The sequence below is a fragment of the Anaerosolibacter carboniphilus genome, assembly GCF_014205875.1.
Taxonomy (GTDB): Bacteria; Bacillota; Clostridia; order Peptostreptococcales; family Thermotaleaceae; genus Anaerosolibacter; species Anaerosolibacter carboniphilus.
In genome coordinates, this window is sequence record NZ_JACHEN010000011.1 from 1 (window position 1) to 57,671 (window position 57,671).

The 57,671-nt window shown below is 36.4% G+C and carries 54 protein-coding genes, 3 riboswitches and 1 other annotated feature (1 of these 58 running past the window's edge); of the genes, 11 read left to right on the forward strand and 43 right to left on the reverse strand.

Annotated elements, in window-relative coordinates:
• The first annotated feature begins 174 nt into the window (after positions 1-174).
• Positions 175-1,416, forward strand: a complete 1,242-nt coding sequence (locus tag HNQ80_RS09645; RefSeq protein WP_207726946.1) for an alanyl-tRNA editing protein — start codon at positions 175-177, stop codon at positions 1,414-1,416.
• A 272-nt stretch (positions 1,417-1,688) separates the two neighbouring features.
• Positions 1,689-1,970 (forward strand): hypothetical protein, encoded by a 282-nt coding sequence (locus HNQ80_RS09650; protein ID WP_184310448.1) that lies wholly within the window; start codon positions 1,689-1,691, stop codon positions 1,968-1,970.
• 26 nt (positions 1,971-1,996) lie between these two features.
• Here HNQ80_RS09650 and cls read toward each other — a convergent pair whose 3' ends face one another.
• From cls to HNQ80_RS09710, 12 genes are all read right to left on the reverse strand, one after another.
• On the reverse strand, positions 1,997-3,373 hold the full coding sequence (gene cls, locus HNQ80_RS09655) for a cardiolipin synthase (protein WP_184310449.1): 1,377 nt from the start codon (positions 3,371-3,373) through the stop codon (positions 1,997-1,999).
• Between the two features lie 107 nt (positions 3,374-3,480).
• Positions 3,481-3,612, reverse strand: a complete 132-nt coding sequence (locus tag HNQ80_RS09660) for an OadG family protein (protein WP_184310450.1) — start codon at positions 3,610-3,612, stop codon at positions 3,481-3,483.
• Between the two features lie 12 nt (positions 3,613-3,624).
• Positions 3,625-4,746, reverse strand: a complete 1,122-nt coding sequence (locus tag HNQ80_RS09665) for a sodium ion-translocating decarboxylase subunit beta (protein ID WP_330602820.1) — start codon at positions 4,744-4,746, stop codon at positions 3,625-3,627.
• Positions 4,747-5,504: 758 nt separating this feature from the next.
• Entirely contained in the window at positions 5,505-6,887 is a 1,383-nt protein-coding gene (locus HNQ80_RS09670) for a Na+/H+ antiporter NhaC family protein (RefSeq protein WP_184310451.1), read from the reverse strand.
• Between the two features lie 114 nt (positions 6,888-7,001).
• On the reverse strand, positions 7,002-8,396 hold the full coding sequence (asnS, locus tag HNQ80_RS09675) for an asparagine--tRNA ligase (RefSeq protein ID WP_207726947.1): 1,395 nt from the start codon (positions 8,394-8,396) through the stop codon (positions 7,002-7,004).
• Positions 8,397-8,461: 65 nt separating this feature from the next.
• Positions 8,462-8,709, reverse strand: a binding site (T-box leader).
• 121 nt (positions 8,710-8,830) lie between these two features.
• Positions 8,831-10,192 (reverse strand): replication-associated recombination protein A, encoded by a 1,362-nt coding sequence (locus HNQ80_RS09680; RefSeq protein ID WP_330602821.1) that lies wholly within the window; start codon positions 10,190-10,192, stop codon positions 8,831-8,833.
• A 301-nt stretch (positions 10,193-10,493) separates the two neighbouring features.
• The gene (locus tag HNQ80_RS09685) at positions 10,494-11,870 is read right to left on the reverse strand and encodes an MATE family efflux transporter (RefSeq protein WP_184310453.1); all 1,377 of its coding nucleotides are present in this window, start codon (positions 11,868-11,870) and stop codon (positions 10,494-10,496) included.
• An 84-nt stretch (positions 11,871-11,954) separates the two neighbouring features.
• Positions 11,955-12,398, reverse strand: coding sequence for a MarR family winged helix-turn-helix transcriptional regulator (locus tag HNQ80_RS09690; protein WP_184310454.1), 444 nt, complete (start codon positions 12,396-12,398; stop codon positions 11,955-11,957).
• Between the two features lie 132 nt (positions 12,399-12,530).
• Positions 12,531-12,818 (reverse strand): hypothetical protein, encoded by a 288-nt coding sequence (locus HNQ80_RS09695; protein ID WP_184310455.1) that lies wholly within the window; start codon positions 12,816-12,818, stop codon positions 12,531-12,533.
• Positions 12,819-12,887: 69 nt separating this feature from the next.
• On the reverse strand, positions 12,888-13,538 hold the full coding sequence (locus HNQ80_RS09700) for a potassium channel family protein (RefSeq protein ID WP_184310456.1): 651 nt from the start codon (positions 13,536-13,538) through the stop codon (positions 12,888-12,890).
• Positions 13,539-13,949: 411 nt separating this feature from the next.
• A complete protein-coding gene (gene arcA, locus HNQ80_RS09705; protein WP_184310457.1) occupies positions 13,950-15,173 on the reverse strand; it encodes an arginine deiminase in 1,224 nt (407 codons plus the stop codon).
• Between the two features lie 74 nt (positions 15,174-15,247).
• Complete coding sequence (locus HNQ80_RS09710; RefSeq protein WP_184310458.1) at positions 15,248-16,534, reverse strand: FAD-dependent oxidoreductase; 1,287 nt, start codon at positions 16,532-16,534, stop codon at positions 15,248-15,250.
• Positions 16,535-16,759: 225 nt separating this feature from the next.
• Between HNQ80_RS09710 and HNQ80_RS09715 the strand changes: the two genes are divergently transcribed.
• Positions 16,760-17,500 carry an N-acetylmuramoyl-L-alanine amidase gene (locus HNQ80_RS09715; protein WP_184310459.1) on the forward strand — a complete coding sequence of 247 codons (741 nt, stop codon included), beginning with the start codon at positions 16,760-16,762 and terminating at the stop codon, positions 17,498-17,500.
• On the opposite strand, the gene HNQ80_RS09720 is transcribed toward HNQ80_RS09715, so the two are convergent.
• The gene (locus HNQ80_RS09720) at positions 17,497-18,144 is read right to left on the reverse strand and encodes an NUDIX domain-containing protein (protein WP_184310460.1); all 648 of its coding nucleotides are present in this window, start codon (positions 18,142-18,144) and stop codon (positions 17,497-17,499) included. The genes HNQ80_RS09715 and HNQ80_RS09720 overlap by 4 nt on opposite strands.
• Before the next feature lie 297 nt (positions 18,145-18,441).
• Between HNQ80_RS09720 and HNQ80_RS09725 the strand changes: the two genes are divergently transcribed.
• Positions 18,442-19,128 (forward strand): phosphatase PAP2 family protein, encoded by a 687-nt coding sequence (locus HNQ80_RS09725; RefSeq protein WP_207726948.1) that lies wholly within the window; start codon positions 18,442-18,444, stop codon positions 19,126-19,128.
• A gap of 83 nt (positions 19,129-19,211) precedes the next feature.
• Here HNQ80_RS09725 and HNQ80_RS09730 read toward each other — a convergent pair whose 3' ends face one another.
• From HNQ80_RS09730 to HNQ80_RS09755, 6 genes are read right to left on the reverse strand one after another with little or no spacing between them, the layout of a single operon-like run.
• Positions 19,212-19,415, reverse strand: a complete 204-nt coding sequence (locus HNQ80_RS09730; protein WP_184310462.1) for a DUF1657 domain-containing protein — start codon at positions 19,413-19,415, stop codon at positions 19,212-19,214.
• A 35-nt stretch (positions 19,416-19,450) separates the two neighbouring features.
• A complete protein-coding gene (gene spoVAE / locus HNQ80_RS09735; protein ID WP_184310463.1) occupies positions 19,451-19,804 on the reverse strand; it encodes a stage V sporulation protein AE in 354 nt (117 codons plus the stop codon).
• A gap of 18 nt (positions 19,805-19,822) precedes the next feature.
• Positions 19,823-20,824: a stage V sporulation protein AD gene (spoVAD, locus tag HNQ80_RS09740; protein ID WP_184310464.1), complete on the reverse strand. Its 1,002-nt coding sequence runs from the start codon at positions 20,822-20,824 to the stop codon at positions 19,823-19,825.
• A complete protein-coding gene (gene spoVAC / locus HNQ80_RS09745) occupies positions 20,825-21,304 on the reverse strand; it encodes a stage V sporulation protein AC (protein WP_184310465.1) in 480 nt (159 codons plus the stop codon).
• 14 nt (positions 21,305-21,318) lie between these two features.
• The gene (locus HNQ80_RS09750; protein WP_184310466.1) at positions 21,319-22,179 is read right to left on the reverse strand and encodes a DUF421 domain-containing protein; all 861 of its coding nucleotides are present in this window, start codon (positions 22,177-22,179) and stop codon (positions 21,319-21,321) included.
• Positions 22,180-22,192: 13 nt separating this feature from the next.
• Complete coding sequence (locus HNQ80_RS09755) at positions 22,193-22,399, reverse strand: DUF1657 domain-containing protein (RefSeq protein ID WP_184310467.1); 207 nt, start codon at positions 22,397-22,399, stop codon at positions 22,193-22,195.
• 167 nt (positions 22,400-22,566) lie between these two features.
• On the opposite strand from HNQ80_RS09755, the gene HNQ80_RS09760 reads away from it, so the two are divergent.
• Positions 22,567-23,490 (forward strand): radical SAM protein, encoded by a 924-nt coding sequence (locus tag HNQ80_RS09760; protein WP_243183110.1) that lies wholly within the window; start codon positions 22,567-22,569, stop codon positions 23,488-23,490.
• A gap of 213 nt (positions 23,491-23,703) precedes the next feature.
• Here HNQ80_RS09760 and HNQ80_RS09765 read toward each other — a convergent pair whose 3' ends face one another.
• The 13 genes from HNQ80_RS09765 to HNQ80_RS09820 form a co-directional block, all read right to left on the reverse strand.
• Positions 23,704-24,516, reverse strand: a complete 813-nt coding sequence (locus tag HNQ80_RS09765) for a TIGR00266 family protein (RefSeq protein ID WP_184310468.1) — start codon at positions 24,514-24,516, stop codon at positions 23,704-23,706.
• Between the two features lie 209 nt (positions 24,517-24,725).
• Complete coding sequence (locus tag HNQ80_RS26655; RefSeq protein WP_184310584.1) at positions 24,726-24,872, reverse strand: hypothetical protein; 147 nt, start codon at positions 24,870-24,872, stop codon at positions 24,726-24,728.
• A 153-nt stretch (positions 24,873-25,025) separates the two neighbouring features.
• Positions 25,026-25,934, reverse strand: coding sequence for a ribose ABC transporter substrate-binding protein RbsB (gene rbsB, locus HNQ80_RS09775; RefSeq protein ID WP_184310469.1), 909 nt, complete (start codon positions 25,932-25,934; stop codon positions 25,026-25,028).
• Between the two features lie 78 nt (positions 25,935-26,012).
• A complete protein-coding gene (gene rbsC, locus HNQ80_RS09780; protein WP_184310470.1) occupies positions 26,013-26,948 on the reverse strand; it encodes a ribose ABC transporter permease in 936 nt (311 codons plus the stop codon).
• A gap of 1 nt (position 26,949) precedes the next feature.
• On the reverse strand, positions 26,950-28,446 hold the full coding sequence (gene rbsA / locus HNQ80_RS09785; protein ID WP_279288981.1) for a ribose ABC transporter ATP-binding protein RbsA: 1,497 nt from the start codon (positions 28,444-28,446) through the stop codon (positions 26,950-26,952).
• Between the two features lie 12 nt (positions 28,447-28,458).
• Positions 28,459-28,878, reverse strand: coding sequence for a D-ribose pyranase (gene rbsD, locus HNQ80_RS09790; protein ID WP_184310471.1), 420 nt, complete (start codon positions 28,876-28,878; stop codon positions 28,459-28,461).
• Positions 28,875-29,795 carry a ribokinase gene (gene rbsK / locus HNQ80_RS09795; protein WP_184310472.1) on the reverse strand — a complete coding sequence of 307 codons (921 nt, stop codon included), beginning with the start codon at positions 29,793-29,795 and terminating at the stop codon, positions 28,875-28,877. Before rbsK ends, rbsD begins: the two co-directional genes overlap by 4 nt.
• 42 nt (positions 29,796-29,837) lie before the next feature.
• Complete coding sequence (locus tag HNQ80_RS09800) at positions 29,838-30,851, reverse strand: LacI family DNA-binding transcriptional regulator (RefSeq protein WP_184310473.1); 1,014 nt, start codon at positions 30,849-30,851, stop codon at positions 29,838-29,840.
• Between the two features lie 69 nt (positions 30,852-30,920).
• Positions 30,921-31,100 carry a hypothetical protein gene (locus tag HNQ80_RS25590; RefSeq protein WP_207726950.1) on the reverse strand — a complete coding sequence of 60 codons (180 nt, stop codon included), beginning with the start codon at positions 31,098-31,100 and terminating at the stop codon, positions 30,921-30,923.
• 84 nt (positions 31,101-31,184) lie between these two features.
• Positions 31,185-33,638 carry an MASE3 domain-containing protein gene (locus HNQ80_RS09805; RefSeq protein ID WP_184310474.1) on the reverse strand — a complete coding sequence of 818 codons (2,454 nt, stop codon included), beginning with the start codon at positions 33,636-33,638 and terminating at the stop codon, positions 31,185-31,187.
• 314 nt (positions 33,639-33,952) lie between these two features.
• Positions 33,953-35,584 carry an L-glutamate gamma-semialdehyde dehydrogenase gene (gene pruA, locus HNQ80_RS09810; protein ID WP_184310475.1) on the reverse strand — a complete coding sequence of 544 codons (1,632 nt, stop codon included), beginning with the start codon at positions 35,582-35,584 and terminating at the stop codon, positions 33,953-33,955.
• A 150-nt stretch (positions 35,585-35,734) separates the two neighbouring features.
• A riboswitch (molybdenum cofactor riboswitch) is annotated at positions 35,735-35,856 on the reverse strand.
• Between the two features lie 117 nt (positions 35,857-35,973).
• A riboswitch (molybdenum cofactor riboswitch) is annotated at positions 35,974-36,094 on the reverse strand.
• A gap of 52 nt (positions 36,095-36,146) precedes the next feature.
• A complete protein-coding gene (locus tag HNQ80_RS09815) occupies positions 36,147-37,256 on the reverse strand; it encodes a substrate-binding domain-containing protein (protein ID WP_184310476.1) in 1,110 nt (369 codons plus the stop codon).
• A 183-nt stretch (positions 37,257-37,439) separates the two neighbouring features.
• Positions 37,440-37,570, reverse strand: a riboswitch (molybdenum cofactor riboswitch).
• 197 nt (positions 37,571-37,767) lie between these two features.
• Positions 37,768-38,268, reverse strand: coding sequence for a nitroreductase family protein (locus tag HNQ80_RS09820; RefSeq protein ID WP_184310477.1), 501 nt, complete (start codon positions 38,266-38,268; stop codon positions 37,768-37,770).
• 148 nt (positions 38,269-38,416) lie between these two features.
• On the opposite strand from HNQ80_RS09820, the gene HNQ80_RS09825 reads away from it, so the two are divergent.
• Entirely contained in the window at positions 38,417-38,740 is a 324-nt protein-coding gene (locus HNQ80_RS09825; RefSeq protein ID WP_330602822.1) for a helix-turn-helix domain-containing protein, read from the forward strand.
• A 164-nt stretch (positions 38,741-38,904) separates the two neighbouring features.
• Here HNQ80_RS09825 and HNQ80_RS09830 read toward each other — a convergent pair whose 3' ends face one another.
• From HNQ80_RS09830 to HNQ80_RS09865, 8 genes are all read right to left on the reverse strand, one after another.
• Positions 38,905-39,279, reverse strand: coding sequence for a retropepsin-like aspartic protease (locus HNQ80_RS09830; protein ID WP_184310479.1), 375 nt, complete (start codon positions 39,277-39,279; stop codon positions 38,905-38,907).
• Positions 39,263-39,526, reverse strand: coding sequence for a hypothetical protein (locus HNQ80_RS09835; protein WP_330602823.1), 264 nt, complete (start codon positions 39,524-39,526; stop codon positions 39,263-39,265). The genes HNQ80_RS09830 and HNQ80_RS09835 overlap by 17 nt, the downstream gene beginning before the upstream one ends.
• A 98-nt stretch (positions 39,527-39,624) precedes the next feature.
• Positions 39,625-42,093 (reverse strand): TOTE conflict system archaeo-eukaryotic primase domain-containing protein, encoded by a 2,469-nt coding sequence (locus tag HNQ80_RS09840; protein WP_207726951.1) that lies wholly within the window; start codon positions 42,091-42,093, stop codon positions 39,625-39,627.
• Between the two features lie 50 nt (positions 42,094-42,143).
• A complete protein-coding gene (locus tag HNQ80_RS25595; protein ID WP_207726952.1) occupies positions 42,144-42,677 on the reverse strand; it encodes a DUF6155 family protein in 534 nt (177 codons plus the stop codon).
• Positions 42,678-42,900: 223 nt separating this feature from the next.
• Complete coding sequence (locus tag HNQ80_RS09850) at positions 42,901-43,998, reverse strand: hypothetical protein (protein WP_184310480.1); 1,098 nt, start codon at positions 43,996-43,998, stop codon at positions 42,901-42,903.
• Positions 43,999-44,135: 137 nt separating this feature from the next.
• Complete coding sequence (locus HNQ80_RS09855; RefSeq protein ID WP_184310481.1) at positions 44,136-44,357, reverse strand: YdbC family protein; 222 nt, start codon at positions 44,355-44,357, stop codon at positions 44,136-44,138.
• A gap of 127 nt (positions 44,358-44,484) precedes the next feature.
• The gene (locus HNQ80_RS09860) at positions 44,485-45,195 is read right to left on the reverse strand and encodes an SDR family NAD(P)-dependent oxidoreductase (protein ID WP_184310482.1); all 711 of its coding nucleotides are present in this window, start codon (positions 45,193-45,195) and stop codon (positions 44,485-44,487) included.
• Between the two features lie 89 nt (positions 45,196-45,284).
• On the reverse strand, positions 45,285-48,230 hold the full coding sequence (locus HNQ80_RS09865) for a GGDEF domain-containing phosphodiesterase (RefSeq protein ID WP_184310483.1): 2,946 nt from the start codon (positions 48,228-48,230) through the stop codon (positions 45,285-45,287).
• A 304-nt stretch (positions 48,231-48,534) separates the two neighbouring features.
• Between HNQ80_RS09865 and HNQ80_RS09870 the strand changes: the two genes are divergently transcribed.
• The 3 genes from HNQ80_RS09870 (at position 48,535) to gltS (ending at position 51,996) form a co-directional block, all read left to right on the forward strand.
• Positions 48,535-49,773: an ATP-binding protein gene (locus HNQ80_RS09870; RefSeq protein ID WP_184310484.1), complete on the forward strand. Its 1,239-nt coding sequence runs from the start codon at positions 48,535-48,537 to the stop codon at positions 49,771-49,773.
• A gap of 6 nt (positions 49,774-49,779) precedes the next feature.
• Positions 49,780-50,667 carry a response regulator gene (locus HNQ80_RS09875; RefSeq protein WP_184310485.1) on the forward strand — a complete coding sequence of 296 codons (888 nt, stop codon included), beginning with the start codon at positions 49,780-49,782 and terminating at the stop codon, positions 50,665-50,667.
• Between the two features lie 132 nt (positions 50,668-50,799).
• Positions 50,800-51,996, forward strand: a complete 1,197-nt coding sequence (gene gltS, locus HNQ80_RS09880; RefSeq protein WP_184310486.1) for a sodium/glutamate symporter — start codon at positions 50,800-50,802, stop codon at positions 51,994-51,996.
• 201 nt (positions 51,997-52,197) lie between these two features.
• Here the strand turns inward: gltS and HNQ80_RS09885 are convergent, their stop codons facing one another.
• The 3 genes from HNQ80_RS09885 to HNQ80_RS09895 form a co-directional block, all read right to left on the reverse strand.
• Positions 52,198-53,811 carry a thiamine pyrophosphate-binding protein gene (locus HNQ80_RS09885; protein ID WP_184310487.1) on the reverse strand — a complete coding sequence of 538 codons (1,614 nt, stop codon included), beginning with the start codon at positions 53,809-53,811 and terminating at the stop codon, positions 52,198-52,200.
• A gap of 265 nt (positions 53,812-54,076) precedes the next feature.
• Positions 54,077-54,337: a hypothetical protein gene (locus HNQ80_RS09890; RefSeq protein ID WP_184310488.1), complete on the reverse strand. Its 261-nt coding sequence runs from the start codon at positions 54,335-54,337 to the stop codon at positions 54,077-54,079.
• 601 nt (positions 54,338-54,938) lie between these two features.
• A complete protein-coding gene (locus tag HNQ80_RS09895; RefSeq protein ID WP_184310489.1) occupies positions 54,939-56,057 on the reverse strand; it encodes a glycosyltransferase family 4 protein in 1,119 nt (372 codons plus the stop codon).
• Between the two features lie 248 nt (positions 56,058-56,305).
• Here HNQ80_RS09895 and HNQ80_RS09900 point away from each other — a divergent pair, with 248 nt between their 5' ends.
• Together HNQ80_RS09900 and HNQ80_RS09905 are read left to right on the forward strand one after the other, a co-directional pair.
• Positions 56,306-57,265 carry an RnfABCDGE type electron transport complex subunit D gene (locus HNQ80_RS09900; protein ID WP_184310490.1) on the forward strand — a complete coding sequence of 320 codons (960 nt, stop codon included), beginning with the start codon at positions 56,306-56,308 and terminating at the stop codon, positions 57,263-57,265.
• Positions 57,262-57,671 carry the 5' portion of an FMN-binding protein gene (locus HNQ80_RS09905; protein ID WP_184310491.1) on the forward strand. The gene runs 193 nt beyond the window's last position, so 410 of the gene's 603 nt are visible here — the first part of the coding sequence; its start codon is at positions 57,262-57,264; its stop codon lies beyond the right edge, outside the window. The genes HNQ80_RS09900 and HNQ80_RS09905 overlap by 4 nt, the downstream gene beginning before the upstream one ends.

The window sequence follows — 57,671 nt, forward strand, 5'->3', positions numbered from 1 at the left end:
GGCGTACTTCCATTAAAGCAAAAGAGGTTCTTTTTTTCATTATTAAAATTTTTCCATTGTCAATCTGTAATTATTTCTTTGATGCAACATTAGAACCTCTAAGGATCTTTTTTTATACTTTCAGAAAAATTTATTCGTCGCAGGATTTTATCCCTATATATAGAAAATAATAGAATGAATAGGATTGACTACAAGAAAGGATTGAAAACCATGACGAAAAAACTATATCATGAGAATGTTTACTTAAAGGAATTTACAGCAGATATATTAAGTATTCTTGAAAAAGAAGGCAAATATCATGTTATTTTAGATCAATCAGCTTTTTACCCAGAAGGAGGAGGCCAACCTCATGATCAAGGATGGATCGAAGACAGTGAAGTTGAATATGTATATGAGGAGAATCACCAGATATATCATGTTGTCAATATTCCCCCTGAAAAACTCATACATGCTAAATGTAAAATAGATTGGAAACGAAGATTTGATCATATGCAACAACATCTTGGTCAACATATACTATCCTCTGCTTTTGATAAACTCTTTGATGCTGCAACTGTGGGTTTTCATTTAGGTACAGAGTACATTACAATTGATATCACCCTTGGAAATATAACAAAACAACAGATTGAAAAAGCTGAATATTTGTCCAATCAGGTGATATGGAATAATCTCCATGTAAAACAGTTATACCCTGATCCAGAAACGCTTAAAGCATTACCGCTCCGAAAGCAGCCAAAAGTCACAGAGAATATTCGAATTGTCGAGATCGATCAAGTTGACTATTCTCCCTGTGGCGGTACACACCCATCTCAGACAGGCGAAGTGGGAATCATTAAGATACGTCGTTGGGAAAAAATTCGTGATACTACCCGTATAGAGTTTGTCTGCGGAAACCGAGCTTTGAAAGACTATACATGGAAAAATGATCAAATAAATACACTTTCCAATTTGTTTTCAGTAAAGGACCAAGATACTCAGATAGCCGTTGAAAAAATGTATTCTGAAAATCAAACGATGAAAAAAGATTTGAAAAGTATGCATGATCAGCTCATGGTATATGAAGCAAAGGCGCTTTATGATCAAGCCGAAGTGAGCAAGACCGTGAGAATTATTCATAGGGTTTTTGAGCAACGAGATTTCGGAGAGCTTAGACAATTGGCAGCTAAAATCGTATCCAATCCGAATGTTGTTGTTTTATTCGGAACAAAGGATAACGAAAAAGCTCAGATCGTTCTAAGTCGCTCAAGTGAAATCAACATCAATATGAATGAGCTTTTTAAGGAAATCTCACCTTTAATTAACGGAAAAGGGGGCGGAAATCCCCAGACAGCACAAGGTGGTGGAAATGAAGTCAGTAACCTAGGTTCTTCTCTATTGGCAGCTCAAAACATTATTATGAAAAGATATTTGGCATAAGCATAAAAGAAAACCATCTCCTTAAGAAGATGGTTTTCTTTTATGCTTCACCCTATTTTGCTTGGAAAATTGGACTTTCTATTATAAATTATAAACAAGATGGCCTTTCTTTACAATATATTTTTTCGATTTTTTTCTACAAATTTCTTTCTCATTCTCCAAATAATGGCTTCAGCTGCACATTATAAGTAACAAGGTTTTTCGTCAGAAGTAATATTTTTATACTTCAGTTAATAAGTATATCCTAAAGTATGTTTTTGTGGAGGGATATTATGATTCATCATGAAGGAATATCTTATCTTGATTCTGATGATATATATTATTATTATTGTCATGCAGATAAGAATGAGATTGAAAAATATAGAAACAAATGGTATAAGATCATATGTGTAATTGAATTTAAAAATATATCGGATCACATGAATACTTACTTTGTTCCTCAACCAAAACTGGAAGAATTTTTGAAATCCAACCCTGAAAAGCTTCTAGACATTATACCTACTAGTATAGATGAAGTTAGTGAAATACTAAGTAAATATGATATATCTATTTAATAAGAACATTCATGGAGGATTCTTATTTATAAGGATCCTCTTATCAATTTAATCAACTGCATACCTGCCATGTCAGCCATGCTTTCTTGTCCTTGTGCTTCTACTTTATAAGAGTGACTTACATACTCGTTAAAGATTTCAACCAGTTTCTCTACATATCCTTCACTATAGATGATGCAGATTATTTCATAATCTCTTTGCATGCCTCGATAATCAAAATTTGCGGTACCTACTGAAGCAACATACCCATCTACAGCAATCATTTTATTGTGGGTAAAACCATTCATGAATTTAAATATGTTGACACCAGATTTTGCGAGCCTTCTAGCCCAAAGATTTGTAGCATACTTAGCAATAATATTATCAGAATCAATTGGAATCAGTATTTGCACATCCACGCCTCTCGCCACAGCATTTTCAAGGGCAACCACGATGCTTTCAGAAGGTATAAAATAAGGTGTTATAATATGAATCTGCTTTTCTGCCCTATTTATTAATGAGAAATAGGCGTGTTCAATATTATTTTGAGGTGAATCAGGTCCTCCTGTAACAATTTGTACTGAAATTTCTCCATCTTTTCTTTCGTTATTAAAATAGGCTTTATCCGTTAATGCTTTCCCTGTAGCAACATACCAATCCCTCAAAAAAACAATTTGTAGCTGTCTTGCAGAATCACCCTCGATTATAATATCCAAATCTTTCCATTTCCCGATCTCTGTTTTTTCTCCAAAGTACTCATCGGCGATATTTCTTCCACCTGTAATACAGACTTTTCCATCTACTACCAAGAGTTTTCTATGATTGCGATGATTCAGACTTAAATTGTAAATGCCTTGCCAAATTGGTGAAAAAGCAACTGCCTCTATGCCTTCTTTTTTTAACTCTCGAATATACTTTGGCTTCATTAGCAGACATCCAAAACCATCATAGAGGAATCTTACTTCTACGCCCTCTCTGCTTTTCTGAACAAGCAGTTCTTTAAACTTCATTCCGATCTCATCATCCTTAATGATAAAATATTCTATATGAATGTGTTCTTTTGCTTTTCTGATAGTTTCAAATACTGCTTTATGGAATTTATCTTCATTTTCTAATAGATCAATATGATTCTGATCAAAAATACTTTCGCTAAAGTATTGGGGATAACTATACCTTTTTCCTAAAACGCTTTGTACCGTTATGTCTTTTTTATACATTCCTTGGCCATTTAGCAGTTCGATGTATTCTTGCCCTTTTCTCGCCGTATTTCCATGTTGATCGCGTTGAATATCCTTCATGAGGGCAACTGAAGCTAAAATCATCAGCACGATCATCAAGCCATGGAATAGCCATCGGACAGAAACATACCTTATCAGTGAAATCATCATACTTAGCACGAATATAAGCAAAATTAGCCTCTTCAAATCATCACATCCTACCCAATCATTCTCTGTAATAGTTTCCCATACTCTGCTATGGTTTAATCATAAAATTATTTTACCCACAAAAAAAGACTCGAATTGAGTCTTTTTTATTCCTCAGTATATGGGAAAAATTTTAGCAATCCCTTGATCATAAAGTAAAATAAAATTAATATTGTAAAGGTAGTTCCCATACCATAAGCCATAATTCTTAATCCTTCAGGAATGAGTTCAAAATTCATAGTATCAACCTCCTAAGATAATAATGCCAGAACAACGCTGCCTGCGATAATGGAGCCTATTTGACCAGCTACATTTGCACCAACGGCTTGCATAAGAATAAAATTCGTTGGGTCTTCCTTTTGTGCCATCTTCTGGATCACTCTTGCTGACATGGGAAAGGCAGAAATTCCAGCCGCACCCACCATAGGATTATATTTTTCTTTTACAAACAAATTCAATACTTTAGCAAAAATAACGCCGCCTGCTGTGTCAAAGATAAATGCCACAAGTCCCATTCCAATAATCATCAAAGTATCCCAATCTAAAAATGCACTGGCTTTCATTGTAGAACCTATAATAATACCTAAGAATAAAGTAACTAAATTCGCCAGCTCATTTTGCGCTGTTTGTGAAAGTCTATCTAGAACACCACACTCTCTGATTAGGTTGCCGAACATCAACAATCCTACCAACGTCACACTAATCGGCGCAATAATACCTGCCAAAATCGTCACACAAATTGGGAAAAGAACTTTCACTGTTTTGGAAACTTTCACATCATGATAATCCATTCGAATTCTACGTTCTTCCTTGGTGGTTAAGGCACGGATAACAGGTGGCTGAATTACCGGCACCAACGCCATATAGGAATAAGCCGCTACAGAAATTGGTCCTAAGAGATCTTTCGCAAATCGATTAGCTACAAAGATGGATGTAGGTCCATCGGCAGCGCCAATGATGCCAATAGATGCTGCTTCTTTTAAAGGAAATCCGAGTAGCAGAGCTGCTAATAAGGTAAAAAATATCCCAAATTGAGCAGCCGCTCCAAAAAACAACATGGAAGGCATTCTCAGCAGTGGAGTAAAATCGATCATAGCACCTACAGCAATGAAGATAAACGCAGGCAATAGCTCTGTTAAAATCGTTGTATTAAATAAGATTCCTAAAACACCATGCTGAGGGTCAGCAATCCCCGGTATTCCTTCAACGACAGGGATATTGGTAAGAATTGCTCCAAAACCTATGGGCAACAATAGCATAGGTTCATACTCTTTTTTAATCGCTAGATAAATTAAAAAGCCTCCTATTAAAAACATTCCTACATTTCCTAGGGTCAAACCCTGAATTCCTACTAACAATTTTTCCATCAACATGAATAACATCCTCCTCAATTACTGTTTGGAACAAAAGCATTTCATGTTCTAAAGTGAAAGGAAGTGCTTTTGTTCTTCACAGGGAACTAATAGTTCTCTGTGACGCTTCGCTGTGACCCTCCAATTATTGGACATAAAAATCGCAAATTGCTCCGCAAATGCTCATAGCGCAATAGAGATTTCTTCGAGTAAGACTCTCAAAATCTCTATTGCTTAAATTAACCGAAGGTTTAGATTCTCTGCAATATAAGATATCATTAAATAGTTGTATTGCATAGAGATAGTATGATGGGGTGAACCCCTTTAAAAATCCCCCACATATAGGAAATTGAAAACCATAATTTCCTATATATGAACAAAGTTGCCTATCGGCAATTTTTCGCTAGGAAACCCTGGGTGTCCTTCGACGCCTGCAAAGCAGGCTGCGCACCTTCCTGAATACGGTAAGCCCTCTGCACACCTCACATCTAAGAAATCATGTGATCATCATTTCTTAGATATCAAAAAAGACCTTTGTTTATACAATTCTTGTATAAACAAAGGTCTTGCCTTCAAGATTTCTTGATAAACCAGCCGAGCTGTTATAACAGCTGAGATGACGACTAGTTATATGGCCGATGGCCATTGGCTACTCCCCTTTATTCTAGCAACTATATACTGATAAAATCAAGTATAGCACAGTCATTTTTTAAAGTAAATCATAGATCTTGGATTTAAGCATTGTAATTCAAATATATTTCAATAAAAAACTTACCTTTTCATTCTGCGACATTTTCTTTTCTTTTATTCGTTGATGTTCCTAAATATCCAAAAATAATTGTAAGAACTGGTGATATATAACAAAGCACAGCATAAGGTCCATACTTTCCAGCTGAAACCCCAGTAATAGCTGCTGCGATGATTGCATTTACATTCCAAGGAATTAGGGGTGCAATAGTGGTCCCTGTGTCAGCAATGGTTCTTGCCAGGATCGCCCTGTCAACGTTCAATTCCTCATATTTAGATTTGAGAAACCTTCCAGGCAAGAGGATTCCTACTGTTTGATCACAGGTAATAATCGTTAATAAGCTGCTTAAAATCCCTGTTTTAAAAATTAAATTTCCCTTTGATTTTGTATCGGCCATTAATTGATCGACCATGGGACGAATCATGCCCGTCCCTTCCAAGATACTGTTCAAAGAAACAGCACCTAATACAATCAAAATAACCTCAAACATGGGTAGAATACCGCCACCTTTTAATATCTGATCCAATTCAGCCATGCCAGTATTGGCTCCAAACCCATAATATATTATTTTTATCATTTCTAAAAGAGAAATATTTTGCATCAATAAGCTAAATCCAATACCACCGATTGTTCCAAATATCATATTGGGAATAATTTTTACACCCATCATTGCAAGAACAATCACAATGATTGGAAGAATCATGAGGATGGGTGAAATGTAAAAATTCGAAGCTATTCCTTTTTGGTAAGCCTGCAATACACCCTGATAAAGGCCTACATTATACCGTGTTCCCAACATGTAATAGAATACAGCACTAATAATCATCGTTGGGATAAGCGTTACAAGGATACTCTTTACTCCATCTTTGTACCTTACATCGGTGGTTTTCATTGTTAAATTCACCAGACTACCAATTGGAGAAACCTTATCAGCGATAAAAGCTCCGGAAATAATGGCACCTATCAAAATGGGTGAGGGAATCACAAGTCCTCTTCCCATTCCCAATAAGACCATACCAATGGTACTTACCGTTCCTAGGGCAGTTCCCATGATCAATGAAATCAACGCCGCTGATACAAAGCAGGCCAATACATAGTTGATCTGATGAATATAATTAAATCCATAATAAATCATGGTTGGCACAATACCCGAAGCCATCCATAGAGCAATTAACATCCCTATCAATATAATTACCATAAATACAGTCTGACACTCTTCGATTCCAGCTATGAGCATTTTCATAACCTGCTTTGCTTGGATGCCACTTTTTACAGCAATAAACGCTACGAGTAATGTGCTGCCAAATAGACCGATGAATAATGGATAACGAAAAAAAATACATAAAGCAATAAAACTAATCGTTCCTATGAGTGAGAGATATACATCTTTTCTCCGTATTATATTATATTTCATAAAGCCTCCAGCGACACGCTTATTTACATTCTCCATTATACTATAAAAATTACTTTCATAGAATGAATGCGCGAAATAAAAAGAGGAACCCTTTTAGGTTCCCCTCCAATGTTATTAAAACTCTGCCGTCTTTACTGTTCTTGGGAAAGAAATTACATCTCTGATATTACCCATACCTGTTAAATACATAATGGCTCTCTCAAATCCAAGCCCATACCCTGCATGTCTTGTTCCGCCATATTTTCTTAATTCAAGATACCACCAATAATCATCTTTGTGGAGCTCCATTTCTTCCATTCTTCTCTCCAGCACATCCATTCTTTCTTCCCTTTGGCTACCTCCAATAATCTCACCAACACCTGGTACAAGAAGATCCATAGCTGCCACTGTTTTCTGATCATCATTTAATCTCATATAGAATGCTTTGATGTCCTTTGGATAATTCGTCACGAATACGGGCTTCTTAAATACCTTTTCTGTTAGGTATCTTTCATGCTCTGTCTGCAAGTCACATCCCCACTCCACAGGATATTCAAAAGATTCTTTTGAGTTCTTCAATATTTCAATTGCTTCAGTATAACTTACTCTACCAAATTCTGAATTTAATACGTTATTAAGACGGTCAAATAAGCCTGTATCAATAAATGTGTTAAAAAACTCCATCTCTTCCGGAGCATTTTCCATGACATACTGAATGATAAATTTCATCATTTCTTCAGCTAACTCCATATTGTCTTCCAAATCAGCAAAGGCGATTTCTGGCTCGATCATCCAAAATTCTGCCGCATGTCTTGCTGTATTGGAATTTTCAGCTCTAAACGTCGGGCCAAAGGTATATACATTTCTAAAGGCCATACAATAAGACTCTACATTAAGCTGCCCACTCACCGTCAAATTTGTCTCTTTTCCGAAGAAATCCTTTGAAACATCTACACGGCCTTCCTCATCTTTAGGGATATTGTTAAAATCTAAGGTAGAAACCCTAAACATCGCTCCAGCCCCTTCACAATCACTACCGGTTATGATTGGTGTATGCACATAAACAAATCCTCTCTCTTGGAAGAACTTATGTATGGCATATGCAGCAATGGATCTTACCCGAAACACAGCTGAAAAGGTATTGCTTCTTGGTCTTAGATGGGCAATGCTTCTTAAGAACTCAAAGCTATGTCTTTTTTTCTGTAAAGGATAGTCGGGTGTAGAAGGTCCTTCCACTTCAATATGAGTCGCCTTGATCTCAAATGGCTGCTTCGCTTCGGGTGTAGCTACCAGTTTTCCTTCCACAATAATGGCTGAACTGATTGGCAGCTTGGATATTTCGTCAAAATTTTCCAATTGATCTTCAAGTACAATTTGAATGTTTTTATAGTAACTCCCGTCATTCAGTTCTATGAATCCAAATGTTTTTGACGTTCGAGAGGTTCGAATCCATCCTCCGATTTTCACAGTTTGATCTAGGTATTGATCAGTCTCTTTAAAAATTTTCTTCACTTCTAATAATTTGATCATTCCGTACTTCCTCCTTTTCGAATTTACGAAATATTGTTACAAAAATATAAAAGCCCTCCTCCCTAAGCAGGGACGAAAGGCTAATTTCCGCGGTACCACCCTCATTGTCAAAACGACCAACTCCTACCAGCGTTGAAGAAAACATCCAACACTGCCCAATGGATAACGGTTTGGCTCCGTCTAAGCCTACTTTCCTAAGATTTCGGTTAGAAACTCTGAGGTGTTCTTCAATAAAGGCTTTGTATCGGTCTTCCACCATCACCGACTCGCTAGGACTACATCCCTTATCTACTCTTCTCTTCTTTGTCTTTTGCTATATGGTTTGTTAAGCATATTATATGCTTGGTTCAAACATATGTCAAATCTTTTTTCCCTTTCTTGACAATGTTCAAGTCGTTCTAAGTTAGTGTAAGTATTCACCATTTCCAATGAAACTATTCATGCGAACGCTTTTTCCCTTCCAGCCAATTTAGTCGCTCCTTTACCTTTTTTTCATAGCCATTTTCTGTGGCCGTATAATACTGGGTATGCAAAAGCTCATCTGGAAGGTATTGCTGTGCTACATAATGATCCGGATAATCATGGGGATACATATAGCCCAGTCCATGACCCATCTTTCTAGCAGCACCATAACTCTGATCCCTTAAATGAATAGGCACAAGCCCTATATTTTTTTCTCCAGTGTCCTTCAATGCTTTGTTGATTCCCATGTAACTGGCATTGCTCTTTGGTGCAGTCGCTACATATACGGCCGCTTGAGCCAAAATAATCCTTCCTTCTGGCATCCCAATAAACTGCACCGCCTGGGCAGCACTATTGGCAACAACCAAAGCATTGGGATCAGCTAGCCCTACATCTTCAGCTGCTGCAATCACAATTCTTCGGGCGATGAACATAGGGTCTTCGCCCCCACTAATCATCCTTGCCAAGTAGTGAAGGGCAGCATCAGGATCTGAACCCCTCATAGACTTAATAAATGCCGATACGATGTCATAATGATAATCATTATTTTTATCATACTGAATATGTCTCTTCTGCAAACACTCTTTCATAATATCTAGATCAATGTAGGTTTTACCATCTTCCCTTTTTTCAGTTGTTAAGGCAGCTAGTTCCAATGCATTCAATGCTCTTCTGGCATCACCGTTCGCTACGCTTGATAAAAATTCTAAAGCCTCAGGTTGTATTTCTATTTCAAACAGCCCTAATCCGAATTCACAATCATGAATGGCTCGAAGGATTATTTTTCGAATAGCTTCCTCATCTAACAACTCCAACTTAAATAGCATAGATCGAGAGATTAAAGCATTGTTTACTTCAAAATAAGGGTTTTCAGTAGTTGCACCGATGAGTGTCAAGGTGCCATTTTCTACATATGGCAGCAGTGCATCCTGTTGTGCCTTATTAAAACGGTGAATCTCATCTAAAAAAAGAATCGTCTTCTTATTATACATTCCCATAATATTCTGGGCATTCTCCACAACTTCTTTTAAATCCTTTACACCTGAAGTAACTGCATTTAACTGAACAAAATTCGACTTTGTCGTATTTGCAATTACCTTTGCCAAACTCGTCTTCCCTGTTCCTGGTGGTCCATACAAGATCAGAGAAGTAATGCGATCCGCTTTGATCGCTCGCCACAACAGCTTGCCATGACCTACAATATGCTCTTGTCCAATAAAATCCTCCAATTTTTTAGGTTTCAAACGTTCTGCCAATGGTGCTTCCTTTTTAAGATTCTTTTCTCTTTGTATATCAAACAAATCCATCGTTATCACCTTTTTCTTTGTATTCAATATTATATATTCTTTCTTATCACTTCAAATTCCTCTTCTAATGAACAAAATCGCTTCACAATTTGTTCTTCGCTAGGGGGAACTACTTCCCCCTTCGACGGATGTGAGCATCCTGAGCACCCCCTCTAAACCGGCGAGGGGAATTCCCTCTGCACTCCCCATTATTAAGGAAATAGCCCTCCAACTAAGTACTTATCCACAGGCTTTTGCGCAAGCTATTTCCTTAATAACAAAGAAAAACATCTACCTATATCAGTAGATGTTTTTACAACTTAGCTTGGTCTTAAAATTTTGTTTCAGACTATTCCATCTGAAGCTTTGACGATTTACCCTCTTGATGTTTCTCGTCTAGACTTCTTAACTCCATAAACAGCCAAATTCCTGTAATAATCGAAGACCCCAAGTCAGCTACCGGTCCTGCCATCAGTACACCCTTTAACCCATAAAACTTCGGAAGGATGAATAGGGCAGGAATTAGAAGCAACACTTGTCTTGAGAGACTTAAAAATGCAGCCTGCTTTGGTTTACCAACAGCCTGAAAGTAATTGGCAGCTATGATTTGGAAGCCTATGATCGGTAGAAAAATCAAAAATATATTCATGGCATAGGTTCCAAAATTAATCAGTTCCTGATCGCTTCTGTTAAACATAGAAATCAACTGTACGGGAAATAGTCTTGTAATAATAAATCCTAAAGTCGTAATACCTGTAGCAGCTATACCTGCTAGCTTTAAGGCTTTTTTCACTCGCTTAAATTCCTTAGCACCATAATTATATCCAATAATTGGCTGAGCCCCTTGATTAATTCCGAAAATGGGCATCAATATCAACGTTATAATACTGCCAACAACACCCATGCCTGAAATAGCAATATCACTACCATATTGCATTAAGCCTCTATTCAAGATCACATTCAGCAAACTGGCTGCAAGCTGCATAGCAAAGGGTGCAGAACCAAGAGCTAATATTTTCCTTACCAGTGAAGAATCTAATTTCAAATTGACTAGCCGAATTTTCAACAAGCTCTTCCCGCTGAAAAAGTACCACAATACCCAGATAGCCGAAACAGTCTGAGATAAAATAGTTGCTATAGCCGCTCCTTGAATACCCCAATCAAAAACAAAGATAAAAATCGGATCTAGAATCGTGTTTAATATGGCTCCAATCAGCATGGTAAACATGGCAATTTGAGGATTTCCCTCCGCACGGATATAATTGTTCATACCAAAACCAATAGATTGAAACACAGTTCCCAAAAGAATAATGCTTAAATAATTTTTTGCATAGGGCAACACTGCAGCACTTGCGCCAAATAGCTTAAGCAGTGGCTCCAAAAATAAGAGGCCAGGTATGGTTATCACCAGTGAAATTACAATAAGTAATACCATTCCATTTCCTATGATTCGCTCTGCTTCATCTCGTTTCTGTTCTCCCAATCGAATAGATAACAGAGACGTGGAACCAATTCCTACAAGCATAGCACATGCCATGATGACCAACATAATAGGGAAACCAATGGTTATACCTGCTATCCCTAGGGATCCCACCCCATTTCCGATAAATATACGGTCTACCATGTTATATAATGCATTTACCAGCATTCCAATAATGGCCGGTACAGAAAACTTAATCAAAAGTTTCGATACTTTCTCTTCTCCTAATAATTTTGCTTGATCCATAGACTCACTCCTATTCTTTTGAACAAATTTGCCTTTCGGCAATTTGTTTTCCCTAGGAAACCAACAATCACATTTTCCTAGATATTAAGAAAAATTATCAATAATTCTTCTTAAATAACCCTTTAAATTTTCTATTTCTTCTTCCTTAAAATCCCATATTCCTCTTTTTATCGCTTCATTGCTCAAGGATTCAAAGTTTTCCATAAGCTCTTTAGATTTTTCTGTAAGTACGATAATTTGTGACCTTCTATCATTGGGATTTTCTGTTCTTCGTACCCATCCTTGATTTGTAAGCCTCTGAATAATACCGGATATAGTAGGCCGATCTGAATGTAACCTCTCTGCTATAGCTGCGGGAGAAAGACTTATCGTATTATCACTCTTGCACTCGTTGCAACCTATTTCTCTAATTACTGCAAACTGTGATGAAGTGAGACCCACATCACTCAATTTATTTTTTAATTCCCATTTGGTCAGTCTTGCAGCCTTATTGATAAGGTATCCTAAATCATTCATCATTCTCTCCATACCCAAATCACCTCCTAGTCCAAATGGTTAGTATGCTAATTATTTTCATCCATAATTATTAGTATACTAATTATATTTCAAATGTCAAGAGCTTTCATAAAATATAAATGTCAGCAATTTCTTGCCGACATTTTAAGATTTGTATCCATTCTCTATCTTCTCTTTCACATGATACTGATCTAAAAAATCAGAAACTTGCTGCATTTCATCTTCATTCATTTCATACCCATGAACGATCATTCCTTGTTCGAGCAATTCCACATAATCTAGACAGTTATCGTCCCCTTTTGTATACACGGCCAATATATATGGATCTGCCAGTTCCCATCGATTGGTAAAATCCTTGTCAAATTCCACATCCAGGGTAACTTCTACCGATTCTTCTAAGTACTCTATTTCTCTAATTTTATTTATTTTCATTGACACTCTACTCCTTAAAGTATTCTATACATAGCATACCCTTCTACAATCATATATATGAATAGGAGTTTAAACAATTAAATCTAATTTTTGCAGTTCCTCTTTATATCCAATAACAACCAAAACATCACCCTTCTGAATAATATCGCTAGGGTTAGGTGCGCTATTCAGTACTTCACCTCGCTTTATAATCAGTACATGGATTCCATATTTTTTTCTTAAGTTCAACTCTTTAAGGTTCTTCCCTTCCCACTCTTTCATGGCAGCTATTTCTAAAATGCTGTAGTTGGATGCCAATTCAATATTATCGAGGATATTGGCAGACATAAGGTTATGGGCTACACGTATACCCATATCCCGCTCTGGAAAAACAACTCTATCCGCTCCAATTTTGTAGAGCACCTTGGCTTGGAGCTCATTTAGCGCCTTCGCTACCACAAATTTCACGCCAAGCTCTTTTGCCATAAGTGTCACAAGTATAGAAGATTGAATATCAGAACCTATGGCTACAATAGCCACATCAAAATTTCTAATCCCTAAAGACTTAATAGAAGTCTCATCCGTGGCATCTACCTGCACTGCATGGGTTACAAAATCGCTTATTTCTTGTATCGCATCTTCATTCTTATCTATAGCCAGCACATCATATCCAGCCTCATATAAAGTTTTTGCAACACTTGATCCAAAACGCCCGCAGCCAATAACAATAAACTGTCTCACACAAACACCTCTTTGTTAAATTAATATATCTATCAATTATCCAATTTTTCTATCTTCTTTATATTTATTCTAACTTAACCTGTTCTAATCTAATCCCCTTGTTTATAGTCTAAAACATTGACATATATTAAAAAACCTTTAACACAATTCTATCCTAATGGATAAAACTATGCTAAAGGTCTTACTTCTTTGAAAAATCAAAGGATAAAGCCAGACGGTTATTCACCTGTCGGCTGTTGACTTTATCAACCCAACTGGGCAGCTACTCCCCTTTAACAGGAAACATCATATGTTCCTGTAATTACTATATCATGATTGGGATCATGTCTCAATAGTTCATTTATTTCTATAAATTATAAATTCTATTTATAGAAACTTGTAACCAATATACTTTATTTATTGATATGATTCTTAGATATCATCTCGTAATAAAGGCATACTCATGCAGCGAGGTCCTCCTCTTCCCCTTGATAATTCATAGGAATCAAACTCTAGCACTTCAACATGATTTTTCCGAAGTGCCTCATTGGTTATATAATTGCGATCATAGCATACCACTTTGCCAGGAGCAATGGCCAAGGTATTACTTCCATCACTCCATTGCTCTCTTCCTGCTGCAATATAGTCTCCATCACCGCATCGAATCAGTTGAACAGCTGGTAAATTAAGATACTTTTTAAGTATATTTTCAAGTTTACTAGCTTCATAAGTGATATGAAAAGCATCCCCTCTCTTTCGCTTTATGCTATAAACATCTAAAGGTGACTCTATTCCTGGATAGATGGTAAACTTATCAAAATCTACCATAGTAAATACAGTATCCAGATGCATATAGGCTCTTGTTTTTGGGATATCGAATGCCAGTACCACCTCAAAAGGTTCATCTGACCTTAATAAATTCTCGGATACCTTCTCAATGGCAATCGGATCCGTCCGCTCGCTTATACCGATGGCTACGATTCTATCTGACAACACCAAAATATCTCCGCCTTCGATTGGATGAGTTTTGTCTCTATTATACCATCTAGGTACCCCCTTAAAATTCGGGTGATGATCAAATAGATATTTTGCAAAAAGAGTTTCACGATTGCGCGTAGTGGATGACATTACATTTAAGCTAATGCCATTTCCAATAGAAGCAAAAGGATCTCGTTGAAAATATAAATTTGGAATAGGATCAAGATAAAATGGATATGGATTTTTTACCATGTCTCCAAGAGCCTTTGGTTTAATGTGTTTTAGTTCCTCTTTTCGTACGCCTTCAATGCACTTTTCGATCATTTTTTTCGGCTCCATAGGGTCAAAATATTCCTGTAATGCATCTTGAAGTCCTGGTGTAGTGATCTTACCTTCCTCCATAAAATCCATTAGAAATTGTTTTCTTACTGTACGATCTCTTAATACTTCTGCCATTAAATCTGTTAGATATAGAACTTCTACTCCTTCATTTCTCATGATTTGTGCAAATTGGTCGTGTTCTTTTTGAGCCTGTTTTAAATATGCGATCTCATCAAATAATAATCGTCTTAAGTAATCTGGCACAATATTTTCAATTTCTCCACCAGGACGATGGAGCAATACCCTTTTCAAATTTCCAACTTCATTCTTTACATGAATGCTAGGTTTAGAATGCATATAATCTCTCCCTCTTTGTTATCTTATGCATTCTAGTTTTCCCTCATTTTTTTCGTATTATGATTAATTCTATTCTATTCGTTTACTAGCTTCTTGTCATAAAAACCTAGCAATCCACTGTTTCCTACCTTTTTCTGCAATACTTTTTTATCTGTTATATAAAGATTTTTTTCCTTCATTCTTTCAAAATATATAGACCCTGCAAAGGTAAATTTTAATAGGTCTCCACCATCCTCATGCATCTTTTTATTTGAATAAGAAATAAAATCTCCAATGGTCAATTGCTCTGGTAATTCAATCAAATCCATATTTAATGCTTTCCGCACACCATTATGCCCCGCCAAATATCCTGTTACAATGGCCTCTGTATGACCAATATAGAATCCACTTTTTTCTCCTGCAGTGAATAAATTATCTACTCCAACTACCTTCATAAAGTTATCTCTTGGTGCAATTGAAAGATGCCTGATGGAATTTGCCACACCTCCAGAATAGGGATCCTCAAACTTTGCATTTTCAAATCCCTTAATTGCTCTTAATCTCTCTAATGGATAGAAAGGGCTCATCAATTTCGCATGTCCTGTATCTAATAAAATAATATTCTCTGCAAAGTCATCTATGGCATAATGCTGGCAAATCTTTATATCCAGTTTTTCAGTATGAATCTCGTGGGGAGATAGAGGTACAATAACAACACCTTCTTTGTTCAATCTTTCTTGTAATTCTTCACTTAAAGTTTCTTTATTGATTTTCACCGACCCACTAAAGGACCCATATGTTCCATCTTTTCTTCTTCCTATCATATCTTTTATACCGCATTTTTCAGAAATGCTTACTCGTCCACCAAAGGTCGGGCACCGCAGTATACACATGGCGCAGCCATTGCCATATTTATGACAATTTGCCATAGGCCCTGTAGAACCAGTAGTCTCAATAAAGCTATCACCGCATATCTTCTCTCCATCTTCTAGCAGGACTGCCTTGATGCGCTCTGCCTCCATCTCCACATTCACTGCCTTTGTATAAAACTTTAATTGTATATTCATCTCTTGAAGTTTTCTTCTTACGGCACTTTCTATTCGATTGACGTCATAAATATTGGCATGGCTGTGTCCAGGAAAATCGATATTCTTATGTCTCGAATATTCATCAGCGATTTCGAAGAGCTCTCTCCCTCCCATTAAAATTGACTCTTCCGTCGCCGTATAGCGGCCATTGTTTCTTGTCAGTCCTCCCACATTACCAAGACCAAGAAGTAAGTCTGTCCTTTCAAGGATGGTTGCTTCAGCACCTGCTTTTCTTGCACTAATCGCTGCTGCACAGCCTGCCCAACCACCACCGATCACAATTACTTTAGGCATCTTAATCCTCCTCTTCATTTTATTCCTAAGAATATATCGCCCTCATCAACAACTTGAATCTATTGGATCACGTATTATTTTTATTAAGTTTAAATTTGTACTATTACTCTTCTACTAAATTCAAAGAAAAATCACCCATTGTAAATCTAACAGGTGATTTATAATCATATATTGTTATTATTTTGCATAAAATATATAGTTAAAATTCTTTGAAGGGTGAAGTCAATGGCGCGAAGGATCATTATGGTAACTGTGAAATTTCGTTTTGTAGCTGTAAGTTTATTTGCTTTCATTTTTCTAACAAGCTTTCTACTCCTAAACAATCATTATAAATTCATTTACACCTTATCCAATGTCGCTTATAGTCATGTTGTTGTTATTGACCCTGGTCATGGAGGTATCGATTCTGGAACATCTCAAGGTGATATTCTTGAAAAAGATCTCAATCTTAAGTTGGCATTAAGAGTCAAAAAACTTCTTCAAAAGCAGAAAATTAAAGTAATCCTCACAAGGGATAAGGACATATCCCTCGAAGATCAAAGCAGCCTGCCAGACACTAGATACAAAAGAGATTTGGACGCCAGAAAGAACATCATCAACAATAATCACCCAAATCTTTTTGTTAGTATCCATACAGATGCTCGCCCTGATGAACCCACTGCCAGTGGTATAGGAATTTTTTATTTTCCTAAATCAGAAAATAGCAAAAAGATTGCCCAAAAAATCCACAGCGTTATAAATGAAATCATATATAATAATTACTTGAAGCAGACAGAAAAAATGTTCCCCATTGCTCCTGGTGATTATTATATATTACGGGAAACTACGCCTCCAGGTATTCTTATTGAAATAGGATTTTTAACCAATAGCAAAGACCTATACCGATTACAAAGTGAAGAATATCAATCCCAACTAGCCTTAGCAATCAGTAAAGGTATTGTCTACGCCTTGAAAAATAGTCCCTAAATATTCTTCTTGTATTTACATTTGTTCTCCATATAATTGAAAAAATATCTTAGCCATGATATCTGAGAAGGAAGTAGATCTGGTAGATTCGTCAAAGGCGCCCAAAACAATTTGATTTTATCGTTATCTACACTGTGCTCCCAATACTTTGGTGCTTCCTGCTCGCATGTTAGGTGATAGAAATATCGTCGACTATTTTGCGTCAATGATTTTGTTGGAATCCAACCTATGATCTGGTAGGCTACATCATTAATTTCTAAAGATTGATCATACTCGATATATTCTATCTGTGTAAATTCTGCTCTCTTCTGAATACCTGTAACTGTAAGGCCTCGCCTCAGTTCTGCCCAACTATGGCTTCTGTTGTCCGGTCTTGCATATACCTTCCCTTGGTTTAGCACAATATGACGATCATTTGGAAGCTCTAGATCTAGATAGCTAATAAGCTTTCGCAACTTTACCTGGCTAAGACCTGTATCTTCTTTTACTTTTCTTATCACTGCCGTCAAATGTGCTTCACCCTCTTCAACAATTCCTGCGGGAATTTGTATCCCGTCTTTTGGATGATCTAAGAATAATAACTCCATTTTCCCATAATTCTCTCTCGTAATAAATCCCGTTATCTTTTCTAATACATCATCCATTCTCCATCCTCCTAACATCCATATATTTTCAAAGCATGCTTAATTCCATTGAAAGCATAAATGTAAATATTTATTATTTCTACTAAATCCATTTATTTCCTTTTAATTTCCATCTATTTCTCTATAAAAGAAGAAAAACTTTTTGCTACGGATTATGGTTTTCCATAAAAGCATAAAAGGTATCATAGATTTTCATTTTATGGAAAATACTATATTTACATAAATATACTCATCCAAACTTCCTCTTCTCCTACACTGCAGATGAACGGAGGATTAGATACTAAGGAGGACCAATATTTGCGTTTAAACAAATTTCAGGATTATAGACATTTTTTCATACTCACCTACTACGGTTTCATTTGGTTTCTGTACTACTATACAGAAAGAACCATCAAACCAGAATATTATATACATTCTAAAATTGATCTATATATTCCCTTTGTGAAATATATGATCATCCCCTATATTTTCTGGTATGTATATATCTTTGGTACTTTATTATACTTAGGACTTAAGTCAAAGGATGATTTTTTAAAATTGACTATTTTTTTATTTACAGGTATGACTCTTTGTTTTATCTTTTATATGATTTTTCCTAATGGACAAAACCTTCGTCCAATCATTATTGAAAACGATATTTTCTCTAAATTAATACGTTATATCTATGCCGTTGACACACCCACAAACTCATCGCCCAGTATTCATGTACTAAACGCTATCGCTATCCATATTGCACTTATTCGATGTAAAAGGCTAGAAGAGAATAAAATGATCCGTGTTAGTTCCTTCATTGTGATGGCATTAATTATTGGATCTACTGTCATGATTAAACAACATTCTGTTTTGGATGTTGTCTATGGCATAGCATTAAGCATATTACTATATTCAGTCATTTACAATCTTAAATTTTTTCGACTTCTGCGATTTGGCAAACTATCATTAACCTATCATTCAAAGAAGTTCTTGAACTTTTTTAGCAAATAGACTTTCTATTCATCTATGAGCAGTTTCATAAATGAACATGCAAAAAGCTGAAAGTATAAATATTTCAGCTTTTTCTATCCTTATTATTGTTTGTATTGTGGCTCTTGCTGCTCAATATATTGTTGTCTTTGTTGTAAGGTTTGTAGTGTGCTTTCTAAAGTTTGAGCAATTTGCTGAAACTGTTGCTTTGCTTGTTTATCTTCCGTCTGTAATGCAAAAGTTTTCATAGTAGCTGCTGCACTTTGAATTCCTGCAATAGCCTGTTGCATTTGTGTACCTACTGTCATTGTTGAGTCACCTCCCTTCTCTTTCCTTTCATTATTCATCCCTTCGGTTTAAAGATTAGGGCTGCCATGAACCCAAATATGATGGCTGCTGAAATACCAGCACTTGTTACTTCAAAAATTCCTGTCAGAACACCTACAATGCCACTCCTCTTGGCTTCTGCCAAGGCACCCTTAACCAAGGCATTGCCAAAGCTAGTAATAGGCACGCTGGCTCCTGCTCCCGCGAATTTTATCAATGGTTCGTATAATCCAAGTCCTCCCAGTATTGCACCAACCACCACCAAACTGCTAGTTACATGGGCTGGTGTCAGCTTAAAAACGTCCAGCATAATCTGTCCGATGACACAGATTCCCCCACCTACCACAAAGGCCCAAAAAAATTTCTCCATAACTTCTTACCTACCTTTCTACATCTCAATCGAAACTGCATGAGCAATACAAGGTATACTTTCTTTTTGCTGGAAGGATAAGGGTGACATCAGTGCGCCTGTTGCTACGATTAAAATTCTTTTTAATTCTCCTTTTCTCATGCGGTTTAAAAAATGTCCATAGGTTACTGTAGCTGAGCATCCACAACCACTTCCCCCTGCGATTACGGGTTGTTCTGGTTTGTAAATTAGGATTCCGCAATCCGTAAGGATGTTTTCTGGAATTTTTAGTCCATGGTCTGTCAGTAAGTCCGATGCGATCCTATGACCAATTTTTCCAAGATCCCCCGTGGCGATGATATCATAATAGGAAGGTTCTATGTTCATATCTCTAAAATGAGCTTCGATAGTATCTACAGCTGCTGGTGCCATGGCTGCTCCCATATTGAACGGGTCAGAAAGTCCCATATCAATCACCCGCCCAATGGTGGCAGACGTCACCCTAGGTCCATGCCCTCCCTCTCCGACTAAGGCTGCTCCTGCTCCCGTTACTGTCCATTGGGCTGTAGGCGGTTTTTGGGAACCATATTCTGTTGGATATCGGAACTGTTTTTCTGCTGCCGCATTGTGGCTGGAAGCCCCTGCCAATACATAGTTGGCTGATTTACTATCTATGATGAGACTCGCTAAGGCCAATCCTTCCATGGAACTTGAGCAGGCGCCAAAGATGCCCAGGTAAGGCATTCCTAAAGTTCGCGCTGCGAAGCTACTAGAAATGATTTGGTTCATTAAATCTCCGCTTAGAAAAAATTGCACATCTTCTTTTTTTATACCCGCCTTCTCTAAGGCAATTTCGCCAGCTTGTTCCAATAGCTTTTTTTCTGCCTTTTCATAGCTGTCTTGACCTAGCCATATATCCTCATGCAAAATATCAAAATCCTCTGCCACTGCACCTTTAGCTTCAAATGGTCCACCTACAGCGGCCGATGCCAATATAGTAGGTTTTGAATAAAAAACCCATGTCTGATGTCCTTTAAGCATCTACATCCCACCTAATCCTTGAATTGTAATTTTGATAATTGCTACAACAAAAGCGGAAAACACACCAAAGGCAATGACAGAACCTGCTAGTTTAAACATATTACCTCCCACCCCAAGAACATATCCTTCACTACGATGCTCGATAGCAGCCGATGCAATCGTATTGGCAAAGCCGGTAACTGGAATAATCGTTCCTGCACCAGCCCATTGGGCAATATGATCATAAACGCCAATAGACGTTAATAGCACAGATAACATAATCAAAACTGCAGTTGCAGGATTCCCTGCAGTAACTTCATTAAAGTCAAAATACTTCATAAACATCCACTGAAGCCCCTGCCCAATTGTAGATATTATTCCCCCGACAATAAAAGCCTTGAGACAATTGTATAAGACCGATCTTTTAGGTTCCCTTGCTTTAGCGAACTCCTGATACTGCTGCTGTGTTGGTGTTAACTTCTTATTCTTCTTGCTTGACATTGTCCTATCACCTTCTATCTTAATAAATAAGCTTTTAGCTTCTGTAGTACTTCTTGTAACTTCTGTGCGTCCATTTCGTACATCTTCTTTGCCTTCTCATCCTGTGTCTCTAATGCAAAGCTCATCAGGTCTGCTTGACATTTTTCCAGTGTAGCATAGAGGAGCTCCTTTACCTGTACCTGGGGCTGCTGCAGCGAATCGTCAAACAAATCTACATATAGGTCTCCCGATGCGTCTACTTGTCCTAAAAAAACATTATCTAGGGATACTCCCATATTCATTAGCTGCATCCCCAGCCATCCTTGATTCAAGCCCATGTTGGATAAGGGTTCATCCAGGACATTTCCATCTAAGATCACCGTTTGAGGAGACATTTGGGGTGCTACTTTTTTTCCTAGGTCATAGGGAGTCACAGGCTTTTTATCCGATTTTAGCAGCACATTGATCTCACCTGTAGTTTCCATCATTGCAAATTCCACATCAGCCATAAGAAAGGCATTTTTTGATCGCAGCTCTCGCATCAATTCTTCTCCCGTAATTCGAAGCTGTTTTAGATTCTCTTCCATGACTTTTCCGTCCTTGACCAGAATCTTTTCCCTTCCATTTAGTACATCGTGTAACCATTTGCTTTTCATGGAAACATAATCCAAGCCGATGGGAAGAAATATCCAAACACTCAGTGCAACTAAGCCAAAAGATAGATTTTTAATAATATTTGTTGAAATCAACGCCGCTAAAATGGCAATCACGCCGTAGCTTACAAAATGAAAGGGTGTCATTCTAGCGATTTGCTTCCTTCCCATCACACGGATAAAGATAAGGATGCCAAAAAACAGACCTACAGATCTAAGTAAAATTACCAACCATTCCTTCATATGCTTCCCTCGCTTAATTCCCCTTGTATTGGGGCTCTTCAAATTCTAAAAGCTTTACTCGATCTTCTAAATCCCTGATGATACTGCCTGTAACAAAAATTGCTTCTTGATAAGCTGTGATAGCCTCTGAATTTTGCGACTGCACAGCATAAAGCCGCAAAGTACCCTGGGCTCCTTTTAATGATGCCAAAGTCTGTTTTACCTGCGAACCAACCGTCATTTTCCCATGCCTCCCCTAGAATATTAAATTATCAACACTATAATTATTTTTACAATTTTTTTAAAATAATAGTTTGTTAATGTATTCCATTTTCGTCGAATTATAAAAAAACATGACGAACATATCTTATTGCAGTATGGGAAACTTATATATAGAAAAAATCAGAAATGGAGATGAAGCCATTGTATCAACCTAAATATTTAGCCTTACTCGATAATGGAGAACTGGAGAAAAGAGTAAAAACTTTTAATGAAATGCTTCAAAATTGCGTATTGTGTCCTCATCAATGCGAAGTCAACAGAGTTGACGGAGAGAGAGGCTATTGTCAAACCTTACAAAATCCAATTATCTCTGGCGCAGAAGCACATTTGGGAGAAGAACCAGAGTTGGTTGGGAGACATGGTTCTGGTACTATTTTCTTCGCTCACTGCAATCTTGCTTGTGTATTTTGTCAAAACTATGAAATAAGTTACTGCGGAGAGGGAAAAGAAGTTTCTTCTGCTCAATTGGCCGAGATCATGCTTAATCTTCAAAACAAAGGCTGTCATAACATCAACTTAGTTTCCCCAGGACACATCATTCCTCAAATTGTAGAAGGTATCTTTCTAGCTTCTCAAAGGGGTCTAACGCTTCCAATCGTATACAATACAAACGGTTATGACTTAACCGATACCCTTAAATTATTAGAAGGTATCATAGACATTTACATGCCTGATATCAAATTTTCCGATGATACACTGGGATTGAAGTATCTTGGTGTAAAAAACTATTTTACAATAGCAAAAAATGCCGTAAAAGAAATGTATCATCAGGTAGGAAATCTTCAGACTGATCATAGAAATATTGCCCAGCGTGGTTTGATGATACGTCATTTGGTCATGCCTCAAAATCTAGCTGGTACGGACGAAATCATGAAATTTATAGTGAATGACCTCTCAGAAAATTGTTATGTTCATATGATGGCACAATATTATCCTACGCATCATGCGTATCTTTATAAGGAAATCAGTAGAAGGATTACCGACGAAGAATTTCATCATGCCATTTCTCTGGCCAAGTCTGCAGGTCTAAAAAACATAAAGTTCTTTTAATGTTGAGGAAGCTACTCTTTCCTATTCGTCGTACGAAGTATAGGTACAAAAACTAAAAAAGCACATGTCCTTTATAAAATCGACATGCGCTTATTCTGTCACTGTTTTGGAAGCTGAACTAGATATTCAGAAATGGTATTTACCCTATCTCCTATTTCCAAGTTCGAGACAATTCTCAATGGCTTATCCACGTCTTGAGGTCCAGTAGTTTTTTTAATCTCCATCAATGAAATTCCCAAGACCACCTAACACATCTAATACACTGCCTTCACCCTTTGCTTTCCCACCCATTCTATTCCGGGAAGCAGAGAACATTCTGTCAGCCAGCCTGCTAAAAGGTAGGGATTGAAGCCATACTTTTCCTGGTCCGCTCAACGTTGCAAAAAATAAACCTTCTCCCCCAAATAAGGCACTCTTCACACCTCCAACAAACTGGATGTCGTAATCTACTTCACCTGTCAGAGCAACAAGGCAACCAGTATCTACCCTTAACATCTCACCACTTTTTAATTCCTTTTCGATAATAGTACCTCCTGCATGGAGAAACGCCAGTCCATCTCCCTCTAGTTTCTGCATGATGAATCCTTCCCCACCAAATAGACCAGCACCAAGTTTTCTTTGAAATGCAATGCTTACAGATACACCTTTTGCCGCACAAAGAAACGCATCTTTTTGGCAGATTATTCGCCCTCTATACTGTTGTAGATCAAGAGGAATAATTTTTCCCGGATAGGGTGCAGCAAAAGATACCTTTTGCTGGACTGCAGCCCCATTTGTAAAGGCTGTCATAAATAGGCTCTCTCCAGTAATGACTCTTTTTCCTGCTCCTAACAATTTACCCATTAATCCACCTTGAGCATCACGATCTGATCCATCTCCAAAAATTGTCTCCATTTGAATTCCTTGTTCCATATACATCATGGCACCAGCTTCTGCGATAATGCTCTCATTTTGATCTAAGGCAACTTCGACGAATTGCATATCGTCCCCATAGACCTCGTAATCTACCACATGGGCCTTTGGCATATAACTCCACCTCTTTCTATTTACTTAAATCTATATAAGTATTTACGATTGTTTCCAAAAAAAGTCTGAAAGATTTCTATACTTAAGAAACATACTTTATTTTCCTATTATCAAACAGTTTATCTTAGCCCAGGTAACTATCTTCGTCAATAGTATGCTAGCTAAATTACAAAAAGACACCTGATTTTCATAGGCAGCTTTCGTTTCATTTATTTTCTCATTAATAAATTTGGAAGAGCCCCCATTCCTACCTTCATAACTACTGGAAGTAGAATAAGCGTCGTAATTAAAATAAGTAGTGCCATATCCATGATCATACCCAATAATACTAGGATGACATTTACCAATAATAAGATAACATAATGATTATCCTTTTATATTTTTCAACAAAAAAACAAGCGTAGGATCTTAACTTCTACGCCTGTTTTTAACCATCAAAATTTCAAATTGTTTTTATTTTTAGCCTACGACTGGGTTTTATATACATGTAGATTATGTATATAAAAAGTTTACTTAGTCACAAGTTTTAAATCAACTGGAATAAACGTGTCAACAGTTTCCCCTTTTAATACTTTGTCAGCCATTTCTACGCCTAATGCGCCAATCTGATCTGGCTGCTGTGCTACGGTTGCTGCTAGCTTACCTTCTTCAACTGACTTTACAGCATCATCTGTTGCATCAAACCCAACTACAAGGATATCCCTTCCACTTGCTTCAATTGCTTTTAATGCACCTAAAGCCATTTCATCATTATGGGCAAATACAGCATTGATCTCTGGCTGTGCTTGTAGTATGTTTTCCATTACTGTCAAACCTTTTGTTCTATCAAAATCAGCAGTTTGTTTTGCAACAACTTCTATACTGCTTCCTTTAATGGCATCATTAAATCCTTGCCCTCTATCTCTTGCTGCAGAAGTTCCAGCGATACCCTCTAATTCCACTGCTTTACCAGCTCCACCGAGCTTTTCTATGATAAATTCTCCTGCCATTTTACCACCTGCCACATTATCCGACGCAATATGCGTAACAACTTCTCCGGCATTTGCGCCCCTATCAAGGGTAATCACAGGAATTTTCGCATCATTTGCAAGCTTAATCGCGCTTCCAACAGCATCTGAATCTGTAGGATTCACCAAAATCACAGATACTTTTTTGGTAATCAAGTCTTCTAGATTCGCTAGCTCTTTCGCAGGATCATTCTGAGAATCAAGTACAATCAGTTCAGCTCCTAGCTCTTTTGCTTTTGCCTCAGCGCCCTCTTTCAATGTAACAAAGAAAGGATTGTTTAATGTAGAAACAACCAATCCAATTTTAGTTCCTCCTGGCTGCTCAGTCTCTGTTGCAGGCTTGTTAGCGCACCCAGAGAGTAACCCCATCATTAAAACCATAACCAGTAAAATGCTTAAAACTTTTTTCATACCTTTTCCTCCCTTTAATAAGATATAGTTTATCCTCACTGAAAATCATGTTTATCATGTTTTCAGATAGAAACAGCATTACTTTTTTCTATCAAGCAATACAGCAACAAGAATTACTGCGCCTTTTACAATCATTTGAAAATAGGAAGATACATTTAAAATATTTAATGCATTATTTAGAATACCGATAATAAGGGCTCCAACTACTGTGCCCAGTATGCTTCCAAACCCGCCAGAAAGGCTGGTTCCTCCGAGCACAACAGCAGCGATGGCATCTAACTCATATCCTGAACCCGCATTCGGCTGGGCTGAAGCAAGTCTAGATGTGATAATAATGCCTGCCAATGCTGCAAACAAACCACTTATTGCATATACAATCACCTTAATCTTCCCTACAGATATTCCTGATAGCTTTGTTGCCTCCTCATTACCACCAAGAGCATAAACATATCTTCCTAGCCTTGTCTGTCTCAGTATATAATAAGAGGCTACAAAGACAATCAGTGTAATATAAATGGGAATGGGAATTCCTAAAAAGTATCCATTTCCAATGGTAGAAAACTTCTCTGCACTCCCTCCTCCACCTAATGTAATCGGCTTTCCATCGGTAAATACCAATGTGGCACCTCTCAAAACGGTCATTGTTACAAGAGTAGCTATAAAAGGCTGTACTTTTCCCTTATTGATAATAACACCTGTTAGGCCGCCTACAACAATGCCTATACCCAATGCGATCATTACAGCTATCAACGGGCTCATCCCTGATGCTATCAAGCTTGCACACACAGCGCCTGCAAAAGCGAGAATTGAACCCACAGAAAGGTCTATTCCCCCTGTCAAGATTACAAATGTCATACCGGCAGCAATAATTGAATTGATAGATGTTTGTCTAAAGACATTTAATATATTAGAAAAAGAAAGAAATTGAGGACTTAAAAGAGAGATAACAACCGTAAAGAACAGCAGCCCAATTACCGATTTGAATTTTAGCAATTTTTCTATATTGATTTTCATATTAAGCCTCCTTCATCCCAACAGCACATTTTAAGATTCGCTCTTGAGTGGCTTCTTTTCTATCGAAAGTGCCAGTAATTTTCCCGTTACACATGACCATTATTCTATCACTCATGCCTAAAATTTCAGGCAACTCCGAAGATATGATCATTACACTCATTCCATCTGCTTTAAATTGATTAACCAGATCATATATTTCTTTTTTTGCACCAACATCCACCCCTCTAGTGGGTTCATCTAGAATCAATATGGTGGGATTTGTTATGAGTCCTTTGGCGATAGAAACTTTTTGCTGATTTCCACCGCTTAACTTCTTTACAGTTTGATGCATGCTAGGTGTTCTTATAGACATTTTTTTAATGTAGCTTCCAATAACGTTTTCCTCTTTCTGCCTGTCAATTCTAAAGAAAATACCCTCAAACTGCTTTAAATCTGATAAACTCATATTTTCTTTTATAGATAAGTCTAGAATAAGTCCTTGCGCTTTGCGATCTTCTGATACATAGGCTATACCATGATTCAGTGCATCCTTTGGTGAGAGAATTCTACACTTTTGCCCATTCATGATGACTTCTCCTTTTTCTGCTGGTATAGCACCATAAATAGTTTTTGCAAGTTCTGTTCTTCCTGAACCCATAAGTCCTGCAATTCCAAGTATTTCACCTTTTCTAAGGACAAAACTGATATCTTCTACATATTGATTTGATAGATTCCTAATTTCTAGCGCTACTTCGCTTATTTCCGTATTTACCCTAGGAAATTGTTCTTCTAGCTTTCTTCCTACCATCATTTCTATGATTAACTCTTCACTTAAACAGTCCACTTTATCTTCGTGAATTAGCTTTCCGTCTCTCATAATTGTGGCCATATCACATATTTCAAAAATTTCCTTTAGCCGATGGGATATATATACGATACTACAGCCATCATTTCTAAGCTCTTTTATAACATTAAACAATGATAGTGTTTCTTTATCCGTTAACGCATCCGTAGGCTCATCCATGATGATAATCTTTGCATTTAGTGATAATGCCTTTGCAATTTCTACCATTTGCTGCTCTCCAATGCTTAAATCAGATACCAGCATCTTAGGATCTTTCTCTACACCAAGCCTTTTAAGCAGTTGTTGTGAATCGCTAAACAGTTTTCTCCAATCTATCTTCTTAAATGCGTTTACAGGTTCTCTCCCTAGAAATATGTTCTCTCCTATGCTAAGTTGTGGAATTAAGTTCAATTCCTGATGAATGATGGCTATACCAATGTCTTGTGAATCTTTTGGTGTTCTAAATTTTATTTGCTTTCCGTCAAAAAACAGCTCGCCTGCATCTGCTTGGTACACGCCGCTAAGAATCTTCATCAAAGTTGATTTTCCTGCACCATTTTCGCCTAGCAGCGCCATAACCTTACCTTCATAAATGTTGAAAGTAATATTATCTAGAGCTTTAACACCTGGAAATTCCTTGGTAATACCGCTCATTTGAAAAAGTGGTCTTGTCAATTTTCTCACTCCCTAAAAAACCACCCCAGATTTTAGAATAATATTTGCGTAGGGTGTATACTCTCCAGTCCTTACGATACAAGCAGATTCCTTGGTTATTGTTTTGAATAACTCATGATCTACTTCAGTAATTTTAACGTTTATTCTCTCCTTGTTTTCTACCTTTTCAATAATTTCTTTTATTCTTTCATACAGTAGTGGGCTAACTTCTTTTGTTTCCTTTGCAATGATTACTTCTTCAATTCTTAATTCTTCTAATACTGTCTCAAGGGTTTCAATAAATGTAGGAATACCTTGCCTAAGGGATATGTCAATGCGCTCCACTTCTTTCGGGATCGGAAGGCCACTATCACATATGGTCAGCATATCCTTATGCCCCATTTTAGCAATCGCATAGGATATCTCAGAATTAATCAAAATACTTTTTTTCATACTAAATCCCCCTCAAAGTGCGTAATATCATCTTTAAATGGTAAGGAGCTTTGGGCTCCGAACTTGGTGACTGTTAATGCACCTACTTTCGATGCAAAATCAATTGCTTGTGTCATTTCTAATTTATTGGATAGAGCTACTGCCAAAGCACCAACGAAGCTATCTCCAGCTGCAGTGGTATCCACAGCCTTTACCTTATAGGCCTTAAATCTTTGTACACCCTGTTCTGCTAAATAAATACTCCCTTTTTCACCTAGGGTGACGATCAACTGTTTGACACCCTTTGCCATGAGCTTCCTAGCCGCTGCAAGGATATCTTCCTCATTTTTTATCTCCATGCCCGCGAGAATTTCAAGTTCTGTTTCATTTGGTATTAACAAGTCCACATTTCCTATGATTTCATCTTCTAAATATTGGGCTGGTGCAGGATTTAATATCGTATACTTTCCTGCTTCCTTCGCTTTTAATAAAGAATAATGAACAACATCTATAGGTACTTCTAATTGTGTAACGATGGTTTCTGCTCCATGAATCATGTCAAGACTATGATCTATATCCTCTTTCGTAATTTTAAAGTTTGCACCTGGTATAACGATAATGGCGTTATTTGCTTGGGAATCTACCGTTATGGCGGCTACCCCAGTAGAGCAATCGTTTTCCTTGAATACATATTTCGTATCCACATTATCGTGCATAAGAGCATTTCTTAATGTCTCACCAAAACTGTCATCTCCTACCTTACCGATCATCCCTACGGCTCCACCGAGCCTAGCGATGGCAACAGCCTGATTCGCTCCTTTTCCACCAGGTATTTGCCTAAACGAATCGCCCACAATCGTTTCACCTATTTTGGGCATATTCTTGGTATTTGTCACTAAATCCATATTCAAACTACCCACCACAACGATTTTACTCATTTCCTCGCTCCTTAGTTTTCCAAACCAAAGACCTTCCCCCCTTTAATATCTTTTCTTGATACTAGATTTTCTTATGACAAGATTGGTATTTAACACAATCTCCTTTTTCCTTGGGTTCTTCTTTTCAAGGGCACGAATAAGCATGCTCGCTGCTTCGTATCCCATTTCATAATTTGGCTGTTTAATTGTTGTGAGCTCTGGATCTATCAAACTGGCCATATAAATATCGTCGAAGCCTACAATGCCCACATCATCGGGTACACTTATTCCCTCTTCTTTGAGTGACTTAATCGCTCCGATGGCAATCAAGTCATCTCCACAAAACAAACCATCAAATTCTATATTTTGCTCCATAAGCATCTTTACTGCCTCATATCCCCATTCGCTTTTATACTCACCCTCTAACATGATCATACTGTCATCTGGTATATGGGCATCCGATAAGGCCTTCTTATATCCTTCGTAGCGATCTATCCCTGGTTTACTTAATAAAGGACCTGATATAAAAACAATTTTTCTATATCCATTATGTAAAAGATGTTGCACACCTTCATATGCACCTTGAAAGTTATTCACAGTAATCTTGCCTTTGACTCCTTTAAAATCAATATCCCTATCAACCAAGATAATGGGAATGTACGCGTTCTGTAGATTTTCAAAACCACTGGTCCTCTTAGATGAAGCGGTAAAGATAACCCCATCAATCATTTTCTCTATCAGCATGTCTATGTATTTTTCTTCTTTGGCTAAAACATCGTCGGTATTACAAAATATGATGTTGTATCCCTCTTCATTTGCTTTATCCTCAGCGCCTCTCGCAAGTTCGGGGAAAAAAGGGTTTCGTATATCAGGAATTACGAGACCAATTGTTTTTGTTTTCTTTGTAACCAAGCTCCTTGCCATAATGTTCGGAACATAATTATATTCCTTCATAATTCTTCTTACTCTCTCTTTTGTTGCCTGGCCAATATCATCATCTTTATGATTGATAACCTTTGATACTGTAGCTGTAGAAACCTCTGCAAGTTTTGCAATATCCTTAATTGTTAATTTCATCTTACGCCTCCCGATGCTACTTAAACGGTTTAGTAAACCGTTTAAGTAAATTATACATTCATCTTATTTCTATTTCAATGATAAATTTAATGAATACAATATATTTTTTAATGCTTGTCCAAATAAATATGAAATGCTATCATATCCTGACAGCATTCCATATTCATTTACGCATTCTTTATTTTTTTTGTTTAGAAGGGTTTCATCCTGTTGTTGCTCTATATTCATCCCAAGGCATTGTATCGCCATATTCTCTGAGATGTTCGTATATCTGCCAAAGGCCATCTCCCGTATAAGAGCTGACTTTAGACAAATTATTATCTATATCTTGATTTATGAATATATATCAGAGAACTCAATATGTATCCTTTCCACGTTGCTTTCTTGTGCAGCAGCTATTTCTTGATAGATACCTTCCTCTTCCACACGAACTGGTAGATCAATAATAAACTCGCTTCCTGTTCCCACTTCACTATTTACCGATATTCTTCCTCCATGGGCTTCAACAAGAGCCTTCACGAGTGACAGTCCAATACCGCTGCCCTCTCTCGTTCTCGTCAAAGATGAATCTACCTGCCTAAAGCGTTCAAAGATTATTTCTTTTTTCTCAGTAGGGATACCTATCCCTGTATCTTTCACAGATATGAGAATATTTTCTCCTTTATCATGGATATTTACTTGGATAAGCCCATTGGCTTCAGTAAATTTAACGGCATTGGAAAGTAAATTTAGTATGATCCTTTCTATTTTATCTGCATCACAGGCTAAAATCTTTTCTTCAATGTCTGTATCAAATAGAAGATGAATGCCTTTGCTTTCTATATAACTTGCTACAGATAGGGTGATATCCTCTATGACACTGATAATATTGTAATTCTTTCGATCCATCTTCATAAAGCCAGCATCTAATCGAGTAATATCAATGAGATTATTAATTAGCCTTAGAAGTCTATAACTATTTTGCTTTGACATACTTAAGTATTTTTGCAGTTTATTCCTGTGAATACACATTTCATGTTGGCAAAACTGCTTATCCATCAGTTGAATAGTGCTAAGGATAATGTTTAACGGAGTTTTTAGTTCATGAGATATCGTTGAAAAAAATTCTGTCTTTGATCTGTCATGTTCCATTACTTCAAACAGCAGTAAGTCCTTTCTTTTTACTTCTTGTTGAAGTTCATAAGCTTTCTTTCGTTCAGTAATATCTCTAGCCACACTTACAATATACATTTCATCCTTATGTCTGAAAGAAGTTCCACCAATTTCAACATCAATGATGCTACCATCATGCCGAATAAACTTTTCCTCAGCAAACGGAACTGTTGTTTCCATTGTAGTCAACTTGTTTAGTCTTTTTATTGATTCTTGCTTATAATCAGGATGGACATTAAAATATAGTTGATTTTTAATATTCCTAGGTTCATCACAGTTCATTAGCTTTAGTGCTGCTGTGTTAGCCATTACTGGCTCATCTCCTTTATGAATAAAAACAGCATCAGGCAAAAGCTCCATTAACTTTCGATGGTGCTCCTCACTTTCTTTTAAGTCTTGCTCAGCTTTTAACTTTTCTGTTACGTCTCTGTGACTCCACACTCTACCATAAATTTCATTATTTATAATAAGTGGTCTAGATAGTCGTTCAATGATTCTACCATCATTCATTTCAATACAATCATGGTAGTCCACTGGCATGTTCTCTGCGTTTTGTGTATTATTGATAAAGTCGTCTGGGTTTTTCAATAGTGGTTTGCAAAAATTTCTCAAATCAGAAAACGTACCGTCTGTAATGAATCTTGCAGGAATATCAAACATACTTATAAAAGTATGATTCATATGAATAATTTTCTGGGTAGTATTGTTCGTAACCAGTATTCCATCTGCCGTTGATTCCAATATCCCCTTTAATACTTCACTTTCTTTTATAAGCGAGTCTTCGATATTTTTTCGCTGAACAATCTCTTCTTCCAATTTCTGATTGGATTGACTCAGTAATTCATACGGTTTTTTTAGACTTGTCTCTACTAAAGCTTTATAAATAAAGTAATAGGCTATTAGCTTAAAAAGATGTCCAATCGTATGAAATAAATCTCCTACATCATGGAAAAGTGCAAGGAATATTTGAGATAAAATTGTATTGATACATGCTATCATCAAAAGGTAAAATACTTTTGAAGAGATATTCCTCCTATGTTTTGATAAAACAAACATACCTAAAAGGACAATAATCGTAAAAATGCCTTCACTAGCTTTTTTAAAAAAAGTTAATCCAATTCCTTCTATAAAACAGTTCGGAAATATTCTCCAATATAAAACAAAAGACAATGTTGATAAAGAAAAAAGAAGATATACGATAAAGATCACGTTAAGCTTAATCTTCCTATTTAAGAATGTACATACTATTAGAAAAGATATACTTTCTATATATCTTGCTATCATTCTAAATTGAATTGAAAGATTCTTCGTAAAACCAGGATAAGTATCTATCCCAGCATAAACGATCATATGAAGAAAGTCGAATACAGCCACAAACCCATAAGCAATTCCTAAAAAATAAAGATATTCACTTCTATTCGTTTTGTCTGTATTGAGCGCAATGGTTGTCATTGTTACTGCTATGATTACGCATATCAACTCAATACTGCTATGATAGACAAGATAATTTCTGAAACTTAACAATAACAACTGAACAAGCAATATGATAAATAAAGTGGCTCTTAAGTAGGCTTTAAAGTTCAAGTTAATGTGTCTTATAAATATATTTCCTTCATAATTGACTGTCTCTCTCATTATGTCATCCCCCTAGTTTTAAACGCTTCGTCCATAAATTTGTAATGCACTTACATACATAATATTTCAAATAGTTTGATTTTATTGTTTAATTCAACATATAACAACAATCTCCTCCACAGTATAAGCCTGCTTAGCATGCAAAAGTGAAAATATTTATATTCTAATTTTAGATTGTCTTTTAGCATGTCAATAAATCATAGCTTAAAGTAAAAGAGAAAAAAAGAAAGCCAGCGTTTGGGGGTACTGGCTTTTAAGGAGAGTGTATGTATTTTACGCATTCATTTAATCTTTCTATTTGGATGCATAAAAATTTATTTTCCAACCATATGCGGATATCCATAGCTTTTAGCAGGATCAAATGTTTCTTTTATCGTCCTTGGGCTCACCCATCTTAATAGATTCAACTTACTTCCTGCCTTATCATTCGTCCCTGAACTTCGTGAGCCACCGAAAGGCTGCTGACCTACTACTGCGCCAGTAGGCTTATCGTTAATATAAAAGTTTCCTGCTGTATAGGATAATCTCTGTTCCATTTTTATGATTGTCTGCCTATCGGTAGCAAAAACCGCCCCTGTCAACCCATAGGGAGACGTAGTACTGCATAATTCTAAAGTTTCATCAAATGCGCTATCATCATAGATATAAACTGTCAGCACTGGTCCAAATAGTTCTTCTTCCATCGTTTTAAATCGAGGATTTGATGTGATAATTACTGTGGGTTCGATAAAGTATCCTACAGAGTCATCACATTTTCCCCCATAAAAAATCTGTGCTTCATGTGATTCCTTAACATATTCAAGATATTTTTTTATTCTTTCAAATGATTTATAGTCAATAACTGCACCCATAAAATTTCTAAAGTCTTCAATATCTCCCACCTTGATTGTCTCAAGTGCCTCCAACAATTTATCTTTTATTACATTCCACAGACTTTTGGGAATATATGCTCTAGATGCTGCTGAGCATTTTTGGCCTTGGTATTCAAAAGCCCCCCTAATAAGTGCTGTTACCAGCGCATCTACACGGGAAGAGTTATGGGCAAATATAAACCCTTTTCCTCCGGTTTCTCCAACAATTCTAGGATAACTTTTATATTTTTCCACATTTTGTGCAACTTCCTTCCACAGGGAATTAAACACTTCTGTAGATCCTGTAAAATGGATGCCTGCCAACCACTCACAATTTAACATATATTTTCCTATATCGCTTCCCATGGATGGAATGAAATTGATAACTCCATCGGGTAAACCTGCTTCTTGTAATAACTTCATTAAGAAGTAATTGGAGTATATTGCCGCTGTAGCGGGTTTCCAATTGACAACATTCCCTAACATGGCAGGAGCTGTTACAAGATTCCCTGCTATAGCAGTAAAATTGAAGGGTGTAATAGCCAGCACAAAGCCCTCTAGCGGTCTGTAATCAATCCGATTCCAGAATTCAGTACCCGACACAGGTTGTTCCTCATATATTTCTTGCATAAAAAATGCATTAAATCTTAAAAAGTCAATCAGTTCACACACAGCATCTATCTCAGCCTGATGTGGATTTTTACTCTGGCAAAGCATAGTTGCAGCATTTATGGTAGTTCTCCATGGTCCAGCTAGCAGTTCAGCAGCCTTAAGAAAAATAGAAGCTCTGTGTGTCCACGGCATGCTCTCCCATGTCTTTTTTGCTTTCAATGCAACATCTTTTGCCAGATTCATTTCTTTTTCTCCAGCTATGTGGTATCGTGCTAGCACATGCTGATGATTATGAGGAATAATACAGGTTCCCAAGTTTCCTGTCTTTACTTCTTTTCCATCAATTATCAAAGGTATCTCAATTTCTTTTTCCTTCAACTCTGCTATTTTTGCCTTTAGTTCATTTCTTTGTTGACTCCCTAGTTCATACGTAAATATCGATTCATTCTGCGGTTTGTTAATTCTAAAGCATCCATTGTACATATTCTACCTCCATCATCAATTTATAAAATCGACTGTTAGAAGGTAATAACCTAGAGTCTAAGCACCATCAGCACAAAAGGACTCACCTTACTTTTCCCTATTAAAATCTAATCGTTCGTCTGGAAAAACTAAATAGTTGCAAGACCTTCTTAAAAAGTGATTTTAACTCCTTTCCACAAAGGGAGGCATTACCGTTTCCAATAATACCCTATCGGTCCATGCGCCGTAAATCATTCATTTCCAGGCACATGGACTCGGAGCGGTATCTTATTTCTTTTTTTAGAACCTCGTGAAATATTGCAAGTAGCTTTCTTGTTCTTTTCGAATGCACGATAAAATATAAATGGCTTCTTTTCCTAAGAAAAGAAGCCAAAAGCATCAGAATATATCTATGCTTATGAAATCCTCCTTTCCACACGGGAGGCATTATCGTTTCCGATAATACCCTATCGGTATGCACTCCATGGCTCATGTGCTACAGGAACTACATACTCGGAGATTTATGTATTTATTTAATATTTCTATATACTATTCCTATCGTGATGCTGGATAAAATATGCTACTATTTCTTTGCATCTGGTACAAATAACTGTTGTCCGTTTTTCTTATAATCTTTGATGATTTTTTGTCCTTCCTCTGAAGTGATAAAGTCTATAAAAGCTGCTGCAGCGTTCTTATGGATGTTGGAGTATTTTTCTGGATTTACTGCGATGACACCATAAGGATTAAAAAGAATTGAATCACCCTGTAATACGATCTTAAGATCTACTTTATCCGCAAATGCATACCATGTACCGCTGTCAACCAGTGTATATGCACCCATTTCACTTGCCATCATCAGTGTATCTCCCATACCTTGCCCTGATTCCATATACCATTTGCTGCCTTGAGGTTTTAACTTATATTTATCCCAAATCGTAAGTTCCTTCTTGTGCGTTCCTGATTGATCTCCTCGAGATACAAACTTAGAGTTCGTATCGAATATCTTTTTCATTGCCGTTTCTGCATCTTTACTGTCTGCAATACCAGCTGGATCATTTTTAGGTCCTACTATGAAAAAGTAATTATACATAACATCTTTTCTATTTATACCATAACCACTAGCAACGAATTCATCTTCAGATTTTCTTGCATGTACCAGGATTACATCTGCATTCCCTTGTTTTCCCATCTCAATTGCTTCACCGGTTCCAACAGCAATAACTTTCGTTTTTACGCCGTATTTTTTATCAAAGGCTGGAACCAGTACATCTAACAGTCCAGTATCCTGAGTACTTGTTGTTGTGGCAAGGATCATTGTAGACTCTACTTTAGATAGTTCCTGACTTTTCACTGGATTGCTTGCTTGTGCAGGTTGCTTTACAGCAGCTGTAGGTGTTGCTGCACCTTCAACTTTAGCTAAGTACTGTCCATACATGTATCCTGCTTTACCATCCGCAAGATTTACTTTGTACCAATTATTCACTTTACCTTCAATGACAACTTTTGTTCCTTTCGCAGCTACCATCAGTACCTTACCCTGCATACTAGCAGTTGTACGTAAATTAACATTTGCAGTTGTTTTTGCAGTATCTCCTGGTTTTAAGCTATCATTGGCTTGCCCATAGGTAGCGCCCAAACAGCCCAACACCATTCCAACCACAAGTAAAACCGTTAATATTGTTCTAGCCATTCTCCTCTCTCCATAAAACATTTTTATACCCCCCTCTTCATTTAAATAAGTCATCTCTTTTGAGATGAAAAAATTTTTCTCTTCTGTAAAGATTAAGTACATGCATTCTCCTATGCTGAATCCATGCCATCAAAAAAGACAATCCTGAAAGGATTGTCTTTACATAAGCATAAATTAGACATGCTCAAAATAAAGTATTTTCCTTTCCAAAATGGGAGGCTCAGCAATTTCTCGCTAAACCCTTATGGAATAACCAACGGTTATGTCTTCATGGATTTCTCTTTAGAAGAAATAACTCGGAAAACGATCTTTATATTTAGTTTTTAAAAAGCGCTCTATTCATTCGCTACATACCACAATATGGTACATGCACATTAATATTATATTTGTTTTTCACAGTTAAGTAAATACATTATTTTAAATTTTCAATATATTTTATTTATTCCTTGCTATTTCCACTTTAATTATTAATTTTCGTCTATTTGGATTTCATTATTTAGGTTTAGTTCTATTACCATCTATCAAAATGTATTCTTGTTTTATCAAATCTATCTGCTGGTTTCCTTTGCTCATCTGGATATCCAACAGGTAGTATTGATAAAGGAATCACACTAGATGGTAAATTTAGAATTTCTTTTATCGCATCTACTCTATCTTCCATTGGATAAACACCTAGCCATACAGCACCTAAGCCCTTTTCTTCAACAGCTACTAATATATTTTCTGTAGCAGCTGAGCAATCCTGTACCCAAAAGCCTTTATATACTTCTTTTGATTCATCCCCACAAACTACAATTGCAACATCTGCTTCTAATAACATTTTTGAATATGGATGTACTTCAGTTATCTTTTTCATAATCTCTTTATCTCTTAAAACGATAAACTCCCAAGGTTGTTCATTTCCAGCAGAAGGCGCTGCCATACCTGCTTTTAATAATTCTTCAATAATCTCATCACTTACCTTTATGTCCTTGTACTTTCTTATGCTCTTTCTGCTTAATATTGCATCCATTCATTTATTCCTCCTAATTGATATTTCTTATAATGCATGGTATTATTATAAATAATAAGTTTATATGCAACAAGTACGCACTATTTTGTATTATAGTACCTGAAAGGATACCATTGAAAGGATGAGAAGCATGTGCTCCAGTTTAGAATTGAAAGATAAGATATATACATGTACCTTCGAAATAACAATAGATTTAATCGGTGGAAAATGGAAGCCTCTTATTATTTGGCATCTAGGTTCCAAAGGAACACAACGATTTAGTGAATTGAAAAAGCTACTTCCTCAAATAACTCAAAAAATGTTGACACAACAGCTAAGAGAGTTAGAAACAGATAATCTAGTGATTAGGAAAGTATACCCTCAAGTTCCTCCAAAAGTTGAATACTCATTATCTGAGTTAGGAAAGACTTTAATGCCTATTCTTAGTATGATGTGTGATTGGGGAAATGAATATTATAAGCTAACTACTTAGTTAAACTCCTTTTAGGAATAGACGTTAGAGTAACTTCTAATATATAAATCTACAAGAGTTCTTCTCCAAACAATAACAGAATATAACAAATTCGACCACCTTTTACGTGTGGTCGAATTTGTTATTTACTTATAATGCATATAGTTTCTTCCATTAATTCTTTATTAACGAGATATTTGTATGCTCTTGAGATCTATGATGAATTCACCTTTCAATAAAAAATCTAGGCCTAAAAGTCCATTGATATCTTCAAATGGAAATGAAGTAAAGTCTAATGCAACATTATTTGCAGCGAAAGTATCAATTTTCATTTTATCTACATTCTTAATAAAAGCATGTTCTTTTCCGCCTATGCCATAGGATACCACAATTTCGTCCTCAACACTCACTCGAATGCCGATATCATCTACTGCATCCTGAGAAAATAAAGAATGGGAAGCACCTGTATCTATAACAATATTATCGATTATTTTTGATTGTCCCATATATTCGATTTCAACAGATGTAAATAATAATCCATCTCTAAGCTCGATATTCATTTCTAAATACTCTCCTTAGTCCAATTCTACTTCGGATCTTCAAAACAATCTGTTCTTTGGATGTATGGTACACCAAAACATTGTTCTTCGAACTTAACAGTTCATCCGTAGCTTGTAGTTCATCAACTGTTCCGATTACAGCCATTTCATCAATATATTCCTTATCATCTTCCACATGGGACTTTAAAACCTCAATCTTTACGAATTGATTGGGGAATACTTTCCTTACTTCTTCCCATTTCATCATTCTCACCTTCCCATTTTGATGAATGTAAACCTGATATGCTATCTTTTTGTCATAATCAACTTGTCTATATTCTTATTATAAAGCATTTTCAAAGAAAGTTAAATGTAGATACTTCGCTGTTTACTATCTTGTATTTCATATCCCATATTTTTATATCCACTAAGTCTTTTCTTGTACATTCTGAAGAGCATAGGTATCTTATTATCTACATAATCAAATATCTGTACTTTTCGCTTGTTTGTATGAAGTCTATGGAGTCTTCCTGCATATTGCTGCAAAGTGCCCTTCCAGGAAATTGGCATAGTTAAAAATAGTGTGTCTAACCTTGCATCATCAAAGCCTTCTCCAATATATCTTCCCGTCGAAATAATTAACCTTTCCTCATTGTCTTGGATACTATTTATTTGTTCCTCTAGAGCTTGTCTCTGTCTTTTACCCATTCCCCCGCGAAAAACAATTATATTCTTTACAAAGCCTCTAAATCTTTCTTCAAAATAATCTACATGGGCAGTTCTTTCCGTCAATAATAGGGGCGTACATCCTTTCTCTATTGCCATTAAAACATCATTAAAAATCATATCATTTCTTTCTTCATCGGAAATCATTGCACCATAGCTTTCTTGAATAGAAGGTTTCGTTGAATCTGTAGACGTCTGATACTGTAAATTTGTATTTCTTGGTATTACAACGTGCTTCATGTTGTTAGCTGCTATCAGCTGTTTTGCATCTACTTTATAGCGAATCGGACCACACTGCATCAATACGATGGGCTGATGCCCATCTTTTCTCGTCGGGGTTGCAGTTAATCCATAGATATATTTTGCCTTAACAGTCTTCATTACCTTCTCAAAACTAAAAGCAGAGACATGATGGCATTCATCTATAATCACTTGCCCATACTCTTCTACCAAATTTTTTGCTTGATCTTTAGAGATCAAACTTTGCATGATTGCTATATCAATAATTCCCGTTCTCTTATTTTTCCCCCCACCTATTTCTCCTATATTCTTTCTGTCAACATCCAAAAAAGTTGATATTCGTTCCTTCCATTGGTCAAGGAGTTGTCTTCTATGGACAATAATCAACGTATTTACTTTCCTTTCTCCTATGATCCATGAAGCGAGAACAGTTTTTCCAAAACCTGTAGCAGCAGAAAGTACGCCTTGTTCCTCGACAAATAATGCCTCAGCAGCTCTTTCCTGCTCATTAGTCAATACGCCAGTAAAAGTCGCATCTATGGGTATACCTTCATTTCGCTCTTCTTGTATTTTCAAATTAACCTCATTCACTTCTAAAATCTGCTTCACGCTTCCTATACAACCCCTAGGTAAAACTAAGTATTTCATGTGTTCTTCAGAACAGTTTATTATTCTTGGCTTATTATAGGTAGGCAGTCTCATAGCTTGGGCACGATAAAACTCTGGATTATTAAAAACTGCTGTACGAATTAAGTAGTTCATTAGCCTAGGTGGTAATCCTTGCTTATCAATATATAGCATGTTGCTAATAATAGCTTTAACTTCTGCTGGAAGAATGTCATTAATTTTAAACCTTTCCAGGTTAATTTGCTTATTGCTGTTCCATAGATTTTCTGCTTCGTCTTCTACTTCTATGTTTGTTTGGAATACATCATGTAATTCACTAGTCTGTTCTTCCAATCTTAAAATAATTTCTTCTACTTCTGAAAACTGCAGCCTCTTTATGGTAGAAAGATAGTGCCACTGATCTTCATATGGTAGAAGATTATCATCTAAAAATATACTTTTGCCTTCAGTCCTAGGTACTCCTTGTAATGGCAGTGCAATTAGGTTTCCAAAGCCCCCTTTCGGCAAGGTATCCTGATTTGGAAAAAATCTATCATAAGAATCCATACCTAATTGATGTCTTCTTTCCAATGTGTATGTTAATATAAGGGATCCTAATCTTCTTGCCATACTTGCACGAATAGGCATCTCAAAAAATATCCAGATATGTGCTCCATCACCTGATCTTGAACACTCTAAAGCCGCTGGTACTTCAAACTCCTCGCATGATTTCAGAAAAGCTTTTGCATCATCCCGCCAACTATCCTTGTCAAAATCAACTGCTAGGAAATAACAGGTCTCATCTTGTAACAGAGGATATATTCCAATGGTCTTACTATTTTTACTTGATAAATGCTCATAAATATCTTTATCTGTTAAATGAAGGTATTTTCTTTGATTACACTCTCCACATTTCATCTTAGGCTTAAAACATACTCCTTTTTTCCATTCATTTGCACATGCTGGACTATATCCAGATTTTCCATTTGAAATACTCTCCCATCGTAGGGCATAAACATCATCCCTGCCTCTAAACAAACTTCTAAATAAATCAATTTTTAGATCAGGTGTAGAGTGCAAGGTAACACTATCCAACTCTTGTGTTTCTAATGCAGTAATTGCCATCTCTTTAATGCGGTCTTTACTGGGTGCTTCTTCGAGTACACCTAATCTTTCACGAAGTTCTCTATTTTCATCCTGTAATTTCTCATATGCATCTTTTAACTTCATATACTCTTTAAATAGCAATTCATAATCTTTCATCTGCTTTTTACCTCCATGTAAATCATAAATATGGTGGTATACTTGTTTATTTAATCTTCATCATCGCTAAAATAGTTATAGTATAGATCCATCATTGTATCCTCAAATTCCCAGCCAATTCCCATACATTGATCCTTAATCTCTGCCAGTCGTTTCACATAAGTATCCTCAAGATCGTTTTCACTTACGTAAGCTAATAGTTTCTCATACATATTTTCAATTTTTACATAGAATACCTCATCTATATCTCCATAAGCATTTGTAAATTCAACACCAGATTCGACATAAGTAATCATGAGTTCTGCAATAGAAGCAGGGTTTGTAGAAATCTTTTTAAAATCATCCAGTGCCTTTTTCATTACAGCATACCTTAGTTTTCCGAATCCTCTAACAGGAAAGAATTCATTTCTGATAATTTTCTTATATTTTTCCATTATTTCATTTTCATCTGAATTTACTCTTACAGCATAATACTCTTTTACATTTGGAAATAGCTTCATTAACTGAAGAATTTCTTCTCTCAATTGTGCATCCGTTTTTGAATTTAAGTATTTTTTCATCTGAGTTAAAGTTACCTTAGCCATACGATCTCCTTTCAGACGTTCATATCTTAAGATAAACTTATGTGTTCACATATATTTGTCTTATTATACCATTTAATTCCAATATTCTACATTAAATTTTATTTTTTCTACAATTTCATTTTACTCAGTGCAATAGATAGAGAAATGATAAAACCCGTACTCCAAATCTAGCGGAGTATGGGTTTTTATACATTCAAAAATACATATCATATTCTCTCAATACTTATTCTTCTAATTCCTTCTCATACTTCATGATTCTCTCTATCATTGCTTCTCTGAATTTATCAATTTCTTTAAAATTCATATTCGGTATATAGCATGTCTCAAGAATATCATGTTCTTTCTTTGCAACCAATATATTTGCCAAACCTTTTGTAAGCAACTCATCGATCAATGCTTGATCTTCCTTTAACTTATCTTCATTTTCCGCTAGGATGTCTTTATCCATAAAGGAATCCACATCAAAGACCTTCATGTTCTTGTGTCTATATTTTTTACTGGCTGTGATGGCAACCTTTAATTCAGGAATTAAGATGGTCTCTATGTTGGTTTCTACCATAGGCTCATGGTATACTTCTACAAATAATCCTTTCTTCACTGCCTCATCAACGACTTCCTCCAAGATCTTAGACGTACCTTCCACATATGAACTGTTGATGTAGATTACTTTCTCCATAGTTTCGACTACCGTTTCATAGTAGTCTACAATACCGCCGGGTGCATAAGCGCTTCCAAATAAATGCCTTGTTTTGCCTTCTTTTTGCATATGTGGCACACCTGCAGTAACTTCAGCCTTAAATTTTGTAAGGGCTAGATTGAACTTTCCTTTATCCAATGCTTCTTTGTAGATAACCTCCATGTCATCTCGTAAAGATTTGGCGGCTGCTATAAAACGGTATACTCTCTTATATAGTTTTCCAAGCTTCCCTGTGATCTCTACAATTTGATCTCTGTTCTTTCTCATGCCCTCTTCGTTCCAAAACTCACCAAAGTTAAGAATTTCATCGATTCCGCCAGGATGTTTAGGATCGACTACATGAGGTGCTGTACCATCGATCATCCCTATCTTTAATTCAGGAATCACAACACCATCTAAAGAACCATTGTCTGACGAACACTGATGAAACTCAACATCATAGCCCTTGTCAACCATCTCTTGAGCTATCTTCTTCATAAAGGATGACTTCCCTACACCTGGGCCGCCTTTGATGATAAATAGTCTTGTGGCATCCGTTCCTATGATATTATCGTAGTATGAAAAGAAGCCTTTTGCAGTATTTCCCCCTGGAAAAACCCTCTTAATGGATCCTTTTTTAGCCATATATAATGTCCCCCTTTTTCATTAATAATGCCCATATTGTTATGCTATGCAGGAGGATTAAATCTGTGTATGTCCTTATCTTTAAAAATCAAAACGCAACTTTTTGTAAAATACGCTGTCTAGTTTAGCACCGCCGGCTATACATCCATGCTATTTAAAATATCTTTTAGCTTCTTCAGTTCTTCTTTTGATAGCGTAATTCCCTTCCCCATTTTTTCATCATTAGGAGCCCATTCTCTGATATCATACTTCGGTTCACGGTTATTCCAACTGATGCTCCTTAATTCTTTCGTCCATCCTTTCGTGGACTCTGAAAGGGTCCCATATATTTCCTTTACCTCATATTTAATCTCTGCCATATTATCACCTTTCTATTTTACAAGTCCCATCACTAATAATAAATTGAAAAACAAAGGGAAGTTTCAATTGCCTGCCGGGTAAATCTATAACTGTGATGTAATAAACAAAGAATTACATTTCCACATATTAATAGTGTTGTCTTGGTCGATTGATGGTTACATCGCTGATCCACGTACAATGGTCTATCGTTATTCCAACAATTTGCTTCGCCACATCTTCTGGTTTCATAAAAGTATCCACTGCATACCCAGATCTACTATGATCCCAGAATGCAGTTTGCATACCACCAGGATAAATATTAATAATATCAATATGAGTACTTGTAACTTCATCTCTTACCGACTCTAAAAACCCGCGAGCACCCCATTTTGAAGCATTGTAGATTGTTTCATACTTTTTACCTTTAAGGGCAGCGGTGGATAAAATGCTCACAATTCTTTGTTTTGAGGAAGGAACTGAGTTAAAAAGCTTTATCCCATGGACAGTCATGAGCATTAAACCAATCATGTTGGCTTGAAGTGTATCCATAATAGTTGTATGAGAGATTTCTTCGATTTTACCATAATATGATTTTCCTGCAACATTGAATAAATATGTGATCACTTCATGACGGTCATTTAATATTTTGAAGAAATGAATCACATTGGATTCGTCTGCAATATCAAAATCAAAACATTCAATTGTCGCCTCAGATTCAATTTCACTCAACCGTGCCTTTGCATTATTTAATTTTTCCCTACTTCTACCGATAAGAATCACATCATACTTTTTTTCTCTAAGTTGCTTGGCTATTTCATAGCCTAAACCCGAACTTCCCCCCGTAATGATTGCTTTCATTTAAACGCTCCTTTCAAATGCACATTTCACTTTTTTAACGCATGCTTGAGACTGTTTTAAAAATCTCACCTACTAATTGAATCTTTATATTAAACATTGAGAAATTTTTTAGTCTCTTCTTTCGGGACAGGCTTACTAATCAAATAACCTTGTATTAGATCACAATGATACTTCTTCAATATTTCGAACTGCGTTGCCGTTTCAACCCCTTCTGCAACAACCCTAAGTCCAATGGAATGAGCCAATGACACAATGGATGCAGTTAATGGACTACCCTCCTCATTCATTAGATCATCAACGAATGATTTATCAATCTTTAGTATGCTGATTGGCAATTTTCTTAAGTAGTTCAAAGAGGAATACCCTGTTCCAAAATCATCCAAAATGATACGAATTCCGAGCTCCTTGAGCTCATAAAGCTTTTCAATATTTTGTGAAAAAGATTCCATAAGGGCAGTCTCTGTTATTTCGAACCCAATAAGTCTTGGAGATACACCTGACACTTTAATAATCTGCTTAACACTATCCACAAAATCACTATGGGTCAATTGAATAGGAGATACATTCACTGACACGATTACTTCCGTCTTGCCATTACTATTAATTTCTTTTGCAAATTCACAGGCTTCCTTTATCACCCATTTCCCTACATCCGCTATTAATCCTGTTTCCTCTAATATTTCAATAAATTTTAAAGGCTGAATAAATCCATGTTCTGGACTAATCCATCGAATTAATGCTTCAAATCCATAAATATTTCCACTGCCCGTTTCAATTTCTGGCTGATAGTATAGCGTAAATTCATTCCGCTCAAGAGCATATCTAAGTCCGTTTTGCAAAAGCAGTTTTTCTTCAAGATCTTCATTCATAGAAGGTTCAAAGAAACGATAACAATTCTTTCCTTCTTGCTTAGCACGATACATGGCTGTATCCGCATTTTTTAGCAAATCATCTAAAGAAGTTCCATCTTCTGGATATATTGCAACTCCAATACTTGAAGTTATATGAAACTTTTTCTGATCGATAACAAATTCTTTTTCAAAACACTTGATGACATTCTTTATAAAACCCTCTATCTGATCTTTATGCTTCACATTTTCATAGAGAATCAGAAATTCATCTCCACCCAATCGCCCAATGTACACATTCGGTGCTGTCTTTTCTTGAAGTCGCTCTCCAAGGCTCATCAATAAAATGTCACCAAAGGTATGTCCAAAGGCATCGTTTATAATTTTAAAATTATCAATATCTATAAACAATATAGCAGTTTTTGTGTCCTGCTCTTTTGATTCACAAAGTATTGAACTAAGTTTTTGATTTAGAGATGCTCTATTGGGCAGATTTGTTAAAGTATCATAGAAAGCTAACTCCTTAATTCTTTCCTCTTGAATTCTTTTCTCGTGGATATTGGCATGGGAACCAGCCACTCTTTTTATGTTGTTATGATGATCTTTTAAAGCTATGCCCTTTGCAAACACCCACTGATAATCACCATTTTTCCGTTGAATCCTATACTCACACGCAAAATGACCAATCTCTCCATTTTTTAATGCTGCTAAAATAGCCAGGGTATTTTTCCGATCATCTGGATGAACACGGTCTACCCATGAATCAAAATTATTCATTTTGTTATTTTTATAGTAATCAAATATTTCAAACCAGCTCTCAGAGAAAAAGCTTTCATTGGTAAGCAAATCTAATTCCCATAGGCCCTCATTACTAGCTTCGAAAACCAACTGATATCTTTCAGCACTTTTTTGAATATCATTTCTACTCTCTTCTAAAAGTTGATTTTGTACTCGCAATTCTTCTTCTGAGGCAGCAAGCTCTTCATATAGGTCACTAAGTTCCTCATGACTAAATATCAAGTCTCTTTCGACTTTTTTTCGTATTTTAATATTTCTATACAATAGGATGATAAATACTGCCATGGATATAAAAACCGCTAATACCGACCAAACAAGATAACGATAGGTTTCATAGAAGGAGAAGGGCTTATTAATAATAATGCTGCCTAATGGTAATTTCTTTATTGGAATACCAAAGGCCTCTAGCTGATCATAATCAAACTTAAAAGAAGTATTTTGCTTCATTTGAAGTGGTATTGAAGCAATATTTGCACCTTTGAGAATTCTAATGCTTATATTCGCTGCCTCTTCCCCTTCCATTTCACCGCTCAAAAGACTTCCACCTATGATTCCATGTCCTAATCCCATTTCATATAAGCCATAAATAGGCGTGGTTATATTTTTTCGAAGCACGTCAACCCACCTCTCAACACCCATGGCTCTTCCTTCGATATCTCTTACAAAACCTGTCATAAGTATGATACTATCTTTTGGTAGATTTAGCCCCTTGGTAGTAATATCGGTAAAACTCATGGCACTCAAAGAAACCACATTTAATCGACTATTCACTTCATTAACGCTTTTTATAACATCATGAAAAGACTGGATTCCAGTTTCAGTATTGTCATGAAATACATATACACTTTTAATATTGGGATCAATGGTCAAAGCAGCACGAAGTGTCCGCTTAGGATCAATTTTCTCTACTACGCCAGTGATATTCTTCTCTTGGTTCATATGAACTTGGGCAGTATTTGTATAGATACCACAAAAGACAATAGGTACATCTGAGAAAAGTTTCTCCCTATTGTCTAATGTGAAATTTAGCGCAGCATCATCACTGGCTATAATCAAATCAATTTCTTTATTCGCATACTTATAGTTCATCCTATCATAAAAATTATGTAGATTTTGAGGTTGAGGATAGTTTTTCCAATCTATGTATTCAATCAGTAAATTTATCTCTGCTTCTTCTTGAAATCTTTTTGTAATTGCTTCCGTAATACTATCTGTCCACATGTACCCTTTATGATAAGAATTAATCAGTAAAACAGTTTTAGACTCGTCTATAGCTTGTCCTAAAACTGTGCTATAGAAAAAAATAATCATAAAAGCAGACAAGCTGATTAATAAAAATCGTAGTGTTATGAGTTTTATTCCGAATAATTTCTTATATTGACTGCTCATACACCCATCCCACCTATTTATCGAATATTTTATCATCGATACTTTTTTTGATAAAATCATACATTTTTCACCATATCACTAGTATACCTTCCTCCCCTTGTATATTCAATATTTATAAATGATTATTTGTCAGAATTTTTTTAATATTAATCAAAGTTCATTCTATCATCCATTCTATGTATTATTTTTTGTATTTTATCTCAAAATTGGTATAATGAATATTGACTTGCTTATAAAGATATATTATTTTAATTTTCTCTGAACTCATGTATTCACATAAACTTGCTGCCTTTTGGAGGATTCTATGGAAAAAGCAAAAAAATATTTTCTTTTTATGATTACCATCGCTTTGTTTGGCGAAATATATTTTTATCCTTTTAATAGTTCTCTGAGAATCTCTGCAGGAATTATTGCTTTAAACCTGATTATTTTAGTGATCGATGATATCTCAGAATTCTCTATAGCGCTTCTCGCCACCATTGGTGTTTTTGTATTAAGAAATATAACGGGCATATATTTTTCTACCCTTTCTCTACCACAATTAATCAGCTATAATCTCCCCTCCGCGATATATTATTTGGTATACGGATTTCTCGCTTTCTTTTTAGGGGTCCGTAAGTATCGGGAGCAACTTCTCACCACGGTATTTCTAATGGCTTCTGTTGATTCCCTTAGTAACATTGCAGAAGCTCTAATTCGAGATAAACTCATCAATTTTCACATGCTCCAGGTTATTGTATTGGTTGGATTGGCTAGAAGTATTATAGCCTACTTCATTTATTTACTTTATAAAAATCAAGAACTGTTCATACTAAATCGTGAACATCAAAAAAGATATGGTCAACTAAATATTCTCATCGCCGACATTCAAGCAGAGATGTTCTATTTAAGAAAATCTATGGACGATATTGAAACGGTAATGAGCAAAAGCTACAGGCTTTACGAAAAATATAAGGAACACGCGGATCTTCAGGAAGATACTCTCGATATTGCTCGTGAAGTTCATGAAATAAAGAAAGATTACCATCGTGTATTAGGTGGGTTTGAGAGTTTTTTAAAAAACTTTGAAGATAGTGGTTCAATGACCCTTCAGGATATGCAAAATATTATTAAAGAAAACATCCATCGCTATCTGTCTACTTATCAAAAGGACATTACCATTCAATTTGATTTTATTGATGACTTTAGGCTCATAAAATACTATAATTTATTTACGGTGATGAACAATCTAATCATCAATGCCATTGATGCTTCAGGTAGCAATGGTGTTATTCAAGTCACTGAGTATAGCAACAACAATCACATTTTTTTTAGTGTAACAGACCATGGAGAGGGCATCGAGGAAGACGTTCTCCCATATATTTTCAATCCGGGTTTTACTACAAAATACGATGTTCATACAGGGAAACCTTCCACTGGAATCGGTCTTTCCCATGTAAAAAATATTATTGAAACATTACATGGAAGCATTTCCGTTACGTCCGAACTTGAAAAAGGAACTTCCTTTATTCTTTCAATACCAAAACAATCTTTAATAGGGTGATGATTTATGTCAAATACTTTTTTTATTATCGATGATGATATCAATATCAGAAAAATGCTTTGTAATTTGATATCAAAAAATAATTTAGGCAGAGTTGTTGCAGAATTAAATAGTGGAGAACATGCCGTAGAAGAGATCCTTTTCTACAATCCTGATATTGTATTAATAGATCTATTGCTTCCTTTTAAGGATGGTGTGCAGATCATTGAAGCCGCTAAGAAAGAGGGTTTTCACGGAAAGTTCATTATGATTTCTCAAGTAGAGGATCAGCATATGATTGCTAGGGCCTATGAAAACGGCATTGTTTTTTTCATTGGAAAGCCTATCAACATGATCGAAGCAATCAATGTCATAAGAGGTGTATGTCATAATATTGAGCTAGAACGTTCCGTACAACTCATCAAAAGTGCCGTATTAGGTATACCGAGGGAAGGACAAATGTCTAGTAGAACAAGTGTTAACGATACGATCACTCAAATTTTTACAGACATTGGAATTATCGGTGAATCCGGCAGTAAAGATCTTATGAAACTAATCAATAAAATACTGGATTTCAAAAAGCAATATCCATTCGCTTCTTACCAACTCCAGGATTTTTATCATCAAATCGCAGAAGAAGAAAAAGATTTAGGCAATGTGGGCACCCATACCAAAACCATTGAGCAAAGAATTCGAAGAACAATCTTAAAAGCTTTGGAAAACGTTTCTGCTCTTGGATATGACGATTATGACAATAATAAGTTTGTCGAGTATAGCACAAGCTTATTCGACCTTAAACAAGTGAAACAAGAAATGAAATACATGGAAAACGCCTTGGAGGAACGGGGGAAGATTAATATCCGAAAATTCATTGAAGGTATTGTTGTTAGAATAAATATTCAGAAAAATGACTGATCTATTTCACCTATTGCTAAATATTGAATTATATAAATCTTATCGTGGTATTTTGTAGAATTTTGTAGTTTGATGTAGTACCTCTTTATAATGAATTTGAAGTAATTATTCATTATATTAGGAGGTATTTTTATGACTTTACAACTGGATATGATCCAAACCATTGCATTGGCCGTAGTTGTGCTATTCTTAGGCCAAACTTTAAGAAAGAGAATCAGCTTTCTTGAGAAGTATTGTATCCCTGCACCGGTTATCGGTGGACTAATATTTGCTTGTTTAGCACTTGTGTTAAAGCAAACAGGCATTATGAGCTTTGAAATGGATACAACACTTCAGAAGGTGCTAATGACTGCATTCTTTACAACAGTAGGCTTTACAGCTAGCTTTAGATTGCTAAAAAAAGGTGGCATTCAGGTTTTCATTTTCTTAGGGCTAGCAGTTGTTCTAGTAGTACTTCAAAACATCGTTGGTGTAAGCTTGGCAAAGGTTTTCAATCTAAATCCATTAATCGGTCTTGCTACAGGGTCTGTACCTATGACTGGAGGACACGGTACTTCAGGTGCTTTTGCTCCAATATTTGAAAAAGCCGGAGCAGCAGGAGCTACTACTGTAGCCATGGCAGCTGCAACTTTTGGATTAATCATGGGAAGTATGATTGGTGGCCCTCTTGGAAAACGTTTGATTGAAAAGAATGGATTAACGCAAAAAAAGGCGCAGCACACATCTACCAGCAATGGAGTTTCTGCTGAAGATACAACAAAAGCACTAAACGGAAATCATTTTGCTACTGCTGCTTCACAAATTATTCTAGCGATGGGACTTGGAACCATTATCTCTTTAATTCTTCAAAGCACAGGATTAACTTTCCCGCCATACATTGGTGGAATGTTTGCAGCAGCCATCATGCGTAATTTATCTGATAGTACAGGATCTTTCAAAGTCTGTATGGATGAAATTGATATTTTAGGTAATACTGCATTATCCTTGTTCTTATCCATGGCATTAATGGGATTAAAACTTTGGGAACTAGCTGAACTTGCAATTCCAATGATCGTAATGTTAGTCGCTCAAACAGCTCTAATGGGGCTATTCGCATACTTCATTACCTTTAATTTAATGGGTAAAGATTATGAAGCAGCTGTACTGGCAAGTGGACATTGTGGCTTCGGTATGGGTGCAACACCAAACGCTATTGCAAACATGGAGACAATCTCAGGAAAATTTGGTCCTGCTCCAGCAGCATTTTTCATCTTACCATTGGTCGGAAGCTTATTTATAGACTTCTTTAATGCAGGTGTAATTACAACTTTTATGAACTTCTTCAAATAAACATAAAAACCCCATAGCCCTTGTGCTATGGGGTTTTTATCCTTGCATTATCACTAGTTGAAAAAAGAGCGATATCTACGTCTTCAAAAGCTACTTTTTCAGCTATTCATACTATACCTCGCTCTCTGTTAAAAAAGATCTCCTTCTCCTGGTTACCGGTTGTATTCACGGGCTTTAGCTGAATTTCGAAGTATTGACTACCTATTTGTAATTTCTTGCGATTAAATTCTTATATATTGATCCATCGACGACTGCTTCTATCACTACTGGACCGGAAACCTCAAGTGCTCTTTGTAAAGATGTTTTCATTTCATTCTTGTCCTTAGCTTTAAAGACGGGTACACCAAGAAATTTATCTGCATCAAAGTATTCACCTTCATGTAGATCAGTAGCATATTGTACCACATTATTCCAACCTTGCTTCACTTCGATTAAGCTAAGATTGCTATCACAAAATACAACAATAACTACATTGATTTTTCTCTTTCTAGCGATTAAAAGTTCTCCACAGTTCATTAGGAACCCAGCATCACCTGTGATACATGCTACTGCACTTGAAGGACTGCATAATTTGGCTGCAATAGCAGATGGAATCCCAAAGCCCATTGTTGACCACCCATTTGTCATGATAAGTCGGCTGCCTTCATGCACCTTCCATAATTGTCCTAATAGGTGGAGATGTGCACCCACATCGCTGGTTAATATGCTATCCTTAGGCATTATTTCCTGCAGCACACCTATGGCATCAGAGGGAGTAAATGTTTTTGTTTCCGGCATTAAGGCCGCAAACATTTGAAGTTTTGTATCCTCAATTTCTTTAAAATTCCAATCATAGGTAGGTAGCTCCAGTGTATTCAAATAAGCAATAGAATCCCTTAAATTTCCGAGTATTTCGCAAGCCACATTATATTCTGGGGTGATATCTACAGGCTCAGTATCTATATGGATGAGCGGAACGGAGGGCATCCACGCCTCATAATTAAATTCGATAGAATCATATCCGAGTCCAATTACTAAGTCTGCATTTCTGTAGATAGATGCTGCACACTCACTTTTTGCATGAAAAAGAACGCCTACATAGGAGGGATGATCCTCTGGAACAATCCCTTTCGCCATGGGTGTAAGCACCACTGGAATGTTATTTTTGTTCAAAAACTCCCTTATGGAATGGTGAAGTCCATGTCGAAATGCCGTAAGTCCTATTGCTAAGATTGGTTTTTTTGCTTTTTCTAGTATTGTCTTAACTTCTGCTAACAACAATGAATCTGGTGGTAATATAGATTTTTTCTCAAAGTAATTGATCATATGATCAGCATCTAAATCCATTTCAGCAACATTTACTGGTAAACCAATATGTACAGGACCTGGTGCTTCAGCAGTAGCTATTTGGAATGCATTCGTAATGGTAGCCTTAAAATTATCCTTAGACAATCTAGTTGTCCATTTTGTTATTGGCTTAAGCAGTGCTTGATGATCCACATTCATTTGGACTTTTCTGCCCAGATCTTCATCCTTAACCTCTGTCGTAAAAGCAATCAAAGGAGAGCGGTCGAGCAAAGCACCGCCTATACCCGTAGACAAATTTGTTGTGCCTGGACCAAATGTAGCATGACATACACCTGGAATTCCTGTTAGGCGTCCAAAAACATCTGCCATCATCCCAGCACTTTGCTCATTCGCTACTGTAACAAATTCCATGCCATGATTTCGCATGGCTTCCATATAAGGGATAGAGGGTCCACCTGGAATACCAAATACATACCGCACACCCAATCCATACAATGATTTAATTAATTCCTCTGCTAACTTTGTCATGTTCTCCATCCTTCCTAGTCAATTACAACTATGTTTACTCAATGTTATTTGCAATAGATCATTTATATCTCAATATCTAATTATATATTCAAATCGAATCTTTTAAAATTTTTTCGAAAATTTCTAAAATTCATCATTTTCTTCTCACCTCTCTGGAGAGTTATGAAGTATTTTCTATAGTGCGAAAACTTCTCATTCTTTAGTGATAAAAGTTTGCGGATACAAGTCAATATGTAAAAAACAGATGGGAAAACCCATCTGTTTTTTACATATTGATTCTCATAAATTGAACATCGATTCTATTTCTTTGCTCCATTAACTCATTAAGCCTTTTCTCATGTTCGATTATTTTTCGTATTTTTTCTTTTCTTTTTTCTTCATCTCGTTTTACTCGAATATCTATATGAAAATGGCTGATATTTAAGTTGAAATTTAATAATGACATAAATTTATTCCTCCCTGTTTTTACAATGTCTGTTAAGCCTATAATTTCTGAATTTACTGTTATCGTATTTTCTCTACCCATGACTACTACCCCCTCATGTCTTACTTTTCTCAATTACAGCCTAAATTAGAATCACCTTAATCAATATTATCCTCTCCTTTCTGCGCAAAAATAAAAGCCATAGGTTCATAATGCTACCTATGGCTTTCCTCTAATTTAAAAGAAACGTACATGAATTCAATCCATCGTTTCTCTGACTGACAGTCTATGAGAATGGAAAATCAAAAAGCCATAGATAGTATCACACTACCCATGGCACTAAAAAGTTCTATGTTAAAAATACATAATTACAGAATAATACCTCTGCCTATGGGCCGTGCAAATTTTGAATTTGATTCAGTTTTTCTATAAGAACAAGCACAGACGGGTGCAACCGTATATCTAACAGCGATCATCATATATACACGACCTCCTCTTCCAAAATTTTCTTATTACCTGTGATTATTATATTCCTATCTGGTAAAAATTACAACTTTTTTCTGCATTTGTAATATAAGTGTAATATTCATGCTTCTTTCATGGTATTATAGACCTCTGTATCCCTTTTTATTCGCTGTATGAATAGGCATTTTAAGAAAGTGGCATAACACCGCTAGATACGCTTAAGGAAAGTCTTAATGCTTTATTTTGAAAGACTATCATATACCTTCAACGTTTCCTTAGAAGCTTTTTCCCATGAAAACTTTCTAGTATGCGCTAATCCTCTCTGAATTAGCTGACCCCTTAATTCCTGATCGACAATGGTATCATAAATCCCCTGGGCTATGTCAACTATTTCAAGGGGATTGATATAGGTACAGCTATTTCCCATTATTTCTGGAATAGAGGATACCTTCGATGTGACAACCGGTACACCGCACGCGGCAGCTTCAAGAGGTGGCAAACCAAATCCTTCATATAAGGATGGATAAACAAAGCATTCACATGCATTATAAAATAAAGGTAAATCACCAGTTGGTACAAACCCAGTAAAAATTACCTTATCCTCAATACTCAATTTCTCAGTAAGCCTTCTAAGGTTCCCATAGGTTCTTGATGGTTCTCCTAAGATCACAAGCTTATAATCTTCTTCAAACTCATGGCAAATCATATGAAAGGCCCGAATCAATCTAGCAATGTTTTTTCTAGGACTGAATCCGCCTAAATACAGTATATATGGGCTTGTGATTTGATATTCCTCTGCAATTTTATTTTTTGCATCGCTTTTATCAACAGGCCTAAATATTTTGTCTGCTGCATGATAAATTACCTCAACTTTTTCCTTCGATACATCAAAATAGCGCATGATATCTTTTTTAGAGTGGTGAGATACGGTAATGATTTTATCTGCCCTTGCAATAGCCTCAGGGGTATGCCGGAGCACATAGTCCAGATGGGGTTTATCGACGGTTTCTGGCATAATATAGGGAATCAAGTCATGAAGTGTAATAACCAACCTATGTTTTCCCATACTTGGGATACCTATCCCATTTACTGTGTTATGGAAAATATCTACTTTAGGATCTCTATCCCATTCCGTTCCATACATCAGCTTCCAAAAATCATCTCTCCGTTCTCTTTCTTCCTCATAGGAGGATCTATATAGATTCGCGAAAGAACGATCTTTTTTTTCTGGGTAGAAAAGCATATAAGTATTGAATAAATCTATATCCTTTAAATTTGAAATAATTTGACTCGTATAATTTCCTAAACCAGAACCTATGTGCCAACTTGCTACTCTAGCATCTATTCCAATCTTCATGCTATCGGCTCCTTTTCCATAATATCTTTTATGTAATTTGCCACTTACCAACATTTTATGAAATACAGAGCCATAGTGTGAACATTATCATCTTCTTCAAAAGCAAACTACTTCAATGCAATAATGTACACCATCTAGCATATTATGAATAATATGAGGTTTCTCCGATTTAATTTTTAAAAAGTAATGTTTTTAATATCCCATTTGTTGGGTATTGGATAGATATATCTTTAGAAGGGAGTGTCTAGATGCGTGCGATAAAGAAGCCGTTGTTTATGAAGCAAAAGCTTATGAGAAAAGTAATTTACAGCCTCATTCCCATAGTGATTGCTTCCGTTTATTTTTTTGGACTTAGAGCTTTGGTTTTAATGGTATGGGTTGTGGGAATTGGAACAGCTACGGAATGGTTTTTTGAGAAGCGCTATAACAAGCCTATTTCGGAAGCGGTAATTGTAACTTGCATGTTGTACACACTTACCTTACCACCGTCTACACCTTTTTGGATTGCCGCAGTAGGAATTATGTTTGGTATTATCTTTGGCAAAGAAGTCTTCGGTGGGTTCGGTAGAAACGTATTTAATCCCGCCCTTGTGGCAAGATGCTTTGTATATGTATGTTTTCCAGAACCTTTGACAATTCATTGGGTAAAATCAGCCACAGGTTTCCCAGGCGGATTTGGAGTATGGCTCACCGAGAGCATCGATGCAGTATCCCAGTCTACACCCATGTTGATTTTTAGAGAAACCAGCCAAACGGAATCTTTTGCTCGGTTATTCATTGGTAATATTCCTGGCTCCCTTGGAGAAACCAGTGCCTTACTGATCATTCTAGCTGCTATCTATCTAATCTATACTAAATCAGCATCATGGCAGACAATGATTGGTGTTTTTATGGGTTATCTTCTGATGAGTACCACCCTCTACATACTTGGTGCATCGACCATACCAAATCCTTTGTTTGGCCTGCTTTCTGGTGGATTGCTTTTTGGTACAGTTTTCATGGCAACCGATCCTATTTCATCCCCTATGACGGTCGAAGGAAAGTGGATTTACGGTGTCCTCATCGGTATTGTTACCGTCATTATTCGGGGCTATGCCCTGTTTGCTGGTGGTATCATGTTTGCTATATTGATCGGGAATACCTTTGCCCCCCTCATCGATGAAGGTGTTAAAATCTATAAAAGCAGCCGAAAGAAGGTGACTGCATGAAAAAAGGTAGTCTCTATTCCATTCTCTTTATGATGGTAATTACAGCTGTTTTCACCTTTGCATTATCTGCTTTACATCAAAATACCATTGTTGCAGTTCAAGGGAATCAGCTTATTAAAAATCAAAAGAAAATACTATATGCCTTTAATATTCCATTTGACGATACCATGAAAACTGAAGAAATCAATACACTTTATAACACACACATCAAAGAATCAAAGCGTGGAGACCTTCTTATCTATGAAGGCTATATCGATGACCAACTTCAAGGATATGCCACAGAGATGGAGGGCCCTGGTCTCTGGGGAAACATCCATGGTGTTATTGCCATCAATAAGGATTTAGATGCGATTCTAGGAGTTGATTTTTTAACCCATTCCGAAACACCCGGCCTAGGCGGTCGTAT

Excerpts from the sequence above, each read along its gene's own strand:
- HNQ80_RS09850 (WP_184310480.1), bottom strand. The coding sequence starts at position 43,998 with ATGGCTAAAAAAGGATCCATTAAGAGGGTTTTTCCAGGGGGAAATACT.
- rbsB (WP_184310469.1), bottom strand. The coding sequence starts at position 25,934 with ATGAAAAAAGTTTTAAGCATTTTACTGGTTATGGTTTTAATGATGGGG.
- pruA (WP_184310475.1), bottom strand. The coding sequence starts at position 35,584 with ATGTACAATGGATGCTTTAGAATTAACAAACCGCAGAATGAATCGATA.
- arcA (WP_184310457.1), bottom strand. The coding sequence starts at position 15,173 with ATGCATTCTAAACCTAGCATTCATGTAAAGAATGAAGTTGGAAATTTG.
- HNQ80_RS25595 (WP_207726952.1), bottom strand. The coding sequence starts at position 42,677 with ATGGCTAAGGTAACTTTAACTCAGATGAAAAAATACTTAAATTCAAAA.
- HNQ80_RS09760 (WP_243183110.1), top strand. The coding sequence starts at position 22,567 with ATGGAGATGAAGCCATTGTATCAACCTAAATATTTAGCCTTACTCGAT.
- HNQ80_RS09765 (WP_184310468.1), bottom strand. The coding sequence starts at position 24,516 with ATGCCAAAGGCCCATGTGGTAGATTACGAGGTCTATGGGGACGATATG.
- HNQ80_RS09670 (WP_184310451.1), bottom strand. The coding sequence starts at position 6,887 with ATGAAATATAATATAATACGGAGAAAAGATGTATATCTCTCACTCATA.
- HNQ80_RS09695 (WP_184310455.1), bottom strand. The coding sequence starts at position 12,818 with ATGAAAATAAATAAAATTAGAGAAATAGAGTACTTAGAAGAATCGGTA.
- HNQ80_RS09730 (WP_184310462.1), bottom strand. The coding sequence starts at position 19,415 with ATGACAGTAGGTACACAAATGCAACAGGCTATTGCAGGAATTCAAAGT.
- HNQ80_RS09660 (WP_184310450.1), bottom strand. The coding sequence starts at position 3,612 with ATGAATTTTGAACTCATTCCTGAAGGATTAAGAATTATGGCTTATGGT.
- rbsC (WP_184310470.1), bottom strand. The coding sequence starts at position 26,948 with ATGAAAATCAATATAGAAAAATTGCTAAAATTCAAATCGGTAATTGGG.
- rbsK (WP_184310472.1), bottom strand. The coding sequence starts at position 29,795 with ATGAGTAAAATCGTTGTGGTGGGTAGTTTGAATATGGATTTAGTGACA.
- HNQ80_RS09710 (WP_184310458.1), bottom strand. The coding sequence starts at position 16,534 with ATGCCTAAAGTAATTGTGATCGGTGGTGGTTGGGCAGGCTGTGCAGCA.
- HNQ80_RS09885 (WP_184310487.1), bottom strand. The coding sequence starts at position 53,811 with ATGACAAAGTTAGCAGAGGAATTAATTAAATCATTGTATGGATTGGGT.
- HNQ80_RS09685 (WP_184310453.1), bottom strand. The coding sequence starts at position 11,870 with ATGGATCAAGCAAAATTATTAGGAGAAGAGAAAGTATCGAAACTTTTG.
- HNQ80_RS09820 (WP_184310477.1), bottom strand. The coding sequence starts at position 38,268 with ATGGATGCAATATTAAGCAGAAAGAGCATAAGAAAGTACAAGGACATA.
- HNQ80_RS09650 (WP_184310448.1), top strand. The coding sequence starts at position 1,689 with ATGATTCATCATGAAGGAATATCTTATCTTGATTCTGATGATATATAT.
- HNQ80_RS09645 (WP_207726946.1), top strand. The coding sequence starts at position 175 with ATGAATAGGATTGACTACAAGAAAGGATTGAAAACCATGACGAAAAAA.
- HNQ80_RS09750 (WP_184310466.1), bottom strand. The coding sequence starts at position 22,179 with ATGAAGGAATGGTTGGTAATTTTACTTAGATCTGTAGGTCTGTTTTTT.
- HNQ80_RS09800 (WP_184310473.1), bottom strand. The coding sequence starts at position 30,851 with ATGAAATTAACAATTAAGGATATTGCAAAACTTGCAGAGGTTTCTACA.
- HNQ80_RS09835 (WP_330602823.1), bottom strand. The coding sequence starts at position 39,526 with ATGATGAAATGGGAAGAAGTAAGGAAAGTATTCCCCAATCAATTCGTA.
- HNQ80_RS09720 (WP_184310460.1), bottom strand. The coding sequence starts at position 18,144 with ATGGATGATGTATTAGAAAAGATAACGGGATTTATTACGAGAGAGAAT.
- rbsD (WP_184310471.1), bottom strand. The coding sequence starts at position 28,878 with ATGAAAAAAAGTATTTTGATTAATTCTGAGATATCCTATGCGATTGCT.
- HNQ80_RS09805 (WP_184310474.1), bottom strand. The coding sequence starts at position 33,638 with ATGAGAGAGACAGTCAATTATGAAGGAAATATATTTATAAGACACATT.
- HNQ80_RS09895 (WP_184310489.1), bottom strand. The coding sequence starts at position 56,057 with ATGAAGATTGGAATAGATGCTAGAGTAGCAAGTTGGCACATAGGTTCT.
- spoVAD (WP_184310464.1), bottom strand. The coding sequence starts at position 20,824 with ATGCTTAAAGGACATCAGACATGGGTTTTTTATTCAAAACCTACTATA.
- spoVAC (WP_184310465.1), bottom strand. The coding sequence starts at position 21,304 with ATGTCAAGCAAGAAGAATAAGAAGTTAACACCAACACAGCAGCAGTAT.
- asnS (WP_207726947.1), bottom strand. The coding sequence starts at position 8,396 with ATGATCAAATTATTAGAAGTGAAGAAAATTTTTAAAGAGACTGATCAA.
- HNQ80_RS09855 (WP_184310481.1), bottom strand. The coding sequence starts at position 44,357 with ATGGCAGAGATTAAATATGAGGTAAAGGAAATATATGGGACCCTTTCA.
- HNQ80_RS09840 (WP_207726951.1), bottom strand. The coding sequence starts at position 42,093 with ATGAAAGATTATGAATTGCTATTTAAAGAGTATATGAAGTTAAAAGAT.
- HNQ80_RS09755 (WP_184310467.1), bottom strand. The coding sequence starts at position 22,399 with ATGACGGTTGGTTCGCAGGTAAAACAGACTTTGGCATCATTAAAAGGA.
- HNQ80_RS09860 (WP_184310482.1), bottom strand. The coding sequence starts at position 45,195 with ATGAAAGCAATCATTACGGGGGGAAGTTCGGGTTTAGGCTATGAAATA.
- spoVAE (WP_184310463.1), bottom strand. The coding sequence starts at position 19,804 with ATGGAGAAATTTTTTTGGGCCTTTGTGGTAGGTGGGGGAATCTGTGTC.
- HNQ80_RS25590 (WP_207726950.1), bottom strand. The coding sequence starts at position 31,100 with ATGGCGATACAATGCCTTGGGATGAATATAGAGCAACAACAGGATGAA.
- HNQ80_RS09715 (WP_184310459.1), top strand. The coding sequence starts at position 16,760 with ATGGCGCGAAGGATCATTATGGTAACTGTGAAATTTCGTTTTGTAGCT.
- HNQ80_RS09875 (WP_184310485.1), top strand. The coding sequence starts at position 49,780 with ATGTCAAATACTTTTTTTATTATCGATGATGATATCAATATCAGAAAA.
- gltS (WP_184310486.1), top strand. The coding sequence starts at position 50,800 with ATGACTTTACAACTGGATATGATCCAAACCATTGCATTGGCCGTAGTT.
- HNQ80_RS09900 (WP_184310490.1), top strand. The coding sequence starts at position 56,306 with ATGCGTGCGATAAAGAAGCCGTTGTTTATGAAGCAAAAGCTTATGAGA.
- HNQ80_RS09690 (WP_184310454.1), bottom strand. The coding sequence starts at position 12,398 with ATGGAGAGAATGATGAATGATTTAGGATACCTTATCAATAAGGCTGCA.
- HNQ80_RS09890 (WP_184310488.1), bottom strand. The coding sequence starts at position 54,337 with ATGGGTAGAGAAAATACGATAACAGTAAATTCAGAAATTATAGGCTTA.
- HNQ80_RS09865 (WP_184310483.1), bottom strand. The coding sequence starts at position 48,230 with ATGAGCAGTCAATATAAGAAATTATTCGGAATAAAACTCATAACACTA.
- HNQ80_RS09870 (WP_184310484.1), top strand. The coding sequence starts at position 48,535 with ATGGAAAAAGCAAAAAAATATTTTCTTTTTATGATTACCATCGCTTTG.
- HNQ80_RS09815 (WP_184310476.1), bottom strand. The coding sequence starts at position 37,256 with ATGGCTAGAACAATATTAACGGTTTTACTTGTGGTTGGAATGGTGTTG.
- HNQ80_RS09665 (WP_330602820.1), bottom strand. The coding sequence starts at position 4,746 with ATGTTGATGGAAAAATTGTTAGTAGGAATTCAGGGTTTGACCCTAGGA.
- HNQ80_RS09830 (WP_184310479.1), bottom strand. The coding sequence starts at position 39,279 with ATGAATATCGAGCTTAGAGATGGATTATTATTTACATCTGTTGAAATC.